Annotated in this window: 72 protein-coding genes (2 of these 72 only partly in view); 13 read left to right on the top strand and 59 right to left on the bottom strand. The window is 35.2% G+C overall.

Features of this window, described 5'->3' with window-relative positions:
* The 15 genes from M3166_RS03580 to M3166_RS03505 all read right to left on the bottom strand — a co-directional run.
* Positions 1-100 carry the 5' end (the start) of a MaoC family dehydratase N-terminal domain-containing protein gene (locus tag M3166_RS03580; RefSeq protein ID WP_008403997.1) on the bottom strand. The gene continues 350 nt to the left of window position 1, outside the view, so only the first 100 of its 450 coding nucleotides appear in the window; it begins with the start codon at positions 98-100; its stop codon lies off the left edge, out of view.
* A gap of 17 nt (positions 101-117) precedes the next feature.
* Entirely contained in the window at positions 118-882 is a 765-nt protein-coding gene (gene fabG / locus M3166_RS03575) for a 3-oxoacyl-ACP reductase FabG (protein ID WP_251687410.1), read from the bottom strand.
* 100 nt (positions 883-982) lie between these two features.
* The gene (locus tag M3166_RS03570) at positions 983-1,984 is read right to left on the bottom strand and encodes an MBL fold metallo-hydrolase (RefSeq protein WP_251687408.1); all 1,002 of its coding nucleotides are present in this window, start codon (positions 1,982-1,984) and stop codon (positions 983-985) included.
* Between the two features lie 65 nt (positions 1,985-2,049).
* Entirely contained in the window at positions 2,050-3,669 is a 1,620-nt protein-coding gene (locus tag M3166_RS03565; protein WP_251687406.1) for an ABC transporter substrate-binding protein, read from the bottom strand.
* Positions 3,670-3,706: 37 nt separating this feature from the next.
* Positions 3,707-4,621, bottom strand: a complete 915-nt coding sequence (locus M3166_RS03560) for an ABC transporter permease (RefSeq protein WP_251690005.1) — start codon at positions 4,619-4,621, stop codon at positions 3,707-3,709.
* A 35-nt stretch (positions 4,622-4,656) separates the two neighbouring features.
* Entirely contained in the window at positions 4,657-5,604 is a 948-nt protein-coding gene (locus M3166_RS03555) for an ABC transporter permease (protein WP_008404003.1), read from the bottom strand.
* Positions 5,601-7,640 carry an ABC transporter ATP-binding protein gene (locus tag M3166_RS19310; RefSeq protein WP_285848712.1) on the bottom strand — a complete coding sequence of 680 codons (2,040 nt, stop codon included), beginning with the start codon at positions 7,638-7,640 and terminating at the stop codon, positions 5,601-5,603. Before M3166_RS19310 ends, M3166_RS03555 begins: the two co-directional genes overlap by 4 nt.
* A gap of 37 nt (positions 7,641-7,677) precedes the next feature.
* Positions 7,678-9,225 carry a class I adenylate-forming enzyme family protein gene (locus M3166_RS03540; RefSeq protein WP_251687404.1) on the bottom strand — a complete coding sequence of 516 codons (1,548 nt, stop codon included), beginning with the start codon at positions 9,223-9,225 and terminating at the stop codon, positions 7,678-7,680.
* An 81-nt stretch (positions 9,226-9,306) separates the two neighbouring features.
* Positions 9,307-10,518: an MFS transporter gene (locus M3166_RS03535; protein ID WP_275656654.1), complete on the bottom strand. Its 1,212-nt coding sequence runs from the start codon at positions 10,516-10,518 to the stop codon at positions 9,307-9,309.
* A gap of 324 nt (positions 10,519-10,842) precedes the next feature.
* The gene (locus tag M3166_RS03530; protein WP_008404007.1) at positions 10,843-12,009 is read right to left on the bottom strand and encodes an acyl-CoA dehydrogenase family protein; all 1,167 of its coding nucleotides are present in this window, start codon (positions 12,007-12,009) and stop codon (positions 10,843-10,845) included.
* Positions 12,010-12,280: 271 nt separating this feature from the next.
* Complete coding sequence (locus M3166_RS03525) at positions 12,281-13,051, bottom strand: hypothetical protein (RefSeq protein ID WP_251687402.1); 771 nt, start codon at positions 13,049-13,051, stop codon at positions 12,281-12,283.
* 148 nt (positions 13,052-13,199) lie between these two features.
* Complete coding sequence (locus tag M3166_RS03520) at positions 13,200-13,598, bottom strand: DUF2500 domain-containing protein (protein WP_251687399.1); 399 nt, start codon at positions 13,596-13,598, stop codon at positions 13,200-13,202.
* Between the two features lie 176 nt (positions 13,599-13,774).
* Entirely contained in the window at positions 13,775-14,341 is a 567-nt protein-coding gene (gene thpR / locus M3166_RS03515) for an RNA 2',3'-cyclic phosphodiesterase (RefSeq protein ID WP_251687397.1), read from the bottom strand.
* Positions 14,342-14,449: 108 nt separating this feature from the next.
* A complete protein-coding gene (locus tag M3166_RS03510) occupies positions 14,450-14,743 on the bottom strand; it encodes a hypothetical protein (protein ID WP_251687395.1) in 294 nt (97 codons plus the stop codon).
* Between the two features lie 227 nt (positions 14,744-14,970).
* On the bottom strand, positions 14,971-15,453 hold the full coding sequence (locus M3166_RS03505) for a nucleoside deaminase (protein WP_251687393.1): 483 nt from the start codon (positions 15,451-15,453) through the stop codon (positions 14,971-14,973).
* A gap of 212 nt (positions 15,454-15,665) precedes the next feature.
* Here M3166_RS03505 and pdxS point away from each other — a divergent pair, with 212 nt between their 5' ends.
* Together pdxS and pdxT are read left to right on the top strand one after the other, a co-directional pair.
* Entirely contained in the window at positions 15,666-16,550 is an 885-nt protein-coding gene (gene pdxS / locus M3166_RS03500; RefSeq protein WP_251687391.1) for a pyridoxal 5'-phosphate synthase lyase subunit PdxS, read from the top strand.
* Position 16,551: 1 nt separating this feature from the next.
* Positions 16,552-17,139, top strand: coding sequence for a pyridoxal 5'-phosphate synthase glutaminase subunit PdxT (gene pdxT, locus M3166_RS03495; protein ID WP_008404021.1), 588 nt, complete (start codon positions 16,552-16,554; stop codon positions 17,137-17,139).
* Between the two features lie 43 nt (positions 17,140-17,182).
* On the opposite strand, the gene M3166_RS03490 is transcribed toward pdxT, so the two are convergent.
* On the bottom strand, positions 17,183-18,436 hold the full coding sequence (locus M3166_RS03490) for an S-layer homology domain-containing protein (RefSeq protein WP_251687389.1): 1,254 nt from the start codon (positions 18,434-18,436) through the stop codon (positions 17,183-17,185).
* A 327-nt stretch (positions 18,437-18,763) separates the two neighbouring features.
* On the opposite strand from M3166_RS03490, the gene M3166_RS03485 reads away from it, so the two are divergent.
* Positions 18,764-19,291: a DUF2179 domain-containing protein gene (locus M3166_RS03485; protein ID WP_008404026.1), complete on the top strand. Its 528-nt coding sequence runs from the start codon at positions 18,764-18,766 to the stop codon at positions 19,289-19,291.
* 239 nt (positions 19,292-19,530) lie between these two features.
* Here M3166_RS03485 and M3166_RS03480 read toward each other — a convergent pair whose 3' ends face one another.
* The 23 genes from M3166_RS03480 to M3166_RS03370 all read right to left on the bottom strand — a co-directional run bounded on the left by M3166_RS03480 (position 19,531) and on the right by M3166_RS03370 (position 34,013).
* On the bottom strand, positions 19,531-19,770 hold the full coding sequence (locus tag M3166_RS03480; RefSeq protein WP_251687386.1) for an NUDIX domain-containing protein: 240 nt from the start codon (positions 19,768-19,770) through the stop codon (positions 19,531-19,533).
* Between the two features lie 27 nt (positions 19,771-19,797).
* On the bottom strand, positions 19,798-20,226 hold the full coding sequence (locus M3166_RS03475; protein WP_251690003.1) for a C39 family peptidase: 429 nt from the start codon (positions 20,224-20,226) through the stop codon (positions 19,798-19,800).
* Positions 20,121-20,408, bottom strand: coding sequence for a hypothetical protein (locus M3166_RS03470; RefSeq protein WP_251687384.1), 288 nt, complete (start codon positions 20,406-20,408; stop codon positions 20,121-20,123). The genes M3166_RS03475 and M3166_RS03470 overlap by 106 nt, the downstream gene beginning before the upstream one ends.
* 33 nt (positions 20,409-20,441) lie before the next feature.
* Positions 20,442-21,293 carry a hypothetical protein gene (locus M3166_RS03465; protein WP_251687382.1) on the bottom strand — a complete coding sequence of 284 codons (852 nt, stop codon included), beginning with the start codon at positions 21,291-21,293 and terminating at the stop codon, positions 20,442-20,444.
* A gap of 105 nt (positions 21,294-21,398) precedes the next feature.
* Positions 21,399-21,815, bottom strand: a complete 417-nt coding sequence (locus M3166_RS03460; protein WP_251687380.1) for a fructose-bisphosphate aldolase — start codon at positions 21,813-21,815, stop codon at positions 21,399-21,401.
* An 11-nt stretch (positions 21,816-21,826) separates the two neighbouring features.
* A complete protein-coding gene (locus tag M3166_RS03455; RefSeq protein WP_251687378.1) occupies positions 21,827-22,279 on the bottom strand; it encodes a GNAT family N-acetyltransferase in 453 nt (150 codons plus the stop codon).
* A 23-nt stretch (positions 22,280-22,302) separates the two neighbouring features.
* Positions 22,303-22,497: a hypothetical protein gene (locus tag M3166_RS03450; RefSeq protein WP_251687376.1), complete on the bottom strand. Its 195-nt coding sequence runs from the start codon at positions 22,495-22,497 to the stop codon at positions 22,303-22,305.
* Between the two features lie 125 nt (positions 22,498-22,622).
* On the bottom strand, positions 22,623-23,495 hold the full coding sequence (locus M3166_RS03445) for a pirin family protein (RefSeq protein WP_251687374.1): 873 nt from the start codon (positions 23,493-23,495) through the stop codon (positions 22,623-22,625).
* A 65-nt stretch (positions 23,496-23,560) separates the two neighbouring features.
* Complete coding sequence (locus tag M3166_RS03440; protein WP_251687373.1) at positions 23,561-23,983, bottom strand: VOC family protein; 423 nt, start codon at positions 23,981-23,983, stop codon at positions 23,561-23,563.
* Positions 23,984-24,041: 58 nt separating this feature from the next.
* Positions 24,042-24,428, bottom strand: coding sequence for a helix-hairpin-helix domain-containing protein (locus M3166_RS03435; RefSeq protein WP_435368048.1), 387 nt, complete (start codon positions 24,426-24,428; stop codon positions 24,042-24,044).
* A 177-nt stretch (positions 24,429-24,605) separates the two neighbouring features.
* The gene (locus tag M3166_RS03430; protein WP_251687367.1) at positions 24,606-25,379 is read right to left on the bottom strand and encodes a class I SAM-dependent methyltransferase; all 774 of its coding nucleotides are present in this window, start codon (positions 25,377-25,379) and stop codon (positions 24,606-24,608) included.
* Between the two features lie 91 nt (positions 25,380-25,470).
* Positions 25,471-25,989, bottom strand: a complete 519-nt coding sequence (locus M3166_RS03425) for a GNAT family N-acetyltransferase (RefSeq protein WP_251687365.1) — start codon at positions 25,987-25,989, stop codon at positions 25,471-25,473.
* A 708-nt stretch (positions 25,990-26,697) separates the two neighbouring features.
* On the bottom strand, positions 26,698-27,150 hold the full coding sequence (locus M3166_RS03420) for an SRPBCC family protein (RefSeq protein ID WP_251687363.1): 453 nt from the start codon (positions 27,148-27,150) through the stop codon (positions 26,698-26,700).
* An 81-nt stretch (positions 27,151-27,231) separates the two neighbouring features.
* On the bottom strand, positions 27,232-27,426 hold the full coding sequence (locus M3166_RS03415; RefSeq protein ID WP_251687361.1) for a hypothetical protein: 195 nt from the start codon (positions 27,424-27,426) through the stop codon (positions 27,232-27,234).
* A 272-nt stretch (positions 27,427-27,698) separates the two neighbouring features.
* Positions 27,699-28,157 carry a GNAT family N-acetyltransferase gene (locus M3166_RS03410; protein ID WP_251687358.1) on the bottom strand — a complete coding sequence of 153 codons (459 nt, stop codon included), beginning with the start codon at positions 28,155-28,157 and terminating at the stop codon, positions 27,699-27,701.
* Between the two features lie 338 nt (positions 28,158-28,495).
* Positions 28,496-28,813 carry a hypothetical protein gene (locus M3166_RS03405; RefSeq protein WP_251687356.1) on the bottom strand — a complete coding sequence of 106 codons (318 nt, stop codon included), beginning with the start codon at positions 28,811-28,813 and terminating at the stop codon, positions 28,496-28,498.
* Positions 28,814-29,048: 235 nt separating this feature from the next.
* Positions 29,049-29,711 carry a hypothetical protein gene (locus tag M3166_RS03400; protein WP_251687354.1) on the bottom strand — a complete coding sequence of 221 codons (663 nt, stop codon included), beginning with the start codon at positions 29,709-29,711 and terminating at the stop codon, positions 29,049-29,051.
* A 103-nt stretch (positions 29,712-29,814) separates the two neighbouring features.
* The gene (locus M3166_RS03395; protein ID WP_251687352.1) at positions 29,815-30,501 is read right to left on the bottom strand and encodes a DUF3600 domain-containing protein; all 687 of its coding nucleotides are present in this window, start codon (positions 30,499-30,501) and stop codon (positions 29,815-29,817) included.
* Positions 30,485-31,018: a sigma-70 family RNA polymerase sigma factor gene (locus tag M3166_RS03390; protein WP_251687350.1), complete on the bottom strand. Its 534-nt coding sequence runs from the start codon at positions 31,016-31,018 to the stop codon at positions 30,485-30,487. The genes M3166_RS03395 and M3166_RS03390 overlap by 17 nt, the downstream gene beginning before the upstream one ends.
* Before the next feature lie 170 nt (positions 31,019-31,188).
* A complete protein-coding gene (locus M3166_RS03385; protein WP_251690002.1) occupies positions 31,189-31,623 on the bottom strand; it encodes a DMT family transporter in 435 nt (144 codons plus the stop codon).
* A 67-nt stretch (positions 31,624-31,690) separates the two neighbouring features.
* Positions 31,691-32,158 carry a DinB family protein gene (locus M3166_RS03380; RefSeq protein WP_251687348.1) on the bottom strand — a complete coding sequence of 156 codons (468 nt, stop codon included), beginning with the start codon at positions 32,156-32,158 and terminating at the stop codon, positions 31,691-31,693.
* 90 nt (positions 32,159-32,248) lie between these two features.
* Positions 32,249-33,448, bottom strand: a complete 1,200-nt coding sequence (gene dpaL / locus M3166_RS03375; RefSeq protein WP_251687346.1) for a diaminopropionate ammonia-lyase — start codon at positions 33,446-33,448, stop codon at positions 32,249-32,251.
* A gap of 31 nt (positions 33,449-33,479) precedes the next feature.
* Positions 33,480-34,013, bottom strand: a complete 534-nt coding sequence (locus M3166_RS03370; RefSeq protein ID WP_251687344.1) for a helicase — start codon at positions 34,011-34,013, stop codon at positions 33,480-33,482.
* A 189-nt stretch (positions 34,014-34,202) separates the two neighbouring features.
* Here M3166_RS03370 and M3166_RS03365 point away from each other — a divergent pair, with 189 nt between their 5' ends.
* Entirely contained in the window at positions 34,203-34,850 is a 648-nt protein-coding gene (locus tag M3166_RS03365) for a DUF421 domain-containing protein (RefSeq protein WP_251687342.1), read from the top strand.
* A 94-nt stretch (positions 34,851-34,944) separates the two neighbouring features.
* On the opposite strand, the gene M3166_RS03360 is transcribed toward M3166_RS03365, so the two are convergent.
* The 8 genes from M3166_RS03360 to M3166_RS03325 all read right to left on the bottom strand — a co-directional run bounded on the left by M3166_RS03360 (position 34,945) and on the right by M3166_RS03325 (position 40,968).
* Positions 34,945-35,475 (bottom strand): D-glycero-alpha-D-manno-heptose-1,7-bisphosphate 7-phosphatase, encoded by a 531-nt coding sequence (locus tag M3166_RS03360; RefSeq protein ID WP_251687340.1) that lies wholly within the window; start codon positions 35,473-35,475, stop codon positions 34,945-34,947.
* 167 nt (positions 35,476-35,642) lie between these two features.
* Complete coding sequence (locus M3166_RS03355) at positions 35,643-36,119, bottom strand: CarD family transcriptional regulator (RefSeq protein ID WP_251687338.1); 477 nt, start codon at positions 36,117-36,119, stop codon at positions 35,643-35,645.
* Positions 36,120-36,322: 203 nt separating this feature from the next.
* Positions 36,323-37,243, bottom strand: coding sequence for an aminoglycoside phosphotransferase family protein (locus M3166_RS03350; RefSeq protein WP_251687336.1), 921 nt, complete (start codon positions 37,241-37,243; stop codon positions 36,323-36,325).
* Positions 37,244-37,332: 89 nt separating this feature from the next.
* Positions 37,333-37,818: an HIT family protein gene (locus tag M3166_RS03345; RefSeq protein ID WP_251690001.1), complete on the bottom strand. Its 486-nt coding sequence runs from the start codon at positions 37,816-37,818 to the stop codon at positions 37,333-37,335.
* Positions 37,819-37,862: 44 nt separating this feature from the next.
* Positions 37,863-38,330, bottom strand: coding sequence for a GNAT family N-acetyltransferase (locus M3166_RS03340; RefSeq protein ID WP_251687334.1), 468 nt, complete (start codon positions 38,328-38,330; stop codon positions 37,863-37,865).
* Positions 38,331-38,482: 152 nt separating this feature from the next.
* The gene (locus tag M3166_RS03335; protein ID WP_251687332.1) at positions 38,483-39,031 is read right to left on the bottom strand and encodes a hypothetical protein; all 549 of its coding nucleotides are present in this window, start codon (positions 39,029-39,031) and stop codon (positions 38,483-38,485) included.
* A gap of 189 nt (positions 39,032-39,220) precedes the next feature.
* Positions 39,221-40,474, bottom strand: a complete 1,254-nt coding sequence (locus tag M3166_RS03330; RefSeq protein WP_251687330.1) for a DUF4179 domain-containing protein — start codon at positions 40,472-40,474, stop codon at positions 39,221-39,223.
* Positions 40,471-40,968: a sigma-70 family RNA polymerase sigma factor gene (locus tag M3166_RS03325; RefSeq protein ID WP_251687328.1), complete on the bottom strand. Its 498-nt coding sequence runs from the start codon at positions 40,966-40,968 to the stop codon at positions 40,471-40,473. Before M3166_RS03325 ends, M3166_RS03330 begins: the two co-directional genes overlap by 4 nt.
* Positions 40,969-41,181: 213 nt before the next feature.
* Between M3166_RS03325 and M3166_RS03320 the strand changes: the two genes are divergently transcribed.
* A complete protein-coding gene (locus M3166_RS03320; RefSeq protein ID WP_251687326.1) occupies positions 41,182-41,412 on the top strand; it encodes a hypothetical protein in 231 nt (76 codons plus the stop codon).
* Between the two features lie 54 nt (positions 41,413-41,466).
* On the opposite strand, the gene M3166_RS03315 is transcribed toward M3166_RS03320, so the two are convergent.
* Positions 41,467-42,135, bottom strand: a complete 669-nt coding sequence (locus M3166_RS03315) for a uridine kinase family protein (RefSeq protein ID WP_251687325.1) — start codon at positions 42,133-42,135, stop codon at positions 41,467-41,469.
* 189 nt (positions 42,136-42,324) lie between these two features.
* Between M3166_RS03315 and M3166_RS03310 the strand changes: the two genes are divergently transcribed.
* The gene (locus M3166_RS03310) at positions 42,325-42,492 is read left to right on the top strand and encodes an aspartyl-phosphate phosphatase Spo0E family protein (RefSeq protein WP_251687323.1); all 168 of its coding nucleotides are present in this window, start codon (positions 42,325-42,327) and stop codon (positions 42,490-42,492) included.
* Between the two features lie 206 nt (positions 42,493-42,698).
* Here M3166_RS03310 and M3166_RS03305 read toward each other — a convergent pair whose 3' ends face one another.
* Positions 42,699-43,898 carry an MFS transporter gene (locus tag M3166_RS03305; RefSeq protein WP_251687322.1) on the bottom strand — a complete coding sequence of 400 codons (1,200 nt, stop codon included), beginning with the start codon at positions 43,896-43,898 and terminating at the stop codon, positions 42,699-42,701.
* 700 nt (positions 43,899-44,598) lie between these two features.
* Between M3166_RS03305 and M3166_RS03300 the strand changes: the two genes are divergently transcribed.
* Together M3166_RS03300 and M3166_RS03295 are read left to right on the top strand one after the other, a co-directional pair.
* A complete protein-coding gene (locus M3166_RS03300; RefSeq protein ID WP_251687320.1) occupies positions 44,599-44,751 on the top strand; it encodes a YrzI family small protein in 153 nt (50 codons plus the stop codon).
* A 240-nt stretch (positions 44,752-44,991) separates the two neighbouring features.
* Positions 44,992-45,186, top strand: a complete 195-nt coding sequence (locus M3166_RS03295) for a DUF4017 family protein (protein ID WP_251690000.1) — start codon at positions 44,992-44,994, stop codon at positions 45,184-45,186.
* Positions 45,187-45,265: 79 nt separating this feature from the next.
* Here M3166_RS03295 and M3166_RS03290 read toward each other — a convergent pair whose 3' ends face one another.
* Both M3166_RS03290 and M3166_RS03285 read right to left on the bottom strand, forming a co-directional pair.
* Positions 45,266-46,291 carry a CAP domain-containing protein gene (locus M3166_RS03290; RefSeq protein ID WP_251687318.1) on the bottom strand — a complete coding sequence of 342 codons (1,026 nt, stop codon included), beginning with the start codon at positions 46,289-46,291 and terminating at the stop codon, positions 45,266-45,268.
* A gap of 678 nt (positions 46,292-46,969) precedes the next feature.
* Positions 46,970-47,323, bottom strand: coding sequence for a hypothetical protein (locus M3166_RS03285; RefSeq protein WP_251687316.1), 354 nt, complete (start codon positions 47,321-47,323; stop codon positions 46,970-46,972).
* Positions 47,324-47,740: 417 nt separating this feature from the next.
* Here M3166_RS03285 and M3166_RS03280 point away from each other — a divergent pair, with 417 nt between their 5' ends.
* The gene (locus M3166_RS03280) at positions 47,741-48,007 is read left to right on the top strand and encodes a YesK family protein (protein WP_251687314.1); all 267 of its coding nucleotides are present in this window, start codon (positions 47,741-47,743) and stop codon (positions 48,005-48,007) included.
* A 242-nt stretch (positions 48,008-48,249) separates the two neighbouring features.
* Here M3166_RS03280 and M3166_RS19570 read toward each other — a convergent pair whose 3' ends face one another.
* The 3 genes from M3166_RS19570 to M3166_RS03270 form a co-directional block, all read right to left on the bottom strand.
* On the bottom strand, positions 48,250-48,330 hold the full coding sequence (locus M3166_RS19570; protein ID WP_435368071.1) for a hypothetical protein: 81 nt from the start codon (positions 48,328-48,330) through the stop codon (positions 48,250-48,252).
* Positions 48,309-48,644 (bottom strand): DUF5412 family protein, encoded by a 336-nt coding sequence (locus M3166_RS03275; protein WP_435368047.1) that lies wholly within the window; start codon positions 48,642-48,644, stop codon positions 48,309-48,311. The genes M3166_RS19570 and M3166_RS03275 overlap by 22 nt, the downstream gene beginning before the upstream one ends.
* A gap of 177 nt (positions 48,645-48,821) precedes the next feature.
* Complete coding sequence (locus M3166_RS03270; RefSeq protein WP_251687312.1) at positions 48,822-49,658, bottom strand: DUF2268 domain-containing putative Zn-dependent protease; 837 nt, start codon at positions 49,656-49,658, stop codon at positions 48,822-48,824.
* A gap of 376 nt (positions 49,659-50,034) precedes the next feature.
* Here M3166_RS03270 and M3166_RS03265 point away from each other — a divergent pair, with 376 nt between their 5' ends.
* Positions 50,035-50,406 carry a hypothetical protein gene (locus tag M3166_RS03265; protein WP_251687310.1) on the top strand — a complete coding sequence of 124 codons (372 nt, stop codon included), beginning with the start codon at positions 50,035-50,037 and terminating at the stop codon, positions 50,404-50,406.
* A gap of 303 nt (positions 50,407-50,709) precedes the next feature.
* Here the strand turns inward: M3166_RS03265 and M3166_RS03260 are convergent, their stop codons facing one another.
* The 5 genes from M3166_RS03260 to M3166_RS03240 form a co-directional block, all read right to left on the bottom strand.
* Positions 50,710-51,180 (bottom strand): hypothetical protein, encoded by a 471-nt coding sequence (locus M3166_RS03260; RefSeq protein ID WP_285848708.1) that lies wholly within the window; start codon positions 51,178-51,180, stop codon positions 50,710-50,712.
* A 411-nt stretch (positions 51,181-51,591) separates the two neighbouring features.
* Positions 51,592-52,131, bottom strand: coding sequence for a PadR family transcriptional regulator (locus tag M3166_RS03255; RefSeq protein ID WP_251687308.1), 540 nt, complete (start codon positions 52,129-52,131; stop codon positions 51,592-51,594).
* A complete protein-coding gene (locus tag M3166_RS03250; RefSeq protein WP_251687306.1) occupies positions 52,128-52,970 on the bottom strand; it encodes a sialate O-acetylesterase in 843 nt (280 codons plus the stop codon). The genes M3166_RS03255 and M3166_RS03250 overlap by 4 nt, the downstream gene beginning before the upstream one ends.
* Before the next feature lie 327 nt (positions 52,971-53,297).
* Positions 53,298-53,933 carry a pentapeptide repeat-containing protein gene (locus tag M3166_RS03245; protein ID WP_251687304.1) on the bottom strand — a complete coding sequence of 212 codons (636 nt, stop codon included), beginning with the start codon at positions 53,931-53,933 and terminating at the stop codon, positions 53,298-53,300.
* 107 nt (positions 53,934-54,040) lie between these two features.
* On the bottom strand, positions 54,041-54,427 hold the full coding sequence (locus M3166_RS03240) for a molecular chaperone (RefSeq protein WP_251687302.1): 387 nt from the start codon (positions 54,425-54,427) through the stop codon (positions 54,041-54,043).
* A 372-nt stretch (positions 54,428-54,799) separates the two neighbouring features.
* Here M3166_RS03240 and M3166_RS03235 point away from each other — a divergent pair, with 372 nt between their 5' ends.
* The 3 genes in view from M3166_RS03235 to M3166_RS03225 are tightly spaced (at most 9 nt apart) and all read left to right on the top strand, a layout consistent with a single transcriptional unit that may run on beyond the window.
* Positions 54,800-55,516 (top strand): ABC transporter ATP-binding protein, encoded by a 717-nt coding sequence (locus M3166_RS03235; protein WP_251687300.1) that lies wholly within the window; start codon positions 54,800-54,802, stop codon positions 55,514-55,516.
* Positions 55,513-56,247, top strand: a complete 735-nt coding sequence (locus M3166_RS03230; RefSeq protein ID WP_251687298.1) for an ABC transporter permease — start codon at positions 55,513-55,515, stop codon at positions 56,245-56,247. The genes M3166_RS03235 and M3166_RS03230 overlap by 4 nt, the downstream gene beginning before the upstream one ends.
* A 9-nt stretch (positions 56,248-56,256) precedes the next feature.
* Positions 56,257-56,829, top strand: the 5' portion of a protein-coding gene (locus M3166_RS03225; RefSeq protein WP_251687296.1) for a MerR family transcriptional regulator. 165 nt of this gene lie beyond the right edge of the window; 573 of the gene's 738 nt are visible here — the first part of the coding sequence; it begins with the start codon at positions 56,257-56,259; the stop codon falls past the right edge of the window.

The following is a 56,829-nucleotide window of genomic DNA, read 5'->3' as shown; positions in this document are numbered from 1 at the left end:
GATGATTATCTCCAATGGATTCAGCAAATCTTCTTACAAGCTCTCTTTCAATTACATTTCTTACTTTGTTAGAAGTTAGTCCAATATACTCTGTATACAAAACTTCATCCCTTCTCTTTAATTTGTCGGTCCGCCAGCTACATAGAGTACTTGCCCGTTTACAAATGAGGAATTTTCATCGGCAAAGAAAGCAACTGCATTTGCGATATCTCTAGGCTTTCCAACTCTGCCAACAGGTATTTTACTGGCACCTGCCTTTAGGAAATCTTCAAAAGGTACGCCGATTCGTTCTGCAGTAGCTTTCGTCATATCTGTCTCGATAAAACCAGGTGCAACTGCATTTGTAGTAATGCCAAATTTCCCGAATTCTCTCGCCAGTGTTTTTGTCAGACCTTGCAACCCGGCTTTAACCGTTGAATAATTTGCTTGGCCTGGGTTCCCTAATGCTGAAGTTGAAGAAATATTAATAATTCTTCCATACTTCTGCTGAACCATGTATTTTTGTGCTGCACGCGTTGTATTAAAGGCACCTTTTAAGTGAACATCGATTACCTGATTCCAGTCATTATCTGTCATTTTAAATAGTAAGTTATCGCGGATAATGCCTGCATTGTTAACCAAAATATCAATTGATCCATATTCCTTCATAACCTGTTCCATCGCGGCCTCAACTTCATGTGAATTCACAACATTTGCCTGTAGGGCTAAAATGTCGAATCCTTTTTCTTTAAATTCAGACTGTACATTTTGTAATGCTTCCGTATCAATATCAATTATGGCTATTTTTGCTCCTTCTTCAGTAAAAGTTTCTGCAATGCTTTTCCCTATACCGCGACTACCGCCAGTTATAAATGCAACTCTATTTTCAAATCTTCCAGTCAAATAAATTCCTCCTGCCTTATCTACTAAAATTTTGTGTCTTAACATTTTATTAGTAGTTTTAAAGAATTATTCAGTCAAACGAAACATTATGCTTTTTTCACTAATTATTTACTAATCGGTACTTAAATACTCCATTTTGTTTTTCTGAAATGACAATATTCCGTTCTTCTAATAAATCCAGTACACTTATAATTTCAAACAAAAATGTAATTACAGCTTTCTCATACCTTCCCCGGTACATGTCTTGTATAATTTCAAATCCGGTTGCAGCACCATTTGCTTTTTTTAGTGTATTGATCACACGACTTACACGATGTTCTATATTGCTTATATGTCCGTCAATTGCTCCATTTAAATCGGATATAATGGAGCCATGTCCTGAAAAAGTAAAGTTAGCAGAAAGTTTTCTGCACTTTTCTAAATTCTTTAGATATTGGATTAAGGGTTTTGCACGCGTATTTCCGGGTTTAGGTGCATCCATCCACATCCCTCCATGGACCCCTTTGATAATGTGATCTCCACAAATGAACAGCTGCTCATCCGTGCTATAAAATGAAATATGATCCTGTGAATGACCTAACGTTTCTATTACTTGAAATGAAGGTAAACCCGGTACCATATCTCCCTCCTCTAGGACCTCATCAACAGATGCAGTTTGGAAATAATCCCGGTGTCCCTTTCGAAACGCTGACTTGATAGCCATATCTTCTGTTAAACCAAATTCAATGAATAAGTTGTGAAAAAATTCAGCGCTCCATTCTATATAGCTTTCATCCTTTAAAATCATTTCAGTATCTTTATGAGCAAAAATCTTAATAGTAGGATTCTTCTCTAAAATCCAGTCCACAAGACCTGTATGATCATTATGGTGATGTGTTAATACAATTTGTTCAAGATCGGTTATTTCAACGCCTAGACGATGCAGGCCATTATTGAGATCATCCCAACCCTGTTTATTTTTTAGACCGGCATCAATAAGGGTTAACTTCTCTCCAAACACAACATATGAATTTACCGGACCAATCGGGAAGTTGGTTGTTAACTCTATTTTTTCTATCCTTTGCAAAGTACTCAATCCTTTTTTTGTCGGAATTTTTCTCACATACCTTCCATGTGACGATATTTTTTTACACAAATAGTATCCAACACTCTATAATGTTGAGTAATTTATTTATCGTACCAAACATCTTTTAAATATCCGTATCCGTATGAAGCATGTGGATATGAATCTCTTACATAAGGCTGTATCGGAGTCTTCGTATAATAAGTTGTGATTGGAATCGGATTAACTACATTTTCTAAAACATAACGTTGAATTTCATAGATATATTGTTTTCTTTTTTCAACATCCAGTATTGTTCTCTGTTCATCAAGCAATTTGTCTAATTCCGGGTCACTGATGTTATACCAGTTTCTGGAGCCATCCGTGTGTAATTGCGTACGAAGCCATTCATCAGGCTCCTGGAAATATGTTTGATAGCCTACACCCATGTCATAATCGACATTCGGCCATTTTTCCGAGAAGTAAGCAGCATATTCAACCACCTCTATTTCGACATTAATTCCCACGTTTCTTAAATCTTCCGCAACCCATTGTGCGACACGCACAAGTTGTTCTCCGTAGCCATTCGTTACCATCATGGTAGTATCAAAACCATTTGGATACCCAGCCTCTGCCAGTAGCTTTTTTGCCTCTTCTGGGTTATATGATAATAATTTTTCTCTCTCTTCTAAAGGTAAGGCCCAATCACCTAATGAAGGATTGACTGGTCCACTCGTTTCACCGCCGCCGTAGATAGCCTTAACCATTGATTTTCGGTCAACAGCCATACTAATGGCTTTCCGTACCCGTAAATCCGTAAAAGGTTCTCTTTCCATATTCATATACAACTGTTCCTGCGTAGCAAACAGAGCTTCAAAAATTTTGATATTTGGATTTGTTTTTTGTAATTGTGTTATTTCTTCAGGGGATAGTCCACCTATAGAATCTGCCTGACCTGTACGAAATGCTGCTATCCGTGAGCCCTGTTCCGGTACGACTTTATAAATAATTTCATCTAAATACGGTTTGCCTTCTTCATAATAATTCGGATTTTTTTTGTAAGTAGCCTGCACGTTATCTTCCCATTTTTCTAACACAAATGGACCTGTTCCAATGGCGTCAGTTGCTAAATCAACTTTCCCATCAATCGCTTCCTTAGGTAAAATCCACATGAAATGGTTTGCCATGAAATTTAAAAACGGAGCAAATGGCTGTTTTAATGTAAAGACTACTGTTTGATCATCTTGCGCCACGATACTTTCTACTACAGATAATAATGCTGCTTGATGACCAGGCAAATTGATGATTCTTTCCATTGTCGATACAACGTCCTCTGCCGTTAACTGTCTGCCATTTACCGGCTCTACATCATGCCAATATGCCTCTCGAAGATGGAACGTATAAGTCTTTCCATCATCAGATACTTCCCAACGCTCTGCAAGATCCGGCACAACATTATAATCTGTATAAGCTGCATCCGGTCCTGTTTCATAAGTAACTAGCTTGTTATAAACTAATCCTGCAAGCATATGTGTATAAATTGATGACTGACGATGAGGATCGAGCATATCAGGATCTGCAGGTGTAAGAATGGTATAGGTTCCACCACTTTTCGGTGCAGTAGTTCCTCCATCCTTATCGTCTGGCCCTTCATCTGATGATTCGTCAGCGGAGCAAGCACTTATAACAAGTACTAATAACCCCAAAATCAACACATAGATTATGGATCTCAGTTTTTTATCCATAAATATTTCCTCCTAAGGGAAAATTGTTATTAACTGCCTAAGACATTTTGGGATCAAGGAAATCCCGAAGTGCATCCCCAAATAAGTTAAATGCCAAAACTAGTATACATAAGGCTAAACCAGGGAAAAGCACAAGCCATGGTGCACTTTCCATGTATCTACTCGCATCACTCAACATTAACCCCCAGGATGGATTCGGTGGTGGAGTTCCTATTCCAAGAAAACTAAGTGATGCTTCAGCAATAATTGTTTGACCAAAAGCAAGACTTGCCATGACAATGATTGGTGCCATCATATTTGGCAATCCATGTCTCATAATGATTCGAAATGAACCTGCACCGACCGAGCGAGATGCTTCAACATAATTAGATTCTCGGATTCTCATCATTTCCCCTCGAACAATCCTAGCAAAACGAGGTATCTCGATAATCACCAATGCTATAATTACATTTTGGATGGCAGGTCCCAACAAAGCTGCAATAAATAAAGCAAGAATTAAAGCTGGAATTGACATAATTGCATCCATTATTCTTTGAATTACTAAATCGATTACCCCACCAAAATATCCAGAAATCATTCCAATTAATGTTCCTAATACAATTGAAATAACGACTGTTACAATTCCAACAAGTAACGATATTTGTGAACCAAAAATTAGACGACTAAACACATCACGTCCTAAATCATCAGTGCCCATCACATGTTGTGAGTTTGGTGCTGCCAAAAATGCTGTACGATCTTGACTAATTGGGTCAAACGGTGCAATGAAAGGTGCAAATACAGCGACGGTGAAAACTAAAAGAATAATTAAAAGAGATATAAAGCCAATTTTTTGCGTTTGAATAAAGCGTTTACAATCCTCTTTAAATTTTTTTAAGTGTATGTTCCTGCTCGCCTTTATACTCTCTTTTGGCAACTCAGAGTCTAGTTGTATTTGAGACAAATGAATCACTTCCTTTTCTTGAAACAAGAATATTGAGGCATTTTTTATTTAGTTCTAATTCGTGGATCTACCCAACCGTACATCACATCCACCATCAAATTTACTAATAAAAACATCGCTCCAAAGACCAGTACGGTTGACTGAACAACTGGATAATCTCTCACTAATACAGTTTCAAAAATCAGACTTCCTAATCCTGGGAGTGCAAAAATGGATTCAAGTACTACAGTTCCTCCAAGCAGATATCCAATTTGTAAACCAATTAATGTAATAACTGAAATCAACGAGTTTCTAAGGGCATGTTTGAATATTACAACCGCTTCTTTCGCACCTTTTGCCCGTACCGTTCTGATAAACTCCGAATGCAGTACTTCAAGAACAGCCGATCTTGTCATACGAACTATACTGGCACTTAGTGTAATAGCTAGACAAATTGCGGGTAAGAACATTTGCTGTAGATTAACAATAGGATTTTCTGCGAATGATTGATAACCAAGTGGTGGAATCCAATTGAAAGACAGTGATAATACAGTTAATAAGATTAGTCCCAACCAAAAGCTTGGAATAGATAATCCTCCAATTGAAATTACTTTTAAAAAATGATCTATAAATGTATTTTGTTTAACAGCGGAAATAACTCCAATCGGAATACCGATAATGATGGCTAAAACAATTGCCATTAGTGCTAATTGTATCGTTACGGGAAGTCTGTCTAATATAATCTGGGATACTTCCTTACCTGACCAAAGAGAACTACCCAAATCTCCTTGAAGCGCATTTTTACCCCAATCTATCAGTTGACCAAAAACACTTTTATCTAGACCCATTTCAGCTTTCAATGCAGCCATTTGTTCAGGTGTTGCACCAGAATTGGCCAACTGAAGGGTCACAACGTCACCAGGTACCGCTCTCATAATGATAAAAATGAAGGTTGTCATAATTAATAGTACGAATATCCCAAAAATTAAGCGCCTAACAATATAGTCAATCATATGTGTGACACCTCCTTATAGAAATGACAGGCAACAGTATGACCTTCTGTAATTTCCATTAGTTCAGGTTTTTCTTTTTTACAAAGATCCATTGCAAAAGGACATCTCGTATGAAATTTACATCCGCTTGGAGGGTTTGATGGACTTGGAACTTCACCACTTAGGATAATTCGGTCTGGTTGAATATTAGGATTTGGAATTGGTACAGCGGAAATAAGTGCCTTTGAATATGGATGGAGCGGTTCTGTAAATAAAGTTTGTGAATCGGTCACTTCTACGATTTCTCCTAAATACATGACAGCTATTCTATCTGAAATATATTTGACTACCGTTAAATCATGAGAGATAAATAAATAAGATAACCCTAATTTCAACTGAAGATCTTTTAATAAATTTAAAATTTGGGCTTGAACAGAAACATCTAATGCGGACACTGCCTCATCACAAATCAGAAGCTCTGGTTCAGTTGCCAAAGCCCTTGCTATACCAATTCTTTGCCTTTGACCTCCTGAAAATTGATGAGGAAATTTATGCATATCATTTTTAGATAGCCCTACGATTTCAAGCAGCTCTCCTACCCGTTGACGCTTTAAACTTCCTTTTGCTAGATTGTGCACTTCTAATGGTTCACCAATAATATCGAGAATTGTCATCCTCGGATTTAGAGAACTATAGGGATCTTGAAAAACAAATTGAACCCGCTTCCTTAGAACTTTTTTCTCTTTTCTATTAATATTTGATAATTGTTTTCCATCAAAACTTACTTCCCCATTCGTTGAGTCAATAAGACCTGTTATTAATCTTCCAACAGTTGATTTACCACAGCCGGATTCACCTACAAGACCAAGAACTTCGCCTTTATGAATATTCAGTGTTACCCCATCCACTGCCTTAACGTGTCCGATTGTTTTTGACAGTATTCCTTTTGTGATAGGAAAGTATTTTTTTAAGTCTGTTACTTCCAATAAATTCTTTTTACTGATTAAATGTTGATTGAGCTCAAAGACAGGCTCATTTTCTTCTGTTAAAATTGGTCCCTCCCAATTTCCTGTCAGGTTGGGATCTGCAATCCAACATTTGCTTTCTCGACCATTTGCTAATTCAAAAAGTGGTGGTTCCTCACTTATGCACTTATCAGTAGCAAAAGGACACCTTGGATGAAAACGGCAACCAGCTGGAATTTCTATTAAACTTGGAACATTTCCTTTTATCGTGAGCAATTTACGTTCTTTACTTGTATCAATTTTTGGAATACTTTTCATTAATGCTTCTGTATACGGGTGTTGAGGTTTATTAAACAAATCCTTCACATTCGACTGTTCTACAACCTGCCCAGCATAGACAACAACTACTTTATCCGCCATTTCCGCTACAACACCTAAATCATGTGTAACAAGGATAATCGCTGTTCCAAACTGGGTTTGCAAATCTTTCAGTAATTGCAGAATCTGTGCCTGGACAGTCACATCAAGAGCTGTTGTAGGTTCATCTGCAATAATTAAACTAGGTCTGCATGCAAGTGCTATGGCAATCATTACTCTTTGTCTTTGACCACCCGATAATTGATGTGGATAGGCATTAATACGGCTCTCAGGGTCCGGAAGTCCAACTAACCTTAATAATTCTAGTGCACGTTCCTGAAGTTCATTTTTACTAAGTGTTTCGTGAATTTTAATCGTTTCGGTAATCTGATCACCGATCGTGTATACAGGGTCTAAGCATGTCATCGGATCCTGAAAAATCATGGCAATTTCATTTCCTCGAATTTTTCGGATTTCCTCATTACTAATATCTTTTAAATTTAAATTATTAAACAGGATTTTCCCGGAAGTGACTTCTCCATTACTGTCCAACAAACGTAAAATCGAGAGTGCTGATACGCTTTTACCAGAACCTGATTCACCTACAATCGCTACTGTTTCACCTTTAGAAATACTAAATGAAATACCATCAACAGCTTCTAGGTTACCTTTTCTGGTCTTAAAAACCGTCTTCATTTCCTCTACTTGGAGTAGTGTGTCATTTTTTCCAGTCATTCGAATGCCTCCTTTCAAGTATATTAAACTACTTATATTAATCTAATATCAGGTTAGCAAATTGTTCTCTCAGCTTTATTTTCATGATTTTCCCAACACCATTTTTCGGAAGTTCCTGAATGAATTCAATATGACGAGGTGTCTTATATTTAGCTAAATTTTGTTGGCAGTATCCGATTAATTCACTTGCACTTACTTCTGCATCCGGCTTTTTCACAATACAAGCAACAATTTCTTCACTCATTTTTTCGGAAGGAACACCAATCACCGCAGCTTCCAAAACAGCTTCATGTTTAACTAGCAATTCCTCTAAATCTCTCGGATAAATATTAAATCCACCTCGAATAATTAAATCCTTTTTACGATCTACAATGTACAGATAGCCTTCATCATCCACTTTTGCCATATCCCCTGTATGAAGCCATCCATTTTGTAGTGCCTTTTTTGTTTCTTCTTCATTTTTAAAATAACCAGGCGTTACATTATCGCCTTGTACTAATAATTCACCGACATCCCCAACTGGTACCTCATATCCACCTTCATCCACGATTTTAATGTTTACACCTGGCATTGGTACTCCTACAGAACCTTCTTTAATCGGCATATCATTACGTTGTGTAGCAACTCCTGGCGATGCTTCAGAAAGTCCATACGCATCTCGTACCTCAGCCCCAAATTTTTCTTTAAACTTATGACGTAAGCTAATCGCTAGTGCAGCAGCCCCCGATCCAACTGTTTCTAAACTAGATAAGTCATATTTATAGGCATTCGGATGATAATACATCGCATGCACCATAGCCGGAACTGCAGCAAAGGATTTTACTTTAAATTTTTCAATAACCTTAAATACCTCTTCCGCATCGAATTTATCAAAAATAACAACTGAGCTTCCTAGCAAAAACATACTATTCATAATGCCAAAACCATAAATATGGGCTAGAGGAAGAACACCTAGAGTAGTACTTCTTATTTCGTCCTCCGCTCTAAGTTTTAATCCTGACATTGAATTTGAGTAGAGATTTTTATGCGTTAACATAACTCCCTTCGGTATACCCGTAGTGCCGGATGTATAAAGGATGACGGCTACATCTGATTCTTTTAACTCTAAAGGAGCATTTTCATAAATTGATATATTAGAAAGAGCCTTTTCCCATTCAATGATTTCGAACTCTTCTTGTATATCTTCCTCTCTTGGTTGATCAATGCAAATAATCTTGGGTTTAACAGATAAATCACTGGATGCATTTTTTAATTTTTGCAATAGAATAGATGATGTAATAATAACTTTTGCTTCAGAATTTTTTAAAATAAAGTTGATTTCATTTTCATGTAAAAGATACATAGCTGGTACAATGATGCCACCAACTCCTAATACTCCTTGGTAAGAGAAAATAACTTCGGGACAATTTGGCATACAAATTAACACCCGATCTCCTTTTTCCACTCCCAGAGAATGGACAAGACTAGAAACTTTCTTACAAATAATTTCCGTTTCACTATTTGTATAAGTTTTATCATAGAAATACAGAAGGTTATACTCACCAAAATTCTCAATATTTCCACCCAATAATTCAGTTAGTAACATGTTACCCTCCTAACTTTTATTTACTATTTTCATAGTATTTTTCACATTAAAGCGCTTACATTTTAAGGTCAATCTTTCCGATTATGAGTTACTAGTATCTTTGTGTAGAGATATTTCAATTTTCTGTTGGGAAGTTATTAAAAATGCAATACCTAATAGAATTACTGTTATAACAGCAGAAGTTATAAATGGAGCCGATACGAGATATATGAATACCCAGCCCCCCCAAAGAGGTCCAAGTATTCTCCCTAAACTATCCATTGATTCTTGGAGGCCTAATGTAATACCTCGCCCCATCTCAGTGCGTTTTGATAACATCGCTATAGTAGTCGGCCGAACCAATGATTGCCCAAAACCAGTAAAGACACATCCTAAAATTGCTACCCATATTAATGGCGCAAAACTAATTAAACAATAGCCAATTGCCGTAAAGGATAAGCCAATTTTTGTAATCGTGTCTTCATTCCATAATTCATAACATTTTTTTAGTAAAAAGAATTGTACCAAGACAGAAGTTCCAGCTTGTGCGCTAAAGGCCATACTTACAAAGATTGGGGTAGCTTCAAATTTTGCTATTAGATAATATCCAAGTAGACCGAAGAAACTCGAAGCTGCAATGGACAATCCAAGTATGATCATATAATGATTCCAATATCCGGTTTTCGTAACCATTGTAATGGATTTCCAAAAAGAAACTGTTTCATTATTTCCAGCAAACGTATTCTGAGTTTCTTTATTATCATTATTTATCGAATCTCGGATGTAAAAATGGGCAAAAGGTAGAGTTATTAATGCTAGAGATCCTGCAATAATAAAAGGTACTACGACTCCAAATGGAGAAAATAACCCTCCAATAGCTGGACCACACAAAAAGCCAAGTCCATTCACTGCCCCCATTTTCGCGATGGTTTGATTTCTAAACTCTTTTCTAGTGTGATCAGCTACCATCGAAAAAGCTGCAGTTTGAGTACCAGATGATATTGCTGCACCAATTAATCGAACTAAAAGCAATTGCCAATAATTTTGAGCCAAAATTAGTAAAAGGAAAGCTACACCAAAGCCAAATACGCCAATCATTAGAACGGGTTTTCTCCCTATTTTGTCAGCTAAACGACCCCATATCGGTGCAGTAATTAACTGGGAAACTGCCCAAATTATGATTAACGATGACATTTGAACTGATGAAAGCCCCAAATCATCTGCTAAGAATGGTAATGTAGGAAGTACTATTCCATAACCTGTCATCGTTAAAAACATTATGAATCCTAGTAGAAAGAACGCCTTCCTTTCCATCATCTATATTCATCTTCTTTCAATTTAATAGAAAAGCGGGGAACGCTCGCTTAGCCCTGACACAAGTTGGAGACTCTGACATGGAGGCGGTTTTGCCTCCATCGGAAGAGCCTAAGCGCATGGCGGTGCTGGCATTTACTATAATTTGAAAATATAGTAAAGATAATTGATGTTCTACCCACACTATTTCGGATTAAATTTTTGATTTGGCAAACTAACTATTCATCTAGAGCCACACTTATTAACTAACCGGTTAGTATTACTACCGCATAATAACTGACTAGTTAGTATGTTAAAGAAATAAATGAGTAGAAGCTGCCTTAATTAAAGTAACTCTCCAACTTTTGCATGACCTTTTAATAAATTTCTTGCAATCGTTCTGCGCTGAATTTCATCTGTTCCTTCGAAAATTCGGTATAATCTTAATTCTCTATACCATCGTTCAATCGGTAATTCCTTTGTATATCCCATTCCACCATGGATCTGAAGAACACGATCGACCACTTGATTTGCCATAATTGCGCCATTTAGTTTTGCCATAGACGATTGATGACGTGGATCCATACCATTTTCAGCCATCCATGCAGCTCTAAATACGATCCATTTTGCTGCTTCAATTTCAACTGCTGAATCTGCAATCATCCATTGGATTGCTTGACGTTCTGCTATAGGTTTACCAAAAGTAACTCGTGTTTTTGAATAGTCGATGGCCATTTGTAATAAGCGTTCTGCAGCACCGATTGCACCAGCAGGAATCATATATCTCCCTTGACCTATCCACTGCATGCCTAAATTAAAACCTTGACCCAGTTCTCCTAAAATATTTTCTTCAGGAACACGAACGTTATCAAATACTAATGTTGCTGGTCCCCATTCGCCCATTGTGTAAATATATTCCGACTTCCAACCCATTTCTTTATCTACAAGGAAACAAGTTACTCCGCCATTCGCGCCTTTTTCTTTATCTGTCACTGCAAATACCATGGCAAAGTCTGCTTCATTTCCATTTGTAATAAATACTTTCTCACCATTTAACACCCAATGGTCGCCATCTTTAACCGCTCTCATTTGAATACCTCTTGCATCTGATCCCGCATCAGGCTCGGTTAAAGCAAAGCAAGAACGTCTTTCACCATTAATAGTAGGGATTAAATATTTCTGTTTCTGTTCCTCGTTACCTAAATAAAGGATATTATCAGCAGAACCACCAAAGTTGAACGGTACAAAAGTTCTTCCTAATTCCATTGCAATTAACACTGACATAATTGGTCCTAAATTTGCTCCACCGTATTCCTCAGGCGTATTAATGCCCCAAAATCCAATTGCCTTTGCCTTTTCTCTTAATTCTTTTATTTTTTCATTAGAGATACCAGGTCTGCCTTCCCTTTCATTTTTTAATACTTCTTGCTCCAAAGGCTTCAGTTCTTTATTCACAAAATCTCTAACTGTTTTTTGAATCATTTTTTGTTCATCATTTAGCGTAAAATCCATTAATAACATCTCCTTGTAAATGAAATTATTTGAGTACGAAATTGTTAAATAATATTCACAATTTTATAGAATACTCAGTTACAACACGTTATGAATCTAACAGTTTATATATGCGAAAAATTTTGAAGCGCTTTCATTTTATAAAGAATGGTCTTTTAATAAAAAAAAGAAACCCAAAAGAATGAAAACATTCAGGTTTCTTAACAGCTTTCGTATCAAATTATTTTTGTTCAAATCTTTGGAAATTTGTTCTTTCAATACGTGTAAATATTTATTTAAACTTCACAATCCAAGGTAATGTTTCTTCACCAAAATCAGTCATCGTGTATAAATAATTTTCCTTTTGCCACTTCGCCATTGTTCCAGTTTGCTCAGCATCGACATGTAAAGAACCATAATCTTTTGGTATCGGAAGAATGTTCGTTTCTAAAAATTCGACTGTTTCCTTTGCTGTGTTCAAGCTTTCCTCAGCCTTTTCCGTCAATGACCGGGCAATAATTGCCCAACGCCCTTCATTCCAGCTTGTAAATAGAGAGCCTGCCCCGCCATCCTGGTAGCCTGTAATTCCGTGCCCTAAATCAACAGCTTGTCCACTATCGTAAAGAGTTTGATCAATTTCTTTACTCGCCAATTCCTTTGAATCATATTTGGTAATTGTTAATTGACCTGTATACGTGCCGCTTTGCTTTATAGCGTTATCATTTATTGCCAGTTTAGATGGAGTTTCATAGAAATTAAATGTTATGACATTATTATTTGTCGTTGTAATCGCAGTTAAATAGCTGTCCTTTGAAACAGGAAAGTCAGTTGGCATGTTGACATCCCAATTACTCGGAATAATACTTTGAAAATCTTCTGCCGTAGCAGTATTGCCTGCCGGTTGATTAGAAACTGTCTCATCATTATTTGGAGAATTTGTTGTTTCTACTTCATTAGACTTTGTATCTGCTCCGGAATCCTGATCGGCTGTCGTGTTATTATTCGTCTCGTTACACGCTGTTAGAAGAAGAAAGCTTAAGACAAATGGGACATATTTTTTCAAGATCTCACTCCTCAAGTTTGGCTTGTATAAATTATCATACATGTTTCAAAATACATGTACAAATGATGGATAGCACTTCACTCGTACAAAAAAGCGCTGATTCTAATAAAAGAATCGCGCGGTTTTTATATCAACGAGCTTAGTTGGGTTATGTAAGCTTCGTTCTAGTGAAATCAATATATCTTGTTCCTTGGAAAGTTAACGTGCCGATATCCCCTTCTGCGAGCATACCATATTCCTTGCCTGAAACATGAAACTCAGACCGGTCACCACTCTCAAATTCAAATGTTATAAAGTACTTTGTAGAGGTACTGTGCGAGTGGTGGTTATTATCATGATGGTGATGATTATGTCTCGTTACACTTGTTCGTTTAACTTTTACTATGGCCGGAACAGTCAGGCGAGGTGAGTTTTCATTTTCCCTCCATTGTCTTAAACCACTGAATATATTGCCAATTATTAAAATAACTATGATAATAAAAATAAGTGCTATAAATATTGGCCCGAAGTTGAATAACCAATCCCCACTTCCTGTCATGTCATACATGATATTCCCCCCTTCCTCTGATAACTAAATTATACGGATAAAATGGAAGAAAGTTTCAAAATTATGACATATATTTACCAAATAACTTCTATAGCCATATAATTATAAAAAAACGAGCGCTGATTCATTTTACAGAATCGCACCCGCCTACTTATACAATATTAAAATGAAGATAATCATACTAATGAAAACGTCGCAATTGGTTCATATTTCGGTGTGTTTTCTATATTCGATTTATAAAGGACGATTTCAGTGATTTGAAAAGATAAAGGCTTTTCTTTGAATGGGTTATGCGTGACTAAGTTGTCCACATTGAAATCTTCATTGCCTTCCCATTTTCGTGCCAATGTAATATGTGGATGATAAGGCCGTGTTTCTAGTGTAAACCCTTCATCTAGACAAGTTTTATGCACAATTTCCTGTAGTTTATACAAAGGGGCTGCTTCACTCACCGCTCCCCAAAATATACGAGGTGAACTTTGAGCCCCAAATACACCCAGGCCTTTAATGTCTAACATAAATGCTTTTTGATTTTGTATGGCGTTCCCAACTGATTTAATTACGGATGAAAGTTGCTGCGGATTTACAGCACCGAGAAAGGCAAGCGTTATATGATAATCATTTAAATCTACCCAACGCTTAAACTGGAATATTGGTTTACTTCGTGTGAGTTCCTCGTGAATGGTTTGTTTAATTCCATCCGGAATCCGAACCGCCCAAAAATAGTGCGCCACTCTCTCCATATTCTTTCACCTCTTTTTATAAAAGAATGGACATTATTATTAAAACTAATACAAAAATATCTTATCGATCGTATTTCCCTTAGATTCCTTCTGAAAGGCATATTTTAACTAACATATACTGGCTTCAATCATCTCGAGTTCGCCTTTTTTATTAACACTATCTTTCCCACGTTCGCAGTTATCTTTTATTTCCCACGCAATGAAGTATTTATTATTTTTCAATTCAACAGATCGTATTTCAGTTTTACTATTATGGTTAAAATGATGATCCAAGACCATTTGTTTTGCTTCATCTTCAGATATGTCATTTTGAATAGATGAACAGCCTGCTAATAAAAAGACTGCAATTATTAAATATTTTCTAAAATAGATTTTTACACTTTTATGATTTTGCTGCCACATTTCATACGTCCCTTTTATATTTCATTATTTTGTCAGGCCTTATAAAAAACGCATTCCTTATTATTGAACTACGCCTGTTGATTGTTTAATAAAAAATTCCCACTATATACTTTTCTCCTTCAGATTTATGGACTTTTAATGAAAATAAGCGCTGATTCTTACTACAGAATCGCGCTTGCTTTCAACCATCTCAACCTATCCACTTCTATTTTAAAATGGATTTATAGTCAACTTCTCTTTTCGTGAAACTGACGATGGAGTTGATGAACTTCCTCCGCTAGCTCTGGAACAGGACCATCGACAGTAATATCGTTAATAACCTCTTGAATGGAAAGATTCCGTACACGTGAAGGAGCTTGGCCCAATTCGGCTAGCCATTCTACCAATTGTTTAGATGAACTTGCATAAACAATCCGGCCTAAACCAACCCAACCGTGTGCTGCAGCGCACATCGGACAATGTTCCCCGGAAGTATATACTGTCGCTTTGATTCTTTCTTCAGGTTTCATATTATTTGCTGCCCATCGTGCTATTGCAAATTCCGGATGTTGGGTATGGTCACCACCTGCCACGTGATTATGGTCTTCAAAAAGGACCTCTCCATCGGCGGAAACAAGTACTGAACCAAATGGCTCGTCACATTTTTCAAGCGCAATTTTTGCTAATTCAACACAACGTTGTAAGTGCTTCAAATCTAGATTATTTATCATATTCGTATCCTCCTTATCCAGTAAGTAGAAACTTTTACAATCATAATTATAACAGAATTATCCGACTCCTTAAGTGAATATTCATTCGTACTCTGAACCTTATGTTTTCAGACAAAATTCTACTGACCTTATCAATTAACGAATAATTGGCTATTTTAATACGGTCAATTTTCATTATACTAAGAATCATTACAGGAATGGAGGTTATTTACATGGTACAATTTGGAACTTATCGAATAAAACGTGGAATGGCAGAAATGCAAAAGGGCGGCGTTATTATGGATGTCATTAACGCTGAACAAGCAAAAATTGCGGAAGCGGCAGGTGCAGTAGCAGTGATGGCGCTGGAACGTGTGCCTTCCGATATCCGGAAAGCTGGCGGTGTTGCCCGTATGGCGGATCCTCGGATTGTGGAAGAAGTGATGAATGCCGTCACGATTCCTGTTATGGCAAAAGCACGAATTGGTCACATTGTAGAAGCACGGGTTTTAGAGTCAATGGGTGTCGACTATATCGATGAAAGTGAAGTTTTAACACCGGCTGATGAAGAATACCATTTACTAAAAAGTGATTATACAGTGCCATTCGTTTGTGGTTGCCGTGACTTAGGAGAAGCAGCTCGACGTATTGGCGAAGGGGCTTCTATGCTCCGTACTAAAGGTGAACCAGGGACAGGCAACATTGTAGAAGCAGTTCGTCATCTTCGCAAAGTCAATGCTCAAGTACGTCGTGTTATAGGAATGAATGTGGATGAATTAATGACAGAGGCAAAAAATTTAGGAGCCCCATTCGAATTACTGTTGGAAATTAAACGTTTAGGACGTTTACCAGTTGTGAACTTTGCTGCGGGTGGCGTGGCTACACCTGCAGATGCCGCGTTAATGATGGAACTTGGTGCGGATGGCGTATTTGTTGGCTCTGGTATTTTCAAATCCGAGAATCCTGAAAAATTCGCGCGTGCCATTGTGGAAGCAACAACTCATTATAAAGACTACAAACTGATTGCTGAAATCTCGAAGGAGCTTGGAACACCGATGAAAGGAATTGAAATAGCTACACTTCATGTTAATGAACGGATGCAGGAGCGTGGCTGGTAGTATGGCAAAAATAGGAGTACTTGCATTACAAGGTGCAGTAGGTGAGCATATGAATCAGATTAAACTTCTTGATCATGAAGCTGTGGAAGTAAAAACAAGCAATGATTTATGTGGTATTGATGGTCTTATTTTGCCTGGTGGAGAAAGTACAGCTATCGGTAAGCTTATAGAACGCAATGACTTATTAGCACCTATACAAGCATTGGCACAGCAAGGTATTCCCATGTTCGGGACATGTGCCGGTCTCATACTATTGGCAAAAAAGATTAAGGGTTCCATTACCCCTCACCTTTGTTTAATGGATGTTGAGGTAGAAAGAAATTCTTTCGGCCGTCAAGTAGACAGTTTTGAAGTTGCATTAGCAATTCCATCAATTGGTGATAACATAACAGCAGTTTTTATTCGAGCTCCGCATATTGTAACCATCGGTGAACAGGTCGAAATACTTGCTACATATGAAGAACGGATTGTATTAGCTAGAGATGGACAATTTTTAGGCTGCTCTTTTCATCCCGAACTGACGGATGATGTTCGAATACTTCAATATTTTATTGGTATGGTAAATGAATTTACAAAGGTTCCTAGATAAATCAAAAAAGAAGCACAATTCAGTGCTTCTTTTGTATGTTGGATTATTTGTTTAAGCCTTTTTCATGTATTCGATAAATCATAGCTGCCATTTGTGCTCTAGTTGTAGGATTATTCGGACCAAATCGGCTTGCATTATAGCCGGCCATAATTCCTTCTTGTTTCATCGTTTCAATCGCAACATATGCCCAAAAATTTTGTTCCACATCTTTAAATGAATTTACACGATTATTTACAGATTGACTATAAAATCCGGCGTTATAAAAGATTTGAGCCATTTGCGCTCTAGTTAAAAAAGTATTTGGTGAAAAACGTTCATCACCGATACCATTAATTATTTTATGTTGTGCTACTAAAAGAATAGATTTTGAAGCCCAAAAGCTCTTAACCACATCACTAAAGTAGATGTTTTTATTTGTTGACGTCAATGCTAAAAAGTTACTTATAATAGCAGCTGCTTGAGCTCTTGTTATCGAATGATTCGGTTTATATGTACCATCAGGATAGCCAGAGATCCAACCTTTTTCAGTTAAGAAAAGAATCTGTTCTTCGGCCCAATGACCTTCTATGTCTTTTAATTTCCTATCATCATATTGATATAAATCATATTCTTTCATGATGGAGCCTACTTTATTTCGATAGTATTCCCCACCCAAATGGATATAACCGGCATTGGCAATATCGAATAAATATTCTTTGGAAGCTCGCTCATAGCTCCATCCCTTTTTCATTCTTTCATCATAATTGATTTTTGCGAAACGATACCTTTCGTTTAACAACAAGTTCCCTGCTAAATAATCAACCGCTTCTTTATAGGAAGTAAAAGCCCGATACCAGTTATCTCTTCTTTTGCTTTCATCATATATTTTGCGGTCTTTTCCGAAATCGATTAGAACAGGTACCGGTTCATAATCTTCATCAGGTTGTCCCTTCAGCTGCCAGGCGTTCTTCGGATTATATCCCCAAACCTTTATCCCGAAAAGATTATTTGCATTCACTGCTAATCTTGTTGTTCCATAGCCGCTTTCCAGAATGGCCATTCCAATGATCGCACTAGCAGGGATTCCCCACTTTTCATTTGCTCTCATTGCATATGTATAAATTTCATTAATAAAGTCTTCCTTCATTTTGGTTGAAGGAAATTCGTATGTAGATAAATAAGCGTTACTATTTCTTCCTGACTTCTCATCTTCATAAGGTAAAGGATTCACGCTGTTTGCACTCGAGGTCAACGGGCCACTATTTAAAACTAGTAAAGAAAGTAAAATTAATAGTGATACTCTGATTAATTTTATCAAATTTGCAACTCCTTTAATATTCAAATAATAGACTTAAACACTATCATCATAGCAGTTTTTTATTAGAACTAGTGCATAAAATCTCATTTTATTACTACTAATTAATGGTTACACTTCCGGACTTTACCTATCTCGAACCCCCTTTCCAAACAAAAAACGACTATTCATCCAGCTGGACAAATGGTCGTTTGAAAAATTAATTTAATAAAAGCAATTGAATTCCCCTGCATTTTATACTAATTACTCAAATAATTAATAAGAATATAAATTTCATATTAGGGTAGAAGTAAAAAAGTAAAGTAAATTTTTAAAGAAAGAGGGGATTTCATGCAGGAGATAATCCTAATCCTGGTCATACAGCTCGTTTACGTGCCGTTAATGACATTACGAACAATTTTCTTAGTCAAAGATATGAGACTTCTTGCTTCAATTTTTGGGTTTTTAGAAGTTTTAATTAACGTATTTGCACTTTCTATCATTTTTAGTGGTGATCAGAACTTTATCGCAATGATTGTGTATGCACTCGGATTTAGTATTGGGATACCAATAGGAACAATGATTGAAAACAAACTGGCTATTGGTTTTGTCTCAGTTACAATCAATACTCAGCAAAAAAATCAGGAATTGATCGAAACATTAAGAAACAGCGGCTTTGCCATCACGACATCTGTCAGTGAAGGTCGTGACAGTGAACGTTATAAATATGAGATTTTGGCTAAACGAAACCGAGAAAAAGAATTATTCGCCCTTGTTGAATCGATTGAACCAAAGGCATTTATCATTTCATATGAGCCAAAATCATTCAAAGGCGGTTTCTTAGTCGATCGTATGCGTAAATTTAAACTTAGACGTTAAAATAAAAATGAGCTAGATTCAATGATTCTAGCTCATTTTTTATGCATCTTCAGTTTTAGTCCTTCTTTAATTGCCCAATACTGATGTTCATGTATTAAGAGATCTCGGGTTTTGTCCGTCTCAATCCATTTTATAAAGTGGTCGTCATCAATGGGATCTTGGATTTTATTTAATAATTGTGCGAAGTAGAAATAGCCATCATTTAGAATTGGCTCTTTTTTGGTTGAGAGAAAAAAGCACTAAGCGTTCCCTATATAAGGCCCGATCACTACGTTATATCCTGTTTCTTCAAGTATTTCTCTTTCCAGGCATTGCGAATGGTTTTCATGATCTTCAATCCCGCCACCTGGCAAAAAGTAATCCCCTCTCGTAGTTTGGACTGTTAAGACACGAGTCATTGTTGAATTAAAAATTACTGCATAAATCCCTTTTCTTATTTCATAATTAAGGCCGTTTAATTTCTCTCCAAATACTTTCACTATTTTCACCTACCGCTAAAAGTTTTGTTAGCTTTTTTTAGCATCTACTGCTATATATGTATTGCTATATGGAAGCATATGAATTCTCTTTACATTCCATAGCATTTTAAATTCTTCAATCGGCACCTTTCGATTATAGTTCTGCTGTTTTTCTTCACAATTCACTAAATGACTTAATGACTCTGAAAGGTAAATATGCTCTTTGTCATAACCTACTACTGGAACAAAATGCAGATTTTTGAGATCCTTCTGTACTTTAATAAAAACAATTACGGGAGTTCCTTTACTGACTTCGTACTTTAATGTATCAATAGTTCCTTTATAATAATTTGTCTTAAATCCGTTATTTCTTAAAACAGTACGGATTCCTTTTGGATATACATTTCCAGCTTTTGTTTTATTGGGAAAATGCTTATATAACGCTTCTCCTTCAGCCTCCTTACCAAAGTGACGCAGCAGGTAAGCTGTTGAAAATGCCGCGCATTATCTTTTTGGAAATCGATTCGATTCTCGTGCTGAATGATGTAGGTAGTCGGAAAATCCTTTTTTCGTATAACCGGAATAGGTAAAGTCATTAAATAGTTGTTAATCGACACTGAGATAATTACCCATAAAGCAACTGTATTAATTATAAACATGCTACTCCCCCAATATATGAAATCAACGTGTGTCTACTTTTCTTTTTTTACTATAATTCGTAATAACGTTTTCATTCTCTCTTCAAAATCTGAATGTCCCCAATAAAGCATTGCATTTTCAATACCTTCTTCACCTGCTAAACGTTTTACTATAAGATAAGCAATAAAATAACCAATCCGACTGTAGCCAAAAGTTTGACCCCCATTAATCGAGAACCATTCTTTAAATATTTCTGCTGATGTACTTTGAATTAAATCTTTTTGAAAAGCATTGATAATGGTTGCTATATTTTTTTTACAGAATGAAAGCCACTCCGGATCACGTTTATATGCAAAATAAATATCTTGGTCTACATTTACTACTAAAGTTGATAAAAAAGTTGCTACACCCTCTTGCAATAGCCATGTCAACGGATTAGACCATTTAATATCTTTTGCTTCAATCCCATTATGTGTTGTGTAAAGATGATGGACTGCATGGCCAAATTCATGCGCAATTATTACGTTAAGGCCCTCTTCATATGGTTCAAATTTTTCAACACAAAAAGCAATATGAGGGTCCATGGAACGATAAGCATAAGCATTAGAACCACCTAGACCAACAAAAATATAAACATCTTTTGAAAATATTATCGGAAACCGCTTTTCATATTCTTTTGTAATCTGGGGTGTGAGCGATTTTAATTTCCTTGCAACCCAGTTCATTTGATCAATCATATTTGGATGCGTTTTTAAAGCATTTTCAAGTTTCAGTTCTTTATTGTGACAGTGATTTTCAAAATAATAACTAAAGATTTCTGGATGATGATTAAAGTAACTTTCGTAGTACTCTTTTGAAGGCTCGTATTGATTTAGAAATGGACTTGCTAGATTGTATATTTTCATGAAGATTTCTCCAATCATTTTTAAATATTACTATCAATAAATTCAACTAAATCCCCGACTTTATATTCTCCTGTCACGATTTCTCCTATCTGGTCTATGCTTACTTCAAAAATAATTGTATTCAATGCCTCTCTCAGATACTTCGTTTAATCCTTTAGAATAAAAGACAAATTCTTGCACATACGAGGCGACATTCTCACCTTCATTATTTTGTTCACTTCCGCCTCCAAACCAATAACGGTCAGTAGCATCAAATGAATCGATCGCATCTTTCCAACTATCGCTAAATGAAAATTCCACTTTCTGTCCAGCTACATTGTCTACTTCCACGTTGAATGTAAATTTCCTGAAATCATCTATTTGAGGATTTTTTAACTCATGAGTCCCGACACTTTCAAATTCATCCTCTGTCAACTGTGAAATTGCGGCTTCAATTGTTGTAATAGGTTCATCTTTGTTACTGCAAGCAGTCGTGATGTGCAAAATGGAAAACAAACAGAATAAAAACAATAATTTTTTCATCCTTATCCCCCTTATAAATCTTGCGATAACCTAATCATATCGATGCACTGGATGCCATTCTCGTAAATTTCTTCTGAATAGTGCTTAATAAAATAGTTATGATCAACTGAAACAATTCGAAAACCGCATTTTTGATATAACGCTAATTGCCCAATACTTGAATTTGCCGTACCAATTTCAATCGTTTTATACCCCTGTGTTTTGGCTATACGAATCGCATGACTTACTAATAATTTTCCAATTCCTTTTCCCTGATGATCTTCAGCTACTGCTACATTGACAATTTCTACAGTTTGCGGTCTTGTCGGTAACAGTACATAGACACCAATGGTTTGCTCTTCATTTTCGGCTATAAAACATTCGCCCTTTGCTACATAATCTTCAACGATAATTTTTGAAGGGTCCGCCAATAATAACAATTCCAAGGGAACCTTTTCCTGTTTTTCCAGCCTTTTAATCTCCACACTTATCCCCCTATATTTCTAGATTAGTTTTGTTTATGGATATCTTTTTCTAACTCTTTTTCAATGTCGTCATTACTCAAGTTAGGCATTTCTTCTTCAATCTTATATTTCTTTTTTATTAAAATTCCAAGTTCCGAATAATTAATCCCATGCTTGACTGCCAAAAATACAACAATGTAAAGCAAAAATCCTAAAAAGGCAAATGATAATAAATCCATGAAATCCTCTCCTTATATTTTAAATTTTACCATAATTGTAGAGTCGAACCTGATAAAATCAAAAAACCAGATGGCTAAATTCCATCCGGTTCATTGTACTGTTTGCTATTAATTGCTAATTAGTTTTACTTTTTCACAGCTGGTGGGCCAAATTCACCTAGCTGTAAATCACGGAATGCTTCTCTGATTTCTTCTTTTGTATTCATCACAAACGGTCCACCTAGAGCGACTTCTTCTCTAATTGGGACACCTGAATAAATCAAAACTTTAGACCGTGTTGATGCTTTAATTTTTAATTCGCTTGAATTTGCTTCTGAGCCATCTTCGTTAAATGAAATCGTTGCTGCTCCCGTTTTCGTTATTTTTGTCTTGCTTTCCCCAAATTCCATCTCTCCTGCCAACATAAACAGGAATGAATTATGATTTTCGGGTAAAACATGTGTGTATTCAGCACCTTCACGAAGAGTAATTTCTGTCATCGTAATCGGAACTAAACTTTGCATAGGTCCTGTTACACCTTCAATATCCCCTGAATAAACTCGAACGAATCCGCCATCGATATTGACTACAGGTGCATCTTCAACAAAAATATTTTGATAAGACGTTTTTGTATGCTTTAAACTTTTCGGCAGATTTAGCCATAGCTGCAATGTATGAATCAAGTCGTCCTCGAACGCTTCTTCTGCATGTCTAGCTGCCCAACCTGCATTCATATATTGGACATCCCCGGCATTTAAAATGCTGTAACCGCCAGCATTATCAATATGTTCTAGTCTGCCATCTACAACATATGTTACAGTTTGAAAGCCACGGTGTGGGTGATCAGAGAAAACGCCACGCTTATACCAATCTTCTGCCATTAAAATAAAAGGATCGAATTCAGCGTTTCGATCAGGGTGAAGAATGAATCCTTGTTGCACATGAGGATATCCATTTTTATTGTACTCTGGGTACCAAAAACTTTTAATATCTCTTTGAAAAACTGCATTAGTTGCCAATTCTATTCCTCCCACCAAGGTTACTATGAAAATGTACTATTAAGTTGAAATCTTTCACTTAAAGTTTATCTCATTTTCTCAGCTAACTCTAAAATTATGCCTTCTGGTCCCTGAACAAAGCATAATTTATATATATTATTGTAGTTTTGGATTTCACTAATTATTTCCGCGCCTTTCTTTTTCAATTTAACAACGACCGTTTCAATATCTTCAACGGCAAAGGCAATATGATTTTTTAAAGATTGCTGTATACTTTCTATCTCTGAGTCTGTATGAAACTTGACCAGCTCCAATTTTGCCTGGCCATCCGACATCCCTAAAAGGACAATGGTTGCTTTCACATCAGTAAACCCGATAATTCGCTCTGCCCATTTCCCATCCACTTCCCCTTCACCAAGCACTTCCAGCCCAAATTCGATGAAAAACTCTTTAACTGCAGTAAGATCGTTTACTATGATACCTACATGATCTATTCTATGAATTGCCAAACTTAGCCCTCCCATGGTCCTGTAACTTTCTATCTTTATAATTCTGCTTAATCTTACTCTATTTGCTTTTATCTTTCTTATCATGCCAAGATGTCGCTGGTCTTGAAACAGGGTATCCATTTTTCTCCCGATATTGTTTCCGTTCATCCGTAAAATGCCACCAACTTTTTTCGCTGCCTGAATGGTTAGCATGATGTACGATACATCTTAACGAATTCTCTACACACGGGTCTTCCCAATAACCGAAGTGTTCCTCCAATCGATTAGTTAATTCAGCACCATTTTCGTTTTTCAAGTCCTCTAAAGAATAAAAACCTAATTCAGTAACCCATTGAGCCAACTTTGGTCCAATCGAAGGGATAGTTTGGAATTGAGCCAGTGCGCGAAGGTATTTAGCACGTTCGGAAGTTGATTGTAGACATGCAGTTAATTGTGGTATGTCCATAAGTGCGATCTCATTCAATTTCACTTTGCACTTTCTTAAAATTATTCTTTCTTCAGATGTTAAAGGAAGCTTTGGAGAGGACTTTTTCATCTATATTCACCTAACTTATACTTAATTTATATTTCAATTAGTTATTTACTTACTTCTTCAATATAAAACAAAGGCAAGGCGAACTACTTATTTAATTCCGACTAGACGAATCCTTTTATAATCTGCCACCCAAATGCCTTCACGATACAAAACATCCTTTAAGTTCATTTCTACATTAGCGATTATGTGATCTTGTATTTGTTCGGGAATTCCATCAAATAAAATACTGCCAAACATTTCAATCCAATTTCTCAAACCATTTTCACCATCTAAAGGTGTTGGTCGATCATATAGTTGAGCAAAAGTCACGTGGAATCCTGCCTCTTCCATCAGCTTTGAGTACTCTGCAATACTCGGATAATACCAGGGAAATTGTGCTTCTTTAAATTCGTAGCCTGCATTTTTTATTTGTTGAATAATTTCATCTGTAATTGTTTGTACATTGCCTTTCCCTCCAAATTCAGCAACCATTCTGCCGCCTTGTTTTAAGCTTTCATAAATACATTGCACAGCTTCTTTCGGCGGGTGCACCCAATGGAGTGTTGCGTTTGAAAATACCGCATTAAATTCATTTTGATAGGTTAATTTGGTAGCATCTTGAACTGTAAATGGAATCTGCGGGTATTTACTTGTCGCTAGTTTCACCATATTTTCAGATTTGTCGACACCTACCACTTCCACGCCACCCTCAAATAAAGTATTTGCTAAATCTCCTGTTCCACAACCAAGATCCAGTATTCGCTCTCCTTTCTTTGGAGCTAACAATTCCACCAAACTATTGCCATATTTTGAAACAAACGAGTGCTTACCATCGTATAAACTAGCATTCCATTGATGTTCTGTAACTTTTGAAGTACCCATATTATTCACTCGATTCCATATAAATTTGTTAGTTCCATTATAATGGAAAATTCTGATATTGAATAACCGAAAATAAAAAGAGGATTTCACATTACATTGAAATCCCCCCATAATTAATCATTTTCTCTTGTAGTTTGACCATGTTATACCAACTAACTCCGCCATGCTGTGATTCAGAAATGCCGTGGTTTACAAAGCCGAGTTTTTCATAAAAAGAAACCAATTCCTGTTTGCATGTTAACGTAATTCCTTGTCGTTCATTTTCTTTTACCAACTGCTCCATTTTTTTGAATAAGATTCGAGCAATTCCTTGATTTCTCGCCTCTTTAGAAACTGCTACTCCTAATATACTTTGGTAGCCGCCTTTTTTTGGATTTTCATTAATTTCTTCAAAAAGGTCATCCGTTATGTATAGTTGAGGGATTACAGGACCGTTAATATAACCTACGATCTTTTCATCCTTTTCAGCAACTATAAATGTATCGGCAATCAGCTGAATTCTTTCCACAAATGCTTCCCTTGTAGCAGCCTCTTCTTTTGTAAAGCCTTCATTTTCAATGACAACCAGCTCTTCTAAATCTGTTTTTTGCACATTTCTTAATGTAATCATGTTATTCCTAACTCCTTTATATAGCCAATTACTTTTTTCTAATTTACTTTCAAGTGCCTCAACTCGTTTTAATAATGAATACAACTCGATTTTTAATGCTGTATCACTTTTGTTTGTTGATTTTAATGACTTAAATAATCTGTTAAAACTCCAATAAGCGATTAAAAAGCTTCCTATGATTATGAATAACGCAATTAAAGTCCCGATTCAAGATCGATAGCCCATTGTTGGAAATCGCTATCGCTATATTTCCTTTTATCCTTTTCCGATAACGTGTTCAAGTCAGAGGTATCGCTAAGGTGAAACGTTCCAACTAATAGAATTTCCATATAAATCCTCCCTCTATTCAACGTTTATTACTAATTATTCACTTCTTTAATAGAAGACTTTTTCTTGTTAATCTCTTGCTTAATAAAAATAAAATCAGATTATAAATGCTGAAACAAACCATTGCAAAGATAGCCTCTCTCGTCAAACTAATTGGTTCATAACCGCTATGGTAATTAATATGTACTTCATTCCCTTTATAGATGAACCAAATAGCAATAGATATGAGACAATATAAAACAATTAAGAAAATATAGTGACCGTAAAATATGATTTTGTTATGTGAAGAACCGAATCTTGCGGTATAAAAAAAAGACCCCCATAAACTAACATTATGATCATAATTTGAGAGACTGCCATTTATGCCCTCCTAATAATTCATTAATTATTTTCTGCAAGCTTCTTCAATTCTGCTGATCGTTTTTTAATGAAACTTTCCATATATCTGTACAAAAACAATTTGTCAGCAATTCTCCCTAATGGACCAAATGGCGACTTATATTCAAATATATCGATCATTAAAGTGCCGACTTTTTCTTCTACAAATTTATGAGTATGGGTAAATGATTTAAATGCGCCTTTCACCATTATGTCCACAAATATAGTTGGTTGCTGCATATGTGTTATCTTTGCCGTCAGTTTTTGTTTAATACCGAAGTGAGTAGCTTCCCAAGTAACGGAGTCACCTGCATTTAATAAGCCATGTGTTACCCCATCTACAGCCTTTTCGTTCGTTTTCGCAGTCGTCTTTATATGAATGTCGACGTTTCTGGCAAGGTCAAAACATACTTGTATAGGTGCATTTACAAACTGCTTGTGGATAATAATCGGCATCGAAACTCTCCTTAAAAACTTATCAATTTTTGCTCCGCTATTCCTTTACCATGAATTCCTGTGGGGCATCGTACAATTAATTTACTGAATAACTATATTCCCAACATATTGAGCATTACCTTTGTCTGTTTCAATGTCGACAACGAGTATATACTTTCCTTTTTCTGTAGGTAAATTAAAGGTTTGATTCACTATAAAATATTCTAATTCTATTTTGTTTTCATTTTGCAAAACAGAAACCTTTATTTTATTCGGGTCAAAAGTTCCGTTTTCCATATTTAACGCGACCAATTCCCTAGGTTCAAAGTAAATAATATTTTGCTTTTCCGCTTATTTCCTACTATACTTTTCCACAGTAATTTGAATGATATAAAGAATCAACAGGCCAATTGTCATCCAGAACGAAAAGAATAAGGCATCGCGCCACTTAGTTTCCTGGAATGCTTCGTAATTATATAATCGAATAAAAAATGACAATATAAAAATGATGAGCAGTAAAAAAAGCATCCTTTTGTGTTTAATTATTTTCACTCCTCTTATTGCAAACTTCAATCTGATAAAAAATTTTTTTCAAAATAGGTTAAGGATAAATGTTCATTTACTTGGACTTCCTTCGTAACCTGAAAATCATTTTTCTTATATAGAGTAATCGCTGGGGTATTTTTAGACCCAGTTGCGACTATGATTGTCTTTATATCGAACTGACCTTCAATAAAAGTTAACAGTTTCTGTGCGATTCCTTTTCGGAAATGGTCCGGATGAACGATTAATCTATGTATATCAACTTCATGATCACTAACTTTCACCGATATGGCCGCACAAAGTTCTTCTTTTATATAGTAGCCAAAGAAAGTTTCTCCGCATTGTTGTAGAGTATTTACTGTATCTTTCAATGGCGGGATATCCTCATAATCGATGACTTCGGCTTCTACTTTATAAGATGGTATTTGTATCTTTAAGAGTTTTTCCGCATTTTTTGTATTTCGAATGTCAAATTTCTTTATCATGAAACCGCCTCCCTCAACCATCTTAAACTTTCCACTATTTTTCCAACCGTAATGTTTCCAGTTACCTGCCTACCAAAGAAACAAGCGATTGTTAACTCTTCAGTAAAATCACGCTCAGTAAATGATTAGAAGTGTGATAAACCCTATTCTTTGTATATTTTTCCCACTTGTCTCTGAAACTTTCCCTCGCTCTTTCCCTACGATTAAGCTGCCAATAATGAAATTAATCCTACTTAGAATTAACGGTAAAACAGCTACTGAAAGCTGCACTCATATCCCCCTTGTCAACCTAAAATCAAACATGACAGAACTAACTATGGGAAGTTAACTACAGGTTGTCATTTGCCCCATGGCTGTTCACCATATTTTTTAAGCATAACGATCTCTCCATTTTTATTATTTAATCTGTTATAAGCATACTTAATTTTGTATTCATTAGTTTTATCTAACTCTATCTTCATATAGAAATCCCTCGATAACGATAATTCATAACCGTCAAGTAACAAATAATGTTCACCATTTTTTTCAATAATATTTTGTTCTTCGAGTTGATAGTTACCATCGACAATTACATTAAGAACAGATGTAAAACCAAATATATATAATGCACCAAAAGTAATTAAGATAAAGCTTATGAATAATTTACCTTTACTCATGCATCCGCCTCCAGTCTTATTAATTTATATGAGTTAACAAACGCTAAAGTTTCAAAATTTTCCCTTTCCATTTGAATCTCTAAGGGCTCCCCCTCATTCATAGTTATTAGTATTTTCTCACTACTAAACCTACCAAAGTTTTAAGATAAAATTCACAGTTACTTTTACAATAATAAAATAGCGCTGATCCTAATTTAGGATCGCGCACGTATAGTAGTTATTAATGAACTTTTTCTTATAAATCTAATTCATTAACAATAGAAGTTACGAATGTTTTTAAAGGATTCGGGATAGATTTGCCTGTCTTTGTTTCAACTAGCTGTGCTGCATCCGCCATTGATAATTGAGCAACGGAAATTATTTTATCATCAGCAACAAGTTTTTCTAACATCCTTGCTACTTCCTGATTGTATTCTTTTTTACGTCCTTTCATGATTAAATCAAACGTATTGTTTAATACAATAACCTCGATGTTTATCGATTTTTTTTTAGTAGCTGCATAGAGTTTAAGTCGTTCAATTGTCCCTTCAACAGTTGCCGGATTTGTAAAAAGTACAGTCTGGGGTTGCTGAATATTACAGATGAAATCAGAGAATGATTCATCCAATTTAATAATTGGCACTGATATGGAAAGTTGATCTTCCTGTAAAATGGCAATATAGTTTGTACAAGTAATTAAAATTGCATCAATATTCGATTGGGCAATCCATTCTATCTGTTCTTTTACTTTTAGCTGCGCATCTGCTTCATGGAAATTCTGATCTGAAGTTAATCGATCCATTAATCCTGGATCAACAAAATGGACTAATTCGATGTTATATGGAGCAAGTGCATTTTCTATGTATTCAATATTTGTATAATGGGCGTGTAGACAACCTAGTCTTTTTCTCATATTCATTCCACCTGTAATTTATTTCTAATTATTCTATCAGTTTGTGAATACAGATGTCTATTTAAATAAAAAACGAAATCAGCTTGAATATCCCAAGCTGATTTCGCCATTAATTCCCCATTTGTTTTTCATTCACATAATCCAAAACGGCACGGGCCTTTAGAAATTCTTCTTGTGCACCTTCAGGAACCATCTCAATTGCGGGTGGTGATGAGACACCTAATTTTGCCATTACAGTTTCAAAGGTTAATAATGCCTGAATATATTGCTCATATTCTTCCGCTGTTAAAATCTCTTTACTGGATGGTTGATTGTTTAATTTATCAAAGTAAGGTTGGATTTCATAAATGGCCGCTTTAATTTCCGCCAGTTTTTCTTCAGACACATTAGAATAATCGATATTTCCGTTTTTATCGCCAAATTCAAGTTTTGCATCTGTAATGACATAGAGGATTTCTTTAAACTGTTCGAATTGTTCTTTTCCCAGGTCACCTTTTGCTTGAGACAATTTTGCATCAAACAATAAATAGCTTTTAATTGTAATATTTGCTATATGTTTTTTTACATTATCAAACGATCCGTATAAATCATCTGCAAGTAACGACTGATAAGCAAATGCTCCTGTTGGAACCATTAAACAGGCAGCCATGATTGTAATCGCTATACGCTTTTTTACAAAACGTTTCACTTTTCCGCCCATTTCTGATTTAGCTTCCTGAATCCCTTTCTTACTTCTTTCATGAAGCTGAAACGGGATTTCGATATTCTCTATATCCTGTTTAAAATGATTCCCCATAGTTCTCTACCTCCTTTAAATTTTGACGAAGTTTATTCAGAGCACGATATAAGGTGGATTTTGCTGTTCCAAGCGGGATTTCAAGAATTTCTGATATTTCCTTTAACGTACGGTCATTATAATACTTTAGTAAAATCACGCTTTTCTCATCTTCCTGCAAAATATCCATTAGTTCCCGTAAGGATAAAGACATTGCAATATCTTCAACTCCTTCTCCTGTATGTACTTCAAACTGAGGTATTAGTTGAACTACTTTTTTATTTTTATTTATTACGTTCAAGGCACAATTGATCGTAATTTTCATAAGCCATGTCTTGAAATATTCCGGTTTATTTAAAGTGCTAATATTTTTGAATGACTGATACGCTACTTCTTGTACGACATCCAAAGCATCATTTTTATTTTTCACATAGACATAGGCCATTCGATAAATATCAGCTTCATATTGTTGGAAAAGCTCTAAATATGCTTTGTCATTTCCTTTTTGAGCTTTTTTTACTAAGCGTTTAATATTCATCGCAATTCCTCCCTTCATTTTCGTTTTACATTTATTAGACATACGAGAAGGACATTTGGCTTTGAAATTTTAAAATTATTTTTTCTACCTTTCAACTTTAATTCTTTTCATGAAAAAAGACGGTTTCTTATTAGGAAAGCGTCTTTTGGGTTAAAAACTATTTATCTCAACTATGCTTTATTAAACAAATAAATCCCGGCAAACATTAACGCAAGGGCAATGAATTTAGCCAAATTCATTGGATAGGTAACCCCACCAAAAAGGCCAAAATGGTCAATAATCGCTCCGACAAAAATCTGACCAATGATAACCGCCATAAAGGTTGCAGCTACTCCGATTAAATTTACAGAATAGATATTTATGACAATAAAGAATGCGCCTAATAATCCTCCAATTAATTGCCATTTGGGAACAGTAAATACATTTAAAAAATTACCCTTTCCGAAAAAGAATGCTAAAAAGAACAATGCAAGCGCGCCTACCATAAAAGAAACGGTGGCGCTTTCCAGTACGCCTACTTTCTTACTAAATAAGGCATTGATTTGACTCTGTATCGCAACGGCCGAACCGCCGACCAACGCTAAAAAAGCAATTATCAATTTCATCATCAACAGTTCCTCCAATTTGAATACCACGAAACAATGTAATATTAATTTATTTAGCTAGTCTGATTTAGATAGTAGAATTCATTTGATTTATATGATGTAGATCATGTTCCATTAAGCCTTTTAAGTACTCGTAAAACGTTAACGTAGAGTGGTTAATCTGTATTGGAACCAACCAGTCATCTTCAGGAATTTGCTTTATCTGACTTAATAATTCTTGCCGTATGTGAATACATTTTTCCAATGTATTTTCTACATCTTCTGTTCTGGATTGTAAAGAAGATTGGTTATTTAGCTCATCGATACCCGGAGCTTTCGGAAAGTGTTCGTCTGAAAATAGATATGGAATTCTTTGCTGTAACACAAATTCATCCCAAGGGTAAAAGTGTCCAACTATTTCTATAATGGACCATTTCCCTTTCCCAATCGGTTTTCTTAATAAATTTTCATCTATAGATTTCAAACTATGTATAAAAGTTATGAAGCTTTGTTGATGTGCTACTATTTCTGATTTTTCCTTCAGCAGATGAACCACCTCGATTTAGTTATTCGTTACTAAACACGAAAACACCTACATAAAAGGTTCACATTCCAGAATAAAAATACGGAACGCAAACCATTTCCTTTAAATTGAGTATGCACCATCCCAGACTACTTTCTTAAAATGCGCCGCGTCCGTATCTCCTTCTGTACTGAAGAACAAAATTTTCGAATCCGGCTTAATCCTTAACTGTTTCTTTAAATCCACGTATTCGCTGCTTTTTAGTATTTCATTAACTGCACCTATCCCAACAGCACCCGACTCACCTGAAATAACTTGAGGGTCGCCTTTTAATGGGGCTGCTAATATTCTCATACCCTGCGCCGCAATCTTATCTGGACATGAAAGGAACGCATCGGCATAGTCATTTAAAATTTGCCATCCTAATGTGCTTGGTTCGCCGCATGCTAGACCGGCCATAATCGTGTCCAAATCACCTTTGACGTAATGCAGCTTCCCGTCATTTGCTTTGGCCGTTTGGAAAATACAGTCCGCTTTATCCGGTTCCACAATAACGGTAATCGGGCGGTCCTCCCCGTAAACATTGGCAAAGAAACCTTGAACGGTAGCTGCCATTGAACCAACACCAGCCTGAATGAATACATGCGTCGGCTTTTCGTCCAACTCTTTCAGCTGTTCATAAGCTTCCGACACCATCGTAATATACCCCTGCATTATTTTCTTAGGGATTTCTTCATAGTGTTCCCATGCCGTATCTTGCACGAGCACCCAATGATTTCCCTCTGCATCTTCAGCCGCTAAGCGAACGGTATCGTCATAATTCAGCTCCGTAATGGAAGCATCCGCACCTTCAGATTTTATATGGTTTAATCTTTCCACTGATGAACCTTTGGGCATATAGACAACCGATTTTTGCTTCAGCTGATTTGCCGTCCATGCGACTCCCCTACCGTGATTGCCGTCTGTAGCTGTGATAAACGTAATTTCTCCTAATGCTTCTCTTACTTCTGAGGAAACAAGCATGTCATATGTAAGCTCAGCCGGATGAATATTTAATCTTTCCGCAAGATACTGTCCGATTGCATACGAACCTCCTAAAGCTTTAAATGCATTTAAACCGAAACGGTAAGATTCATCTTTCACGAAAATCTTACTGACATTCCATTCCTTTGACAAATTATCCAATACAGCTAAAGGTGTAGGTTTATATTGCGGGAAGCTTCTATGAAAAGCGGAAACTTTTTTGGCAACGTCCGCATTCAGAAAATCAATATCAAACTTCTTTTCCTTTTTCCGATCAAATTTTACTAATTTCAATTTCACTGACCTCGTTTCCTATTTTACCTGCTTCGATTTAATTATCTTTGTTGGATTTAAAGATAAACCGGTTATCAGGATTCCACACATGCAAGTTGTCAGCTACATATCCGCGCAGCCATAATACGCCATCAACTTTTCTAACATAAAATCCTTTTGGAAAACTCTCTTCATCACTTATTAATTCTGATGCGATTGTGACAGATCCAGAAGGTGCCTCATTTTTTTGTGAAAGATTACCTGAATCCCCCTCAGCTTGGTCTACATATTCCATTCTTAAGTAAGGTCCTAGCTCAGGTGGACATAACTGTAAGCCAAGTTCGTTCGCTTGTTTAAAGATTTCAGGTAATGTTGCGCCATTCGGAAAACCAAGGTCCCTAACAGATAGTTCAACTATTTCCACACTATATGTTGTTTCGGTAGTAGTAAACCGATCATCAAATAATAATTTCTCACCATATTGGTTCAGTGAAATAGACGATTGTTGCAGTTTTTGAATAAGGTCGTCTTTCGACAGCCCTCCTACCTCAATTGTTTTTGTAATAACAGGACAATCAGGGTATATTCGCATTTTTTCCCTCCTCAATGCTTCGAGTGAATATTTTTGTTACAAATCTTGCTATTAAACCCCTACTAATGATTTCTATTAATCTCATTAATACTCCTTCATCCCTTTTAAAACAGTGAATCCTAGTGATTTATGACCAGCTTAAATTGGTAGGCTTCAGGGTATTCAAAGGTTAATAGGAGAGTGAAATAAATGATTACAGCTATTACTATTAAAATTATTGCAGGGTTTATCGCACTTATGGTTGTTATCCGCTTTATCGGAAAAAAAGAACTTAGTGAAGTCACCCCATTCGATTTTGTGTTTATCGTTATTCTCGGTGGAACACTGGAAGAAGGAGTATACGATGAAAAAGTGAATATTTGGGATGTCCTTTATACGATTGGATTATGGACTGCTCTCTATCTTTTAACCGATTTTCTGGTCAGGAAATTTGAAAGGCTGCGTCCGATTATTAAAGGAGAACCATCTTTTCTCGTAAATAATGGGAGATTGGATATTAAAGAATTAGCGAAAAATAAAGTGGAATCCGAACAACTACGTTCCTTGCTGCGGATGCAAGGAGTTTTTTCAATTAGTGAAGTAAAATATGCTCTTCTGGAGCCTGGTGGACAAATTAGCGTATTGAAAAAGGAGTCACCCGAGGAAGAAACAGGTGATGTGTTAACTCACTTGATTATCGATGAAGGGCAGATTGAAGAAAGAATTTTGGCACAAATCGGGAAAGATAAGAAATGGATCATTCATCAATTAAAAGAAGAAGGCTATGAGGATATTAAGAAAATATATTATGCGGAATGGTCTGAGGAAAATGGACTTTATGTTCAGACTTATGATTAATTGTTAGCGGTTGAAAAATGGCTACTTCAACTGCTACAAAGAGAAACGACATTAAAATATAACCCACAAAGGTACTCCTTTGTGGGTTTAATTTCTAATCATTATTTATATCGCGAATAATCCATTGTGCTGCTTCTTTTAAATTGGGTAACACTGCATCTGCTAAAGGATCACTATCACCAATATAAACGGTTTTTGTCCCTGCTTTTTTACCTGCCTGAATATCTGTATCCGTATCACCAACCATATAGGATTGCTCAAGATCTATTTTGTATTTTTCACCTAAATCTAAAATCATCTTGCTATTTGGCTTTCTGCATTCACACCCAGACTTTGGTTTATGCGGACAATAGGCAACTTCATGAATCGTTGCTCCCTTTTTCTTCAGTTGAGCAACCATATGATCATGAACTTTCTGTAACTGCTTTTCTTTCATATAACCTAAACCGATTCCGCCTTGATTCGTTACGACAAACACATAATCAAAATAGTCATTTAAACTTTTGATGGCTTCTTCTGCTCCAGGTAAGAAATAAAATTGTTTCGGTTCATTTACAAATTTCACCCGCTTAGTCAGCACTTCATTAATTACGCCATCTCGATCTAAAAACACTGCTCTTTTCAATCCATCAACACCTTTAATTTTTAATCTTACTTTTAGTATGTTAAAAATTATCGGCTTTAAGCAATCTTATTTCGAGTATTCAATAATTCTCTTAATGAAATCAATCAACTATAAAAGGCACAATTCTTTATAAGAATCGCACCCTTTTTAGGAGTCTTAAATTATCTTTAGCCGAAACTTTTAATTTGATTTTCAGTAATCCCTTTAATTAATCCCAGCTCACTAATCAAAAATTGATGCGCGCTATTTAACATTTCTTTTTCACTTGTATTTAGTGCTTTTTCTTCTTTCATACGCATTAAATCACGTACTACTTCAGCACATTCTAGTATTTTACCCGTTTTTACTTTATCCGTGTTCACTTTATACCTTTGTCTCCACGGCAATAATTCATCAGATTCCCCATGCTGAAAAATGTGAATGATGTGTTTCAAATCAATTATATCAGTAACAGGACGTATACTTGAACTCAATATTTTATCCTTCGGGATTGTGATTTGCACATTACCGATCGACATTTTTATGACATAACACTGTTGTTTTTCACCTGATATTTCCTTTTCTTCTACGGCTTTAATTATACCTGTTCCGTGCATTGGATATATAATGTTTTCACCAATTTGAAACAAATAACCCACCTCCATGTATGGCAACCATAAGGTAACCTATTTAACCTTAACACGTATATGGATTTTTAACAAATTTTTAATAATATCATAAATATTATTAAACTGTCAAATGATTTTAATTTGTTATTAAAAAAAACAAAAACAATAGGAATCGTGTCGTATTATCAATAAAGTGGAGGTTCGTTTTGCCTGCGTATTATAGGTTAAATGCAGACAATTTATGCTAGTTGATAGTCAGCACTATTTAGCACAATTTGAATTAAGCTATTAAATAATTTCTGTTGAGACGGATTTTGCCAATCCTCCTCATACTCAGCCATTAACCACATGACTTCATCCAGAAAGACGTGCTGTTTGGCCTTATCCCAATATCTTTTTTCTTCATCAGTAATGTCCATAAACTCTTTGTAACCGGATAAAAATAAATCCCATTCATCTATAGTAAAAACCCGATCCGGTGCTTCTTGATGTTCGTTATGAAAAAGAAGTAATGCGAGTGCTAGATCAAATATTTTTGGTATCCAGGCCGCATTATCTGGATCAATTAAATATGGATCGGGGGTTAATATTAAATTATTCGCTTTAAAATCATGAGGCGTTGCAACATGTGGTAAATTAGCACGGTAAAGCTCCTGTTGATTTGCAACACTTTCCAGCAACTTTATTTTTAGGGCTGGATCAATCTTTAATCCGGCTTTTTTTGCATGTTGAATAATTGCCTCCATACTCTCTTCAACTTCTTCTTCATTAAAATCATAGACATCGTAGTCAAGAAGGTTATAATCATTTGAACCAGGTGAATAGCTGTGAATCTGTCCTAACAATTTACCAGCTTCATAAATTTCATTGTCTTTGCCTGAATATTTCTGACCTTCTATAAATGGATAAACTACAAAATTTGTATCTTCGTATTTTTGCGGATTATCAATTTTCAACTTTACTGGCGTTACAACATCGATCCCCTTACCCTTTAGCATATTAGTGTACGATATTACACTTTCTGCTCTTTTTTGCGTACGTTTTACAACAACATCCTGTTCACCGTATTTCACTCGGTATACTGGCGAATATGGGTAAATGCTTGCAGGCTCTTCTTCCACTCCAAATCCAAACATATTTAAGATCTCGGTTCCTTTCATTACTTTAACCACCTTGTATTTATAAGTTTAACTAATTCTGAATCGCGTCAGATTTTTATGTATCCAAGAAAGCAATTGATTATCAAAGATCAATTATTTAAATCTTTTTTTAATAAGTCGATTGCTGTCATTACTTCCTCTATATTTTTAGAATCATTCATATGGTTGCGGGCGTGAAGCAGCGTCGGTCTAACGGACTCGACTGAGCGGCCAAACTTATACATCCACTCATATCTTGGAACCATCCAAGTATGGAAATGGTGAGTAGTATCTTCATTATAAAAGTAATAAACGTACTCGATATTTAATACTTCTCTTTGAGCTTGTCTTATTCTTGTTAAAGCCTGAATATAATCTAATTTTTCCTCTTCAGTTAATTCATCAAAAGACTTGATATGTCTTTTAGAAGCTAATATGATTAACCCCTTGATTGGATAAGCTACATCTTGATGAGCGTGGAAATATTTCGTTTCAAATACAACCCCGCCATCCGGTTCTATCAAACCACTTGTTAATGCACAGCTTAAACATTCAACTTCAACAATTTCTCCATTTGATAATGTTATTTTCTTTATACAATAACCCCCTTTATTGATACCAAAGTTTAAAATTAAATGTATTAAGACTTTTCATAGAAAACTATCGTTATCTTCTCATTTATTATTTTGGATTTACCCGTTTTTTTATAACCTAACTTTTCATAGAGGTAACAAAGCCCTTCTTCTTGCATAATGGTGTCCAACTCCCATAATCTTGCGTCATGATATATTTCCTCTATTATTGCAAAGACTTTTTGAGCAATTCCTTTTCCTTGATGCTCTGGCAAAATAAATATAGGGCTGACACGATAAGATTTATTACTCATTTTTACAACTCTAATACCACCAATAGTATCCTCTAGATATTCAATTAAATAATAATCTGTGAATGGTTGCTTGAATCGAGTAATAACTTTCTCTAAAGATTCATTAGCTGGGTTAGTATCGTAGTCCTGATATTTTTCAAGTAAAGGCATAAATGCTTTCACTTGAATCTCATGAAGCTTAGTCGCATCATCTAAAGTTGCTTTAATCAATGAAATCCCCATAAAATATAGACCCTCCTTTATAAAACCTCAATTCATATTAACATATTTATCCATATCTAAATCAACCCTATACAGCCTATTTGTTTAGATCCTGATAATATCTCTAGGCCTTCACATTAGTTCCCTATATAAAAATAAGCGCTGATTCTAGTTTAGAATCGCGCCTCATTCATTTCCTTCTTATTCGAAAATCCTGTAAAGATAAAACACGAAATAAACGCAACTGTTGTGACCACAATACCCATCACTATCCCAATTGCTCTCATAAGTGTATCATCACCTGGATAGGAAGGCTCAAGTGTAACTAACATATAAATCAAAATAAGAGACAGTATCAAATAAAAACTACTCCCGACTGCTGCCATTTTCAAACAGTTACTCCTCGTACCTTGCCAAGCTTTGTTAATTATTATCCATAAAAAGATACTTCCAATTACAGCGAGTACCATCACAAACAAATATACATATGGAATTAAGAAATAACTCAACACATAAATAAGAAGAGCAGTTGAAAAAAATAGGATGCCATTCATAATAAACAGAAACATTCCAGCCAGCCAATAAATTTGAAACCATCCAGCATTTTTCAAATTAAATATTAGAATATGATCTGCTCCAAATAAGTTGATTAGTGGTGTTTTAAGGAATGTTAAAAAGAATACGCCAATAAGGCCCATAAATAAGAGTAAAGTTAAAGACATAGCCTACCCCCTAATTGTAAGTATTTTGCTTGTACAGTAAATAAAATTAGAGTATTTCTTAAAATACCACCTCATTTATAATAATTTAACGACATAAATGGAATAAAGTTCCTAAAATAGACAGTAAAAGAAGCATCGTTTCCTGAAGAAATCGATGCTTCTTTTAACTAAATAAACTGCGATATTTCGTTATTGAGTCAAATCTATTTTGAGCTCAACGTCCGTTGCTATCGGGTTATCAATGTAGTTGATCCAAAGTTTTGCTCTGCCATTGTATGGCTCATAGTACTCTCTATAATTAAAACCTTCGTGGGCAGACGTAAAGTAACTGCTTCCTTCAGATTCAAGTGATGTACCATCCTCTTTTTCAGCAGGAAACAAGTGTTGGCGGCCGTGGTCGTCTTTGACTGGTGCATTTAAATATACATCGTTGCCGACAACTTTAATATCCCAGTCAATAAAGTCTGGTTTGAAAAGTACTTCCTTTGTTTTGAAATCAACTTCGATATAATCTTCACCTGTTGGAATAGCTTGTATTTCTCCGATTCTGACGATGAGTTCATCTGAATCATAGAAGTAGTTGCTTTGTAAGTAAAACGTGTACTTACCTTCTCTGAACGAACCACTACCAACTAAACCGTTGCGTATAAGTTCACGTTTACTACCATTTTTAAGCTCAAGCGAAATGTTATCGAGTGCGACGATTTGCATCGTATTCGTTGGATCTGGCTTTACTTCGATATGGATGCGTAGTGGTGTCCGAATAATTTTATTGATTACTAGGCTTTGACCTTGTGCTGTAATGCTCGTATTCGGTTCTACTATTTTTGCTTTGGCAATCGGCTTTTCTAGTGAGAATGGGATCGAGATCGTTTGTTTATCACCATCCCTCATTTTAAATTCGATACGGAAATTAGGGTTTGTCGTATCAAGCGGTTGGTCGAGCGTCATTTCAAGCAAATGATTACTGTGCGCAACCGGCTCGTTTAGGTCGTCCATCGTCCCGTAAGTTACGCTGTTTTCAAGCAGTTGGTCGCCTTGGTATATGTTCACGGAATAGTTATGATGATCACTTTTTTCCGACGGGTAATCAAAATCATACATGAGCATAATACCGTACTCATCGATAATGGCGCCTTGAAGTGTAATCGTAACATCCTTGTCTTGGACAAGGATGCCCAGCTCCTCGTAGTATTCATTGGCGATGGCATCTTTTATCCCTTCATTTTCCTGTACAAGCTCGACGATAACACTTAGGCCAGGGATTTTAGCGGCATAGCTGGCAATCGTAGGTGAGACACGGACCGTTAGCAAAAAACTTAGGAAGATGATTGCCACTGTAGCGATTCCCTGCCACTGCTTCTTTCGACGCCGTTCTTTTTTTAGTTTCGTCAATGCATCAATACGTCCTTGGCGTAGCTTATCTTTTGGAATGTCAATCATAGCCAATCCTCCTTTTGTCCAGCGGCTTTACGCAGTTTTTTTAAAATGGCGTGCAGTCGTGATTTAACGGTGCCTTCTGGAATGTTTTGCAGTTCGGCAATTTCACTGTTTTTCTGCTGTTGGAAATATTTTGCGTAAACTAACTGTTGTTCTGTGAGCGTAAGTAAGTTTAGAAGACGACTGATGTCTGAATAAACTGGGGCTTCACTATGTCTGATCTCACCAATTTCCACGGTTTGGATCCGTTTTTTCAGCATATCGTTACAGCAGTTGATGAGAACACGTACGAGCCAAGTACGCGCAAATTCAGGCTGTTTAATGGTGTGCATTTTTTTCAGTGCCTTATAGGTCATTTCTTGCATTGCGTCAAGTGCGTCCTGCTCATTTTTCAAGTATGTATAGGCAATCGGGTAAAGCACTTCCTCGTCTTGTTCAATCAGTTCCATGATTGCTTGTTGGTCCCCAGCCGCAGCTTTTTCGAGTATGTCTTCCAACGTGTGCCACCTCCTTATTTATTAGACTGTAAAAAATCTGAGTTCGTTCGAACGGAGTAAAATAATTTTGGGGAAGTTAAAAATTGAATAGGTTAGATTTTATCTTTAACTATAAATAAGTACTTGTAAAAATAAAGAAAGGTCAGCGGAGTTTACATTTATGAAGTAGGCACACCCACTTTTTCAAAAGCATAAAGTACATAGAAAGGGTTGATGACAATGCCACCATGGCAACATAAGGTTAGTTACTTAATAGGACAACCAATTGGTATATCTTTCGTAAATGGTCAAGGGACATCTGGGGTACTTTGTGGTGTATCAAACGGAAAGTTACTTGTTGTTGAATACCTGTATCAAACACAGTTCGCAATGAAACAGTATGAATTTTCAATGATTGCGGATATTTCTGGTTTTCCCCCTTGTAATCAACAACGCTTATTTTAACAATCAATGGGTACAAAATTACAGCTCAATTTGGGCTGTTTTTTCTTCAATATCTTAATTTTCTAAAGAACCATTTAAATTAAAATCAAACGTATTTACTTCAACAATACTAGTTTCCTTAGTACTTTTAATAATAATGTCGAAATTTTTACTGTATGGATGCATAAACACTTCGTACTGTATTCGTCGTTCATTGTGAGATTGCATTAAATAATTGGTATCCATTCCTCTTTCCTCTATATCTCGACCTAATCTTCTCTCAAGCTCCAAATCATCATTTGTATAAAAATAAATTAAGAGATCAAATAGTTCGGGCTTTGCAAAAGCAACACTCATACCTTCTACAATGGTTAATTTGTTTTGTGATGAGAGGATTTCACTTTTTAAATAATGTGTATCAATGGTGAGTAAATCTATACCTGCTTTTAACATCAGTACATCTCTTTCTAGAGAGGGTATATGATGTCCTGATGGATGGCATGCCGTCATTTTAAAACGATGTAATTTCCCCTCATGTGTAAAGTCAATCATTGTGTATTTCCGCACTGATGAACTTATTATGTATGGATCCGCATTTAGATAGTTTACATCATACTTTAAATTTCCCATTAACATTTGTGCAAAAGTCGTCTTTCCGGCAGCTCCATGTCCAGAAATCCCAATAATCAGCTCCTTATCAGAATTTTGAATCCAACTTATAATTTCTTGAATTAATGTTTTCATTGTTCACCCTCATTCCTAATAACCTCTTGTTAACCACGGTTCCCCTAACATCTACTTTCTAATTTTTATTCGGAAAATTTTTTCATACTTAAGGTTTAATTTTTCGCTTAATTGTGTATTTACATAATATATGTTTTTTGTAAATTAATGTATCTAATAAATAATATTAAAAATGAGGAGAGATTTCTAATGCCAAATGTTTTAAATAAAATAAAAACTCAACAAAATGTTGAAGCACTTAGATCTGCAATGATAAAGTCCGGTACTGAAAATGGTCTAAATCATCCTACCACTATAAAATTAAGTCAGAACTTGGATAAGTTGCTAAATGAATATACTTTAACTTTCAGCAATTAACTTCCGAATTATGTTTTAGGAGATAAACAAAAAATTAGCCAAAAAGAAACGAATGCTTTAATAACTAAAAAGTTCGTATCTTTTTGGCGGGATCTATAATTTATTAATTCTTCCTTCTTTTTTAAACCTCAGTAGTTATTTATCTTATACCACTTAAGAGTCCTTAAACGAATAAAGACACATTTCTTATAAAGAAATGTGCCCTATCATTCCCTCTCATTTCCGAATTCGTAACGTTTATATTTAAACATTGTTATAGTTCCGAGAATAGGTCCTATCGCTAGTATTATAAATGCCCATTCCCAACCAATCATTCTCTGAATAACAGGGATCAGATTTATCGAAAATATAGTAACTAAGAAACCGATACACATTTGAAAAGTAAGCGCTGTACCTACATACTCCTCTTCGGCTATTTCTGATACAGCTGCAGAAAATTGAGCGGAATCAGAAATAACGGATATCCCCCAAACAATCGAAATTAATAACGTTAACAATATAAAATGACCAAATGTAAAACCGATTATGATCGAACAACTAGCACTGATTAACATTGAAATCATTGTTAAATTTGCTCTTCCGATTTTATCTGAGATTAGTCCACCAATCACACAACCAATACCACCTGCAATCCCAATTGAAATAAAAGATGACAGTCCAATGACCCAATGTGGAATTTCTGGTGAATAGGTTGAAAAACTAGCAGTCATAAATACAGGAAGCCATGTCCACATCGCATACAATTCCCACATATGGCCGAAGTAACCGTAGTTCGCAAGCATTACTGGTTTATTCTTCATCACCTTTTTTAATACTTTTAAAGAGAAGGGCAATTTTTTGGTTTTCACTGGGGCATCTTCTAGAATAAACAAAATAACCAAGGCTGATAATAAAGCCAATACTGAGCTACAAATAAGTACGAATTTCCAACTTAATGAAGAAAAGAATATTACAATAAAATGGGGTAACGATGATCCTAAAGTTAATGCGGCAATTAAGATTCCGATCGCCAATCCGCGTTTTTTTGGAAACCATTCTGATAACATTTTGACAGCGATTGGGTATATACCAGCGAGTGTTATTCCGGTTAATATCCTTAGTAGAATTCCGATAAAACTAGAATCGGTAAAAATTATTAAGGCATTTAATATTGCACCTAGAAATGCAGAAATTGCAAAAACCTTTCGAGCATTGAAACGGTCAGCAATCCCAAAGTAAGCACTAAATAATGCACCTATTACAAAACCAATAGGCACAGAAGCCGAAAGCCAGGCCTCTGAATTGGGGCTGAGATTCCAGATGTCCATTAGATCTGGTGCAATAACTGACGCACTATACCATAAGCTTAAAGCACACAATTCTGATAATCCAATCCACATTAATGCTCTCCAAGAACCTTGAATCATCATATCCCTCCAAGTAAAATAGAAAAACGCGCTCCTATCCCCTCTTTTAGCCTTCAACTCATCCTAATCGTCTTCATTTTACAATACTTCACTTTTCTTCAAATCCCCATTTTTAAATCAGGGATATTCCTTAAAAATAATCTTGATTGCGTGATATATAAATATATGATTCTTTTCTCAGAAAAAGCTTTTATTTATGAGAAAAAGTACAATTCGTTGCCGCAGAATTGCCCCCGATTGTTGGTGAAGACCTTTTCAACTAATGCCCTTAAAATTCATACATTAATGATAATCATAATTATGCTTTAAGTCGTCTATTTCTCTTGCGAAAAATTAGGTCACTCACAGGAAATAAAGCTGAAGGATATTCAATATATTTACACTTTTTTAAAAATTTGTAAAAAAGTTGTTTACAATTTAAATGGATGTGGGTATACTAACTCAGTAATCAAAAAATTCTAAGGAGGTCGAAGAAAATGATCGTTATCAATAAATTAATGTCACTAGTAGTTACAGCTAAAGCGAAAATCGCACATTCGACCAGACTGGAATGGATTGCTTAAATTTTTTTATTAATTAAGTATGCCCATACCGCAGGGAGAAGTGTGCCCCTGCGGTATTTTTGTGCCTTTTTTACCGCAGGGGGAGTCTCTCTGCGGTTTTTTCCATTTTCAGGGCCATTTTAAGGAGGTGATAATCCATGATAGTAAACTTTTTTACCCTTTCAATAGCTATTACAAAACGTGAGCGTGAAATCTCTCGTGAGAAAGCAATTCATGAAGAAAAAGTAAAAAAAATCTTTGAAGAGAACCGAAGGAAAGTAGAAGATTACGTTCGTCAACGTCATTATTAATTAAATTTAAAACAATGAAAGGTGGGAAATGAAATGATTTTTATGAGTAAAAGAAGGTATGCAGTTTTATGGTTGGAGAATGGCTCCACTTAGCTACCAAATAAAGTAGTGGATTTTAAAATCTTCATAAGTAAGGGGCTGTGCGAAAAGTACTTTTCATACAGTCCTGTATGAGGGTGTTATCTAGTCGCGTTTGTTAGGTTATAATAATTGTATTGAAAGGAGGTAATTAAATTAATGATGAAAACAATTATTCCATTATTAGCTTATTCAATAGTTTGTATAATTGCAGTTATGCTACCTGCTTCAGATGGATATAATGCGATAGGATGGAAATTGCTAATTGTACAAATTTACGCAATACCTGTCTTAATTGTTGCAATTTTAATTACTTTATTTTTTAATAAAAGACATTCCCATAAAACTAACTTTTAATTTTTTGAGTAAAAAAAGTTAGGCTACTTAACGCCAATAAAAGTTGGTCGCTAAGTAGCCTAACAATGATGTTATATTTTTATAGTTGAATAAATTGTTGTGTCCAATAGTAACCATCTTCAACAAAACCTACACCAATATGTGTGAAATTGGCATTCATAATGTTTTGACGGTGTCCTGGTGAATCCATCCATGCTTGTACCACTTGTTGTGGTGTTCTTTGACCTTGTGCAATATTTTCACCTGCAGAGCGATATGAAATTCCTGCAGATTTAATTTGATCAAACGGGCTTCCAAAAGTCGGGCTTGTATGTGAAAAGTAATTATTTTTCGCCATATCTGCTGATTTTGCATGAGCTACAGCCATTAATGGAGAATGTATTTCAAGCGGTTTTAAGCCTGCTTTTGTACGTTCTGCATTTGTTAAGTCTACAACTTGTTTCTCAAATTCAGAGACTGATTGACTAACATTATTAGTCGTTGTTTTTGCTGGTGCTTCTACTTGTTGATTATTTGAGTTTGATGGTGCTAGTGTATTGTTGTTATTTGTCACAGGTGTAGCCTGTGCATTTGTATTATTATTTGTTTCTGGTGCAGTTGTTTCTTTTGCTGGTGCTTCAGGTGCTTTTGCATTATTGTTATTTGTTACTGGTGTAGCTTCTTCTTTTGCTGGTGCTTCAGGTGCTTTTGCATGATTGTTATTTGTTACCGGTGTAGCTTCTTCTTTTGCTGGTGCTTGAGGTGCTTTATCCTCTTTTTCTACTGTTTTATTAGTAGATTCTTTTTGAGTTTCTTTATTAGTAGTAGCCTTTTCTGCATGCACTACTTTGCCCTCTTTAATTATTTTATTAGCATCTAGATTTTTAAAAGCTTTATTGATTAGATCTTTCGATAAATTAATCCCGAATTCACCATTTGGTGATGAAATTTGCTCTATTATTTTTAAAGCCAACCCTTGATAATTATCGCCTTTAATAATTTGGATGTGTTGAGTATCTGCACCTTTCTTTTCCTCTGTATTTAAACTTGCTGCATCAGCTGCAGTAATAGATGTTGCAAATAATGTTGCTGCACATAATGATGTTGCTAACCATTTTTTATTCATTTTTGAATTCCTCCTCTTCTACAAAACCTATGTTACAGTACAAAATGCGTAATAAAGGGTCCATATACTGGTAAGAGTAACAATCTATTACTAAACTCCGTAAAATCAAAGGTTTAGAAACTATTAATTTCACAAAATCATCCAGAAAAAAAGTATACTGCCACCAAATAAATATTGACAGATTTTTAGAATTATACAATTTCACCTTACTATTACGTTTGTTACAAATTGATTACAATGTATGAACCTCTCAAAACAATAGAAATAGTACTAGCTGCTGATTATGTGATGGGATTTACAGAATGCATAATCAAAAAGACCCCTTCCTTATAATAGGAAAGCGCCCGATGACCCAAACATTTATTTGGGCTCGTTATTGGATTAAGAATTATATAACTTTACTTCGTTTCATTTTCTTATAACGAAGGCCTAAATCAGCAATATATAGAACTGTAAAAAATATCGGAATTGTAAAGTCAGCAGAATTGTACCAAACAACAGCATAAAAAAATATTAGTCCTAATAAACCCATCCATAAAGCACGAATAAACTTTTCCTTGTTGTCTAATTGCCAAAAGAACAACTTCATAGTATCACCTATCCTTTAGTGATTTTTTCGATAAATAATATTTCGATAACGAATTAGGTCGTTTACCATTCAAGTTAAATCTTATTGAATCATTCTGTTGCACCAGATTTCGCTTCATAGATATACAGCTCATTCCCGTCCAAAAACAGCAACTTACTCTCACGGTTATTCACTAATTGTGGTTCAATGGACTTACCATTCGGCTTCATCAGTTCGATTTTACGGACAGTCTTATATTCATTACCAACACGTTGTAACTCAAAAAGTGTATGTTCCCCTCTGCCTTGGTACGCAACAATCATTTCACCCTTCACCGCAAACGCCCGAATATTAATATCTTCGGGTGAATAATACGATGTGAGACGTTCTTTCCGTACGCCAATCTTCGAATCGATGCTGAAGAAAAACCAAATTCCTTCATCAGCTATACCATTCAGTGCCAAACACTCAAAAATATAATATTCAACCTTTCCTCTATAAAGAATTACTGCACTAAATACTTTTCTTTCATCGATAGTTTACATACACAAAAAGAACTGAAGTATTAATCATTTTAATTCTTTTTCATACAATTGATTAATACGGATTTTTAATTTTTAATATGTTTAATGAAAATTTTACCACTTTTTATAAAACACCGAAAGCGCCGTTAGGTATAAAAGACGCTTTCATACATTTTTGTTTAATCAACAATCATGTTTTTCGGAACACCCTTTAGGAGTTGCATTTACGGATATAGGCGTTTGCTAGATGGTAAAGTGAATGTTACTGATATATAGTTTAGGGTAGTTGGTAATATAAATAATAAATAATTCTAGCAATTTCCCCAGGTTACGGAAAACATAACAGGAGGTAATTAAATGAATGCTTTGATGTTAGAGGGATGGACACCTATATTACTTTGCGGAATTGTGTTTGCAATTGGGATGTTTATTATATCCCGTAAGGTTTCAAGAAAAGTTTTACTTTTAACCGCCACATTATTAAGTCTAATTTGTATTGGATTAATTATTTTTAGCAAGGATATAGTTGGTGGTTGGGATGGGATCCTTTTGGCTTATTTCGCCATTACTATTTTTGCAGGTGTATGGATCGGTACTTTTATTGGGGTTTCCTCAAAGAGGTAAAATGAATACTTTAATCTGCGGCTATTATAAGTTTAATAAAAGTTCCAAAAAGAAAGTTAGGGAATACATCAGAAAGACACAAATGTAGATATATCAACGTTTCGTGTCTTTTCTTTAGACTATTGGTTCTGAAGCATTTTATACAGATAACGAAAACAACCAATTGAACGGAATTAGTACAAATGGTGTTTAATGAAAGGTGACGCGACCCTTATTAATTAACGCTACTTTGTCTTTTTCTACTATTTCTCGTTACGAAAATCGAATTTTCCATTAGGAACTTCAAGAGTATGTCCATTAATTACAACTGTTTTATTATCCAGCCATTCAATTTTGGCTGTTGATTCTCGATAATTCCAATAGATATTTTTTTTTTACCTTTGGACTCATTAAATACTAATTCACCTCGTACAGCATCCGCACTTAAGCTTGTAATCGATACATAGGCTTTTAAAGTATACGTACCATCAGGAGAGGTTTCTTCCGTAAGATATTCACCAGTAGGCAACCTTTTCATATCGAAAAATGCCCAATAAACTCCATATCCAATAAACCCCATAAATAAAAAGCTGATAATTAGTGATATCTTTACTATCTTTTTTCGCTTTGCCCCTTTTATTGTTGAATTAGCAGTCATACCATACACCCCTTTTTTTATTAATAAAGAGAAGTTAAATAATTCCTTTTATTAAAGACTTTTTTAATTCTATTTTGTTCCCGCTGCATCGATTGGTGGGATGCTTTATATATCACAAGGCCAAAAATGTAAAAAGAGCCCTTCCCTATTCAATGAAAGTGCCCGATTGTTGAAGAGTTAGTGCAATCTAATTTGATTTTTTGTGCTATGTAACTTATATGTCATAACAAGTTCTTCCGAATCTATTTCAAATAGTTGATTTAAATTTTCAATTGGATAACGTTTTATATAATCCATTACAGCATTGTAGGCAAACGAATAACCAGCCATATAAGGAATTTGTTGTTTTATGCTTCCGAAGCAAAGTGGTCCTTTAATTGAATCATCATTTGTATTTAAAAATCTTTTTGCTTCCGCAATATAATGTTCTTCTACTTCTAAAGTAAAACTTTCTTTCCACCAGCGTTTATCTTCGAATAGTTGCAAGCTAAAATATTCAGCTGTCCCCTCCATTTTGTACCAATCTTTTAGTGGGAATTGATCTAGTGTTAACTTATAAATGGGATTTTGCGGTGCTGCATGATGTAGTTCGTGTGCCAGTAAATAGCGTAAGAATAAGATGTCCGGATCAGCAGGAATAGCTATCCAAATGCTCTGACTACTATTCGTAAATCCATTCGTCCAAATCGATTGATCTATATTCGAAAACCAAGGAAAAGGAAGTGCAGGTACAATTGTGATTTGTAAATTATCATCGAGTTCAATATGCTGTTTAACAAGTTGGACGGTTTCATTAACAACCTGTTCAATAAATTCCTCATTCCAACTGTGAGCAAGTATATCCTCTATTGGCAAGTCTAAAAATTTAAAGAGTTGAAAACGTGATACAATATCTTGCCATTGATTCATCCAACTCTTCGAATTGATCGTGGGATGAATCATATTATTTAAAAAAATATGACTATTATGTTTATTTTCATTTAATAATTGAGGTGTTAATTGTATGATTTTCATTTAAGTAACTCCTTCTTGTGACTCTCATAGTATGATTTTCATTATATACATATATTTACACAGGAGATATATTTTTACTTCAATACAATATTTCGCGGTATACAAAAAAATCCCTTAAACCGCCTTTTGTTAACATTTCCTCTAAAGAATATTATTTAATTTGTCTCCTTTTAATAGCTCTTAATCTTAAACCTATATAAACACTCTTCTAATAAAATAAGTGCCTAGATTATTTCACGTAGCTATTTATTTAGCTAATAGGCTAAACACCATTCAATAATTCAGAGTTACCTAAGATATTCGTCCACAGTCTTTTTCAACTAAAGCATAATCTAGTGACGTAATACAAAATAAACTCGAAAGGAGATGATTATTTATGCCGGTTACTGGAAACCAAAATACTGAAGATAATCTAGAAGTAATTCAAACTCAAAATCAAGGGTTATTAATTCAAAATTCTCATACTGTTGACGTAACTCAAACGGAAGTACAAGGTCTTGTGGTAGTTCAAGCTGCCCTACAAGCTGCTATCGAAGCTGCTGTTGTAGTTTTAGGCTCCAATGAAAATGCTGATATAAGCAATCTTCAAAGAATAGCTCAAAATTTAGAAGTTACTCAAACCGAAACACAAAACGTTACTATTATTGACTCTGATGCAATCACTGTAAGACAAACCGAAGTTCAAATTGATGTAGTAGTTCAAGCAGCTATCCAATTATTAGCTCAGTTAGCTTTAAGAGTCGCTTAAAAAGGAATTAACCCTCTTAATTTTTACAATATTGATTAATTGTAAGAGCTATCCTATAAACTTATGTAGATAGCTCTTACCTATTATAGATCTACAAAATCTTTGTTCTTATTGAATTGTATTTAATCTTCTACTGCAATAATTCTTTGAGACTTAATGGATCGCTTTCTAAATCCCCTACAAATTCATCATCTGCTAAATCTTCCTCATTTCCCACAACAAAACTGTATAATTTAACAGGACTATCTTGTAATTCTCAAATAAGTAATATCATTTTGTTTCAAACAAAATTAAAAATATAAATTATTTCTCATGAACTTTTACATATACACTTCCAAACAGACTTCCACCTATATAAGCATCTAACTTCCATATTCCGCTTTTAGGTAATGACATGTTAGATGGGGCGTGTTTGTCTGCCCCATTATTAGCAGCACCTAGTGCTCCACCAGTCACATAGATTTCTTCATCTTCATTTTCATGCGTGGCTACAATTTTCAGTTCTCCTTCTAACTCTTGTTCTCCCCCCCAAAAATGCCACATGTACTTTTGCACTTTATCAGGATAAAACCTAACAACTTCGCTATCATCATAAATAAAACCTAATCGTCCCTCTTCTCCAATCATTGTGTAACCGCCTGATTCAAAAAGTGAACTTTCATTCCAATTGTGATTAATTACTTTTTCATTTTTCTCAATGGATTCCTCATCATTACATCCTGTAATTGCTAATGATAAAATTACTGCAAAGATTAAAAGGATTCTATTTTTCAATATAAATACCTCCCCTGACTTTTAATGTTAATTCTCTACCTAACACTGATCCCCCTTCATAAAGTTACCAAATTTTTATTCTTTTATAAAAGAATGTTATTTCACAATATGACCTAAAACGCCAAAAAGGGACATCCTTTAATTTCATGATAGTGCCCTATTGTTGGACAACTTGAATATAATTTCTGCCTCCTATTAATTACAATTGTACTTTGTCTAATAATTTATAAATAAGCTAAAAGTGTATAAACGCTGCTACTTCAACTGTTTATTCCATATGTATAGAAACTGTATAATCTACAGTCCAAGCGAAAAGGCACAAATGTTGATTTAACAACATTCGTGCCTTTTTAGTGGATTCTCAAACTTGCAGCGGCCATTTTTATTTTCTGATATTAGTATGGTTAGTTTTTATTCAATATCTTCTTCTAGATTTGCCTTCAATTCTTTAAACCAATTTAAGTTTACTAAATGGTGGGAACGAGAATTTTCGTTCATGCAACGAAAATAATCAATTTTATGAGGTAATTCTTCCGAGTAAGCGAGGTAGTCATCGAGTAAAGCAATTCTCGCTTCAGTTTGATTAATTTGCAGTTGAATTAGTTCTAATAATTTATTTTTATCGTATTCATCTGCAAAAAGTAAAGCCCCATAGAATTGTAAGTTTACATACTCCGATTTCGTCCCATATTTATTCATTAATTTTTCAAATTCTTCTCTTCCTAAAGACGTGATTTTAAAGGTTTGAATTTCACGACCATTGTTTGGATTGATTTGATGTGTTTGTTCAATGAACCCTTTTTCTACAAGCTGTTGCAAATTGTAATAAAATGAACCTTTCGTAAAGTTCACAATATATTTATAATGTCTTTTTTCCATTAAACTTAAAAGTTCGTATCCATGAGCGCCAGGGTTTTGAATAAGTAAACCAAGGATAAGTAACGGAATCAAGGTTGCATCACCTTTGCCATTTGCGCTTCAAATTCAGCGTATGTGATTTTACCTAGAGCTAAATTCATACTGTGAATATAAATTTGTTCAGATTTTGAATAGGTACTGTTTATATTTAGTGATTGATTTTCATCTGAAAGTGGCTCCAAGATATGACGCTTTTTCGAAAATGCCTCGAAGTAGCGATAACCGAATTTCCGCTGGGAAACGGCATTCAAATGGATACCATCTGGATTAGCAGTTAAACCTTCTGCTGTAACAAAATAACTATTTGGCAGGTTTTCTGCATAACGGCGTAATTGTTCATTAACTAGCTTGTACTCAGGCGAATATTTTCCAAAGCCTGTTTTGCCTAAAAAGTTACCGAGTTCACCAATAATTAATGGAACATTTTCAAGATTCAATTCATCTCTTAATGTCGTCATAATAAAACTTAATTTATCGTAGTAAGTATCATGTTGCCCATTATTACTGTCACTTTCACCTTGATGCCACAGTATGCCACAGATTTCACTCGTTTCAAGAGCAAATCGTGCTTCAGACAAAGCATGTTGAAAAAGAGTACCTTCTGGATGCCAATCGTTCAAGGAACTGCCGCCTTCCGCACAAGGAATCAAACCAACTTCTTCATCCGGATTAGCTTTCGACCATGCCTCTGCAAAAGATGCTGCCAGGCTTACACCAGCAACAGGACGATCATAATTAACGGGCTCTGTCATCATTTGCCATTGACCATTGCGAAGCATTTTTATTTTTTCATTATAGATAGGTTCTACCTCATGCAAAAATCCGCGACCTGCCATATTTGATTGTCCTAACATTAAAAAAGATTTTATCATTTATTTTCAATCCTTTACTAAACAGTCTAATTAGATTCCTAATTATATAGTCTAATTAGACTGTTATCAACTCATTATTATTACGAATTAATACTGAACATTCTCGAAGCAACGTTTGGGAGTATGATTGGACACATAATACTAAGAGCATTCGTTATTCAACAATCGTGCGCTTTTCTTAAATAAGAAAAGCGCTTTATTCAATTATATACGACCATAACATTAAATAAGAAAACACGAAAAAAGCGTGAATGGATCACGCTTATGTGTAATTGTTAAAGTTAGAAATAAAAAGCCAAGTCCCCTATTGAATAGAAATATTAAATCCTAATCTTTTATTATCAATCCCAATAGTGATGCAAACTGAATAGCCTGGTACCTTGATACTTTACAACCAACTAAATCCTTTACTGATACCGTAAGTGACTCAAAAGTAGATGAACTTATATCTATTTCTTTAAGAGAAGTTTGTTCAAAATTTGCTTCATTAAGATTACATGATTCGAATACAACTTTCTTTAGTTTACAGTTGAAGAAATCTGTATTTTGTAAAGAAACATCTTTAAAAATAACTTTTTCAAATTTTGAATCGCCGAATATAGCCAAATTTAATATTGAGTTTTCAAATTTTACGTTGCCAACACGAGATTCAGTGAAGTTACTACCAAGTAATTTACTGTTAATAAATTCAACTCTATGGATGGAAGAGTGATTCAAATTAACATTCGACAAATCACAATTTTCAAAACGGGTATCCATAATATCAATATTACTGAAATCTGTATTAGTAAAGTTGCAGTTCTTTATCACTGTATTATAGAGTCGTACTCTATGTACAGCTTCATTTGTGAACTCGGAGTCATTTATAATACACTTTTCAAGCGTTGGGTCTTCTTCTAAAAAAATATCACTAAAGTTCGCTACAGTTAAATTTAGTGGGATTTTTGGGGTATCAATTTTCATAAAAAACCTTCTTCCAATATAAATTAGTTAGCTAACTAGCCTCCTAATTAATTATATATTAATGCATGGTCTTTCTACTTGGATTACGCAGTATTTAAATCTCCAATTTAACTCGACTGCTCATACGTATCACCAAATTCACGGTTAGACATTGCTTTAAAATCCAATGATTTAAAAAACGGAACATCCGTACGTTCTTTTTCCAGCGCTTTATGAATGGCTAATAGCACTTCATCATTTGATACAATACCAAATAAGCTTTCTCGCTTAATCTCACCTGTCGTATATATTGATAGGTCATCGTAAACTACGAAATCGATGTAACGAACAACATTGAGGAAGCTGCCCCGATGTGTCATAGCAATTCTTAACGGATCCTTTAAAGAAATGATCTTATTTTTAAATTGAAACTGGATGCCCCCTGCTGGTATGTAAATGATTATGTTTTTTTCGGTTTCTACGATATTTTCAATTTTTAAAAATTCAAGTTTCATTATTACTCCTCCTAGTATTACACCTAACATATACCCTGTTTTCCTAATTATTAATATGGAGGTCATTGTTATTTTAATAAAATAAGCGTTGTTTTGGGGATGTTTGGTAAGCAGAGAATTACAACTATGCAGCAATAAGGGGAAATAGAATGATTGTTTAAACCTCCTTTGGAAATTTTCCACAAAAGAATGTATGTTCATAATCTGGTCATTAAAATAAATAAGACGCGTTTCTTATTAAAGAATCACGCCCTTTTGACTTGAGCTTTTTATTGCTGTTCAAATTTCATCTTTATACAACCCTCCAATAATACACCACCCTCACATCCCTTTGATATAGTAAATTCCGAATCTAATAAAGGAGGCACTAATATGATATTAAATGTCAAAAACTTATCAGTCACATACGGTGCTAAAATAGCTGTTAATAACGTTAGTTTTAGTGTTGAACCCGGTGAGGTAATTGGCTTACTTGGAGCAAATGGTGCAGGGAAATCATCTACTATTGCGGCAGTACTTGGGATTGAAAAGAGTAATTTCAAAGAACTCACAATGCTTGGGAAATCACCAATCGTTCAACGTAAGGAGGTCTTTCAAGAGGTAGGAGTACAGTTTCAGGAAACAAATTTTCAAGATAAATTAATCGTACGTGAGGCATTCGAGCAGTGGGGGTCACTTTATAAACAAACTGCTGATGTACCATTACTGTTACAAACATTTGGTCTAGCTGGTAAGGAAACTCAGCTTGTAAAATCACTTTCAGGCGGAGAACGTCAACGTTTAGCAGTGTTATTAGCTCTAATTTCAAACCCTAAGCTTGTTTTTTTAGACGAACTCACAACAGGGTTAGATACAAGGGCTAGACGCATGCTTTGGAAGCAGCTTTTAGCGATGAAAGAAAAAGGTTTGGCAATTGTCCTAACATCACATTACATGGATGAGGTTGAGATATTATGTGATAAAATCTTGATTTTAAAAAATGGAGAAACGGTCTTTCAAGGTACAATCCAGGAGGCAATCCAAGTAAGTGAGAAATCCACATTAGAGGGTGCGTATTTACATTTCTCTGGCGAGGAGGATTGGATATGACTACATTTTTAACACTTTTAAAAATCGAGGGTAAACTCGTTTGGAAGGGTATCGATATTCTTATTTTCGGTATTTGCTTCCCTATAATTTTAGCCACAGTATTCGGTTATTTACTGAGCAAGGACGGCTCAATTGGTGCTTCTAACTTTGAATTATCGTACGCGGCTGTCATTACGATAGGTGTACTAGCGACAGGTGTTATGGGTGTACCACTAACCATTGCAGATTACCGTCACCGAGGAATTTTAAAGCGATTCCAAGTGACACCAGTATCCCCTCTCCAAATTTTATTTGCACAGGGATTGATTCAACTTTCTTCAGCACTTGTATCATTTATTGGTGTTACACTTGTTTACCATCTATTATTTGATTATGAACTAAAGGGATCGTGGACACTATTCCTTCTGACTTATATTTTTGTCATTTTAGCGATGTATAGCATCGGTATTTTTATTGGAAGTATAGTACCTGATCAAAAGTCAGCAAATGTTTGGAGCTCAGTTGCTTACTTTACAATGTTACTGTTTTCAGGGGCAACTATTCCGTACGAAGCTATGCCTCGAATATTCCAATGGGTAATGAATATTTTACCGCTTTCTCATGGTATTCATTTATTAAAACAGACAAGCACTGGAGCGTTACTAACAGATGGTCTTTTCCATATCTTGATTTTAATTTTATGTATTGTAATTGGATTAGGGGGAGCAATAAAATTCTTCAAATGGAAGTAGGTGTGTAGGGTGTACAAAACAAAAGAAATTGCAGCACTTGTTGGGTTACACCCCAACACGGTACGCATATATGAGGAATGGGGCTTTATTTCCCCTGTTCCAAGACAGGCAAATGGCTACCGTATCTATTCAAATACCCACTTGTTTCAGTTAAAAGTCGCACGAACCCTCTTTCGGTGTGAAATTGTACAAGGAGATATTCGAAAAAAGGCGCGCGAAATTGTATATGCTTGTGGTAAAGAAGATTTTACTAAGGCTGAACAACTAACGATATACTATCTTACTAATTTAGAACACGAATATAATCATGCTCTATCTGCTACAAAAGTTGTTGAGAAATGGCTGAAGGAAGATTCTACTGTTAGTTCTTGTACTTACTCGCGAAAAGAAGTTGCACTACTTCTAGATATCACACCTGAAACTGTACGAAATTGGGAACGTAACGGACTCATTACAGTTCCTAGATTGTACAATGGTAAACGAGTATATGGTGAAAGGGAACTTGAGCAGCTACGAGTTATTCGCAGTTTAAGAAGTGCTCATTATTCTATTAATGCTATTTTACGTTTACTCAGACGAATT

Origin of the sequence: Solibacillus isronensis (genome assembly GCF_023715405.1) — a bacterium.
Taxonomy (GTDB): Bacteria; Bacillota; Bacilli; order Bacillales_A; family Planococcaceae; genus Solibacillus; species Solibacillus isronensis_B.
This window is presented reverse-complemented; position numbering and strand designations above follow the sequence as displayed.

What these genes read in the sequence shown, in the direction of transcription:
- M3166_RS03485 (WP_008404026.1), top strand. Translation starts at nt 18,764, where the DNA reads ATGCAGGAGATAATCCTAATCCTGGTCATACAGCTCGTTTACGTGCCG.
- pdxS (WP_251687391.1), top strand. Translation starts at nt 15,666, where the DNA reads ATGGTACAATTTGGAACTTATCGAATAAAACGTGGAATGGCAGAAATG.
- M3166_RS03400 (WP_251687354.1), bottom strand. Translation starts at nt 29,711, where the DNA reads ATGAATATGAGAAAAAGACTAGGTTGTCTACACGCCCATTATACAAAT.
- M3166_RS03540 (WP_251687404.1), bottom strand. Translation starts at nt 9,225, where the DNA reads ATGTTACTAACTGAATTATTGGGTGGAAATATTGAGAATTTTGGTGAG.
- M3166_RS03415 (WP_251687361.1), bottom strand. Translation starts at nt 27,426, where the DNA reads ATGGAAAACGGAACTTTTGACCCGAATAAAATAAAGGTTTCTGTTTTG.
- M3166_RS03320 (WP_251687326.1), top strand. Translation starts at nt 41,182, where the DNA reads ATGACAATGCCACCATGGCAACATAAGGTTAGTTACTTAATAGGACAA.
- M3166_RS03520 (WP_251687399.1), bottom strand. Translation starts at nt 13,598, where the DNA reads ATGTATGACATGACAGGAAGTGGGGATTGGTTATTCAACTTCGGGCCA.
- M3166_RS03270 (WP_251687312.1), bottom strand. Translation starts at nt 49,658, where the DNA reads ATGAAAATCATACAATTAACACCTCAATTATTAAATGAAAATAAACAT.
- M3166_RS03245 (WP_251687304.1), bottom strand. Translation starts at nt 53,933, where the DNA reads ATGAAAATTGATACCCCAAAAATCCCACTAAATTTAACTGTAGCGAAC.
- M3166_RS03295 (WP_251690000.1), top strand. Translation starts at nt 44,992, where the DNA reads ATGAAAACAATTATTCCATTATTAGCTTATTCAATAGTTTGTATAATT.
- M3166_RS19310 (WP_285848712.1), bottom strand. Translation starts at nt 7,640, where the DNA reads ATGACTGGAAAAAATGACACACTACTCCAAGTAGAGGAAATGAAGACG.
- M3166_RS03230 (WP_251687298.1), top strand. Translation starts at nt 55,513, where the DNA reads ATGACTACATTTTTAACACTTTTAAAAATCGAGGGTAAACTCGTTTGG.
- M3166_RS03510 (WP_251687395.1), bottom strand. Translation starts at nt 14,743, where the DNA reads ATGTGGCAGCAAAATCATAAAAGTGTAAAAATCTATTTTAGAAAATAT.
- M3166_RS03350 (WP_251687336.1), bottom strand. Translation starts at nt 37,243, where the DNA reads ATGAAAGGAACCGAGATCTTAAATATGTTTGGATTTGGAGTGGAAGAA.
- M3166_RS03315 (WP_251687325.1), bottom strand. Translation starts at nt 42,135, where the DNA reads ATGAAAACATTAATTCAAGAAATTATAAGTTGGATTCAAAATTCTGAT.
- M3166_RS03465 (WP_251687382.1), bottom strand. Translation starts at nt 21,293, where the DNA reads ATGAAAATATACAATCTAGCAAGTCCATTTCTAAATCAATACGAGCCT.
- thpR (WP_251687397.1), bottom strand. Translation starts at nt 14,341, where the DNA reads ATGGAGAGAGTGGCGCACTATTTTTGGGCGGTTCGGATTCCGGATGGA.
- M3166_RS03410 (WP_251687358.1), bottom strand. Translation starts at nt 28,157, where the DNA reads ATGATAAAGAAATTTGACATTCGAAATACAAAAAATGCGGAAAAACTC.
- M3166_RS03300 (WP_251687320.1), top strand. Translation starts at nt 44,599, where the DNA reads ATGATAGTAAACTTTTTTACCCTTTCAATAGCTATTACAAAACGTGAG.
- M3166_RS03365 (WP_251687342.1), top strand. Translation starts at nt 34,203, where the DNA reads ATGATTACAGCTATTACTATTAAAATTATTGCAGGGTTTATCGCACTT.
- M3166_RS03330 (WP_251687330.1), bottom strand. Translation starts at nt 40,474, where the DNA reads ATGATTGACATTCCAAAAGATAAGCTACGCCAAGGACGTATTGATGCA.
- M3166_RS03530 (WP_008404007.1), bottom strand. Translation starts at nt 12,009, where the DNA reads ATGGATTTTACGCTAAATGATGAACAAAAAATGATTCAAAAAACAGTT.
- M3166_RS03370 (WP_251687344.1), bottom strand. Translation starts at nt 34,013, where the DNA reads ATGCGAATATACCCTGATTGTCCTGTTATTACAAAAACAATTGAGGTA.
- M3166_RS03280 (WP_251687314.1), top strand. Translation starts at nt 47,741, where the DNA reads ATGAATGCTTTGATGTTAGAGGGATGGACACCTATATTACTTTGCGGA.
- M3166_RS03535 (WP_275656654.1), bottom strand. Translation starts at nt 10,518, where the DNA reads ATGGAAAGGAAGGCGTTCTTTCTACTAGGATTCATAATGTTTTTAACG.
- M3166_RS03250 (WP_251687306.1), bottom strand. Translation starts at nt 52,970, where the DNA reads ATGATAAAATCTTTTTTAATGTTAGGACAATCAAATATGGCAGGTCGC.
- M3166_RS03450 (WP_251687376.1), bottom strand. Translation starts at nt 22,497, where the DNA reads ATGGATTTATTATCATTTGCCTTTTTAGGATTTTTGCTTTACATTGTT.
- M3166_RS03425 (WP_251687365.1), bottom strand. Translation starts at nt 25,989, where the DNA reads ATGATTACATTAAGAAATGTGCAAAAAACAGATTTAGAAGAGCTGGTT.
- M3166_RS03235 (WP_251687300.1), top strand. Translation starts at nt 54,800, where the DNA reads ATGATATTAAATGTCAAAAACTTATCAGTCACATACGGTGCTAAAATA.
- pdxT (WP_008404021.1), top strand. Translation starts at nt 16,552, where the DNA reads ATGGCAAAAATAGGAGTACTTGCATTACAAGGTGCAGTAGGTGAGCAT.
- M3166_RS03505 (WP_251687393.1), bottom strand. Translation starts at nt 15,453, where the DNA reads ATGATAAATAATCTAGATTTGAAGCACTTACAACGTTGTGTTGAATTA.
- M3166_RS03385 (WP_251690002.1), bottom strand. Translation starts at nt 31,623, where the DNA reads ATGAAATTGATAATTGCTTTTTTAGCGTTGGTCGGCGGTTCGGCCGTT.
- M3166_RS03565 (WP_251687406.1), bottom strand. Translation starts at nt 3,669, where the DNA reads ATGGATAAAAAACTGAGATCCATAATCTATGTGTTGATTTTGGGGTTA.
- M3166_RS03460 (WP_251687380.1), bottom strand. Translation starts at nt 21,815, where the DNA reads ATGAAAAAATTATTGTTTTTATTCTGTTTGTTTTCCATTTTGCACATC.
- M3166_RS03395 (WP_251687352.1), bottom strand. Translation starts at nt 30,501, where the DNA reads ATGGGGAATCATTTTAAACAGGATATAGAGAATATCGAAATCCCGTTT.
- M3166_RS03240 (WP_251687302.1), bottom strand. Translation starts at nt 54,427, where the DNA reads ATGAAACTTGAATTTTTAAAAATTGAAAATATCGTAGAAACCGAAAAA.
- M3166_RS03390 (WP_251687350.1), bottom strand. Translation starts at nt 31,018, where the DNA reads ATGAATATTAAACGCTTAGTAAAAAAAGCTCAAAAAGGAAATGACAAA.
- M3166_RS03435 (WP_435368048.1), bottom strand. Translation starts at nt 24,428, where the DNA reads ATGGACATACCACAATTAACTGCATGTCTACAATCAACTTCCGAACGT.
- M3166_RS03355 (WP_251687338.1), bottom strand. Translation starts at nt 36,119, where the DNA reads ATGGAGGTGGGTTATTTGTTTCAAATTGGTGAAAACATTATATATCCA.
- M3166_RS03555 (WP_008404003.1), bottom strand. Translation starts at nt 5,604, where the DNA reads ATGATTGACTATATTGTTAGGCGCTTAATTTTTGGGATATTCGTACTA.
- M3166_RS03470 (WP_251687384.1), bottom strand. Translation starts at nt 20,408, where the DNA reads ATGTTTATAATTAATACAGTTGCTTTATGGGTAATTATCTCAGTGTCG.
- M3166_RS03340 (WP_251687334.1), bottom strand. Translation starts at nt 38,330, where the DNA reads ATGGGGATTTCATTGATTAAAGCAACTTTAGATGATGCGACTAAGCTT.
- M3166_RS03405 (WP_251687356.1), bottom strand. Translation starts at nt 28,813, where the DNA reads ATGAGTAAAGGTAAATTATTCATAAGCTTTATCTTAATTACTTTTGGT.
- M3166_RS03275 (WP_435368047.1), bottom strand. Translation starts at nt 48,644, where the DNA reads ATGACTGCTAATTCAACAATAAAAGGGGCAAAGCGAAAAAAGATAGTA.
- M3166_RS03420 (WP_251687363.1), bottom strand. Translation starts at nt 27,150, where the DNA reads ATGCCGATTATTATCCACAAGCAGTTTGTAAATGCACCTATACAAGTA.
- M3166_RS03290 (WP_251687318.1), bottom strand. Translation starts at nt 46,291, where the DNA reads ATGAATAAAAAATGGTTAGCAACATCATTATGTGCAGCAACATTATTT.
- M3166_RS03335 (WP_251687332.1), bottom strand. Translation starts at nt 39,031, where the DNA reads ATGTCTTTAACTTTACTCTTATTTATGGGCCTTATTGGCGTATTCTTT.
- M3166_RS03265 (WP_251687310.1), top strand. Translation starts at nt 50,035, where the DNA reads ATGCCGGTTACTGGAAACCAAAATACTGAAGATAATCTAGAAGTAATT.
- M3166_RS03305 (WP_251687322.1), bottom strand. Translation starts at nt 43,898, where the DNA reads ATGATTCAAGGTTCTTGGAGAGCATTAATGTGGATTGGATTATCAGAA.
- M3166_RS03310 (WP_251687323.1), top strand. Translation starts at nt 42,325, where the DNA reads ATGCCAAATGTTTTAAATAAAATAAAAACTCAACAAAATGTTGAAGCA.
- M3166_RS03430 (WP_251687367.1), bottom strand. Translation starts at nt 25,379, where the DNA reads ATGGGTACTTCAAAAGTTACAGAACATCAATGGAATGCTAGTTTATAC.